42 protein-coding genes, 1 other RNA gene and 1 pseudogene (1 of these 44 cut by a window edge) are annotated in these 48,802 nt (G+C 38.0%); 5 read left to right on the top strand and 39 right to left on the bottom strand.

Translation table 11 applies throughout. The features are described from left to right. Positions 1-94: 94 nt before the first annotated feature. The 5 genes and pseudogenes from ACIQ7T_RS04905 to ACIQ7T_RS04885 all read right to left on the bottom strand — a co-directional run bounded on the left by ACIQ7T_RS04905 (position 95) and on the right by ACIQ7T_RS04885 (position 3,846). Positions 95-178 carry a helix-turn-helix domain-containing protein gene (locus tag ACIQ7T_RS04905; RefSeq protein ID WP_402868935.1) on the bottom strand — a complete coding sequence of 28 codons (84 nt, stop codon included), beginning with the start codon at positions 176-178 and terminating at the stop codon, positions 95-97. Positions 179-228: 50 nt separating this feature from the next. Then, positions 229-432 (bottom strand): annotated as a pseudogene (locus tag ACIQ7T_RS04900) (MerR family transcriptional regulator); the annotation flags it as partial. Positions 433-1,310: 878 nt separating this feature from the next. Then, complete coding sequence (locus ACIQ7T_RS04895; protein WP_370082155.1) at positions 1,311-1,751, bottom strand: CcdC protein domain-containing protein; 441 nt, start codon at positions 1,749-1,751, stop codon at positions 1,311-1,313. Between the two features lie 241 nt (positions 1,752-1,992). Further along, positions 1,993-2,997, bottom strand: a complete 1,005-nt coding sequence (locus tag ACIQ7T_RS04890) for a serine hydrolase domain-containing protein (RefSeq protein WP_370082157.1) — start codon at positions 2,995-2,997, stop codon at positions 1,993-1,995. 24 nt (positions 2,998-3,021) lie between these two features. Next, a complete protein-coding gene (locus ACIQ7T_RS04885) occupies positions 3,022-3,846 on the bottom strand; it encodes a MerR family transcriptional regulator (protein WP_370082159.1) in 825 nt (274 codons plus the stop codon). A gap of 184 nt (positions 3,847-4,030) precedes the next feature. Here ACIQ7T_RS04885 and ACIQ7T_RS04880 point away from each other — a divergent pair, with 184 nt between their 5' ends. Beyond that, positions 4,031-4,627 carry a TetR/AcrR family transcriptional regulator gene (locus tag ACIQ7T_RS04880; protein ID WP_402868916.1) on the top strand — a complete coding sequence of 199 codons (597 nt, stop codon included), beginning with the start codon at positions 4,031-4,033 and terminating at the stop codon, positions 4,625-4,627. Between the two features lie 62 nt (positions 4,628-4,689). Next, positions 4,690-5,832: an MFS transporter gene (locus ACIQ7T_RS04875; protein ID WP_370082163.1), complete on the top strand. Its 1,143-nt coding sequence runs from the start codon at positions 4,690-4,692 to the stop codon at positions 5,830-5,832. A 275-nt stretch (positions 5,833-6,107) separates the two neighbouring features. Here the strand turns inward: ACIQ7T_RS04875 and mdh are convergent, their stop codons facing one another. The 25 genes from mdh to ACIQ7T_RS04750 form a co-directional block, all read right to left on the bottom strand. Next, positions 6,108-7,052 carry a malate dehydrogenase gene (gene mdh / locus ACIQ7T_RS04870; protein WP_370082165.1) on the bottom strand — a complete coding sequence of 315 codons (945 nt, stop codon included), beginning with the start codon at positions 7,050-7,052 and terminating at the stop codon, positions 6,108-6,110. Continuing rightward, positions 7,049-7,411 carry a BMC domain-containing protein gene (locus tag ACIQ7T_RS04865; protein WP_370082167.1) on the bottom strand — a complete coding sequence of 121 codons (363 nt, stop codon included), beginning with the start codon at positions 7,409-7,411 and terminating at the stop codon, positions 7,049-7,051. The genes mdh and ACIQ7T_RS04865 overlap by 4 nt, the downstream gene beginning before the upstream one ends. Next, positions 7,404-7,688 (bottom strand): EutN/CcmL family microcompartment protein, encoded by a 285-nt coding sequence (locus ACIQ7T_RS04860; protein ID WP_132359031.1) that lies wholly within the window; start codon positions 7,686-7,688, stop codon positions 7,404-7,406. The genes ACIQ7T_RS04865 and ACIQ7T_RS04860 overlap by 8 nt, the downstream gene beginning before the upstream one ends. A gap of 33 nt (positions 7,689-7,721) precedes the next feature. Next, a complete protein-coding gene (locus ACIQ7T_RS04855; protein ID WP_370082169.1) occupies positions 7,722-8,588 on the bottom strand; it encodes a phosphate propanoyltransferase in 867 nt (288 codons plus the stop codon). Between the two features lie 12 nt (positions 8,589-8,600). Next, the gene (gene pduL, locus ACIQ7T_RS04850) at positions 8,601-9,191 is read right to left on the bottom strand and encodes a phosphate propanoyltransferase (RefSeq protein ID WP_370082170.1); all 591 of its coding nucleotides are present in this window, start codon (positions 9,189-9,191) and stop codon (positions 8,601-8,603) included. A gap of 397 nt (positions 9,192-9,588) precedes the next feature. Next, positions 9,589-9,867: a BMC domain-containing protein gene (locus tag ACIQ7T_RS04845; RefSeq protein WP_053482447.1), complete on the bottom strand. Its 279-nt coding sequence runs from the start codon at positions 9,865-9,867 to the stop codon at positions 9,589-9,591. Positions 9,868-9,883: 16 nt separating this feature from the next. Next, entirely contained in the window at positions 9,884-11,374 is a 1,491-nt protein-coding gene (locus ACIQ7T_RS04840) for an aldehyde dehydrogenase family protein (protein WP_370082181.1), read from the bottom strand. Positions 11,375-11,389: 15 nt separating this feature from the next. Continuing rightward, complete coding sequence (eutL, locus tag ACIQ7T_RS04835; RefSeq protein ID WP_370082183.1) at positions 11,390-12,040, bottom strand: ethanolamine utilization microcompartment protein EutL; 651 nt, start codon at positions 12,038-12,040, stop codon at positions 11,390-11,392. A gap of 11 nt (positions 12,041-12,051) precedes the next feature. After that, positions 12,052-13,083, bottom strand: coding sequence for an ethanolamine ammonia-lyase subunit EutC (gene eutC, locus ACIQ7T_RS04830; RefSeq protein WP_370082184.1), 1,032 nt, complete (start codon positions 13,081-13,083; stop codon positions 12,052-12,054). A gap of 9 nt (positions 13,084-13,092) precedes the next feature. Further along, on the bottom strand, positions 13,093-14,463 hold the full coding sequence (locus ACIQ7T_RS04825) for an ethanolamine ammonia-lyase subunit EutB (RefSeq protein ID WP_402868913.1): 1,371 nt from the start codon (positions 14,461-14,463) through the stop codon (positions 13,093-13,095). A gap of 5 nt (positions 14,464-14,468) precedes the next feature. Continuing rightward, positions 14,469-15,893 carry an ethanolamine ammonia-lyase reactivating factor EutA gene (locus tag ACIQ7T_RS04820; RefSeq protein WP_370082188.1) on the bottom strand — a complete coding sequence of 475 codons (1,425 nt, stop codon included), beginning with the start codon at positions 15,891-15,893 and terminating at the stop codon, positions 14,469-14,471. Between the two features lie 20 nt (positions 15,894-15,913). Further along, positions 15,914-16,411, bottom strand: a complete 498-nt coding sequence (locus ACIQ7T_RS04815) for a EutP/PduV family microcompartment system protein (protein WP_370082190.1) — start codon at positions 16,409-16,411, stop codon at positions 15,914-15,916. 10 nt (positions 16,412-16,421) lie between these two features. Continuing rightward, entirely contained in the window at positions 16,422-16,763 is a 342-nt protein-coding gene (eutS, locus tag ACIQ7T_RS04810; RefSeq protein WP_053482454.1) for an ethanolamine utilization microcompartment protein EutS, read from the bottom strand. After that, positions 16,760-18,022 carry an ethanolamine utilization protein EutH gene (gene eutH / locus ACIQ7T_RS04805; RefSeq protein WP_370082192.1) on the bottom strand — a complete coding sequence of 421 codons (1,263 nt, stop codon included), beginning with the start codon at positions 18,020-18,022 and terminating at the stop codon, positions 16,760-16,762. The genes eutS and eutH overlap by 4 nt, the downstream gene beginning before the upstream one ends. 183 nt (positions 18,023-18,205) lie before the next feature. After that, complete coding sequence (locus ACIQ7T_RS04800; RefSeq protein WP_370082194.1) at positions 18,206-18,784, bottom strand: ANTAR domain-containing response regulator; 579 nt, start codon at positions 18,782-18,784, stop codon at positions 18,206-18,208. Then, positions 18,777-20,207 (bottom strand): sensor histidine kinase, encoded by a 1,431-nt coding sequence (locus ACIQ7T_RS04795; RefSeq protein WP_370082196.1) that lies wholly within the window; start codon positions 20,205-20,207, stop codon positions 18,777-18,779. The genes ACIQ7T_RS04800 and ACIQ7T_RS04795 overlap by 8 nt, the downstream gene beginning before the upstream one ends. A gap of 257 nt (positions 20,208-20,464) precedes the next feature. Further along, a complete protein-coding gene (locus ACIQ7T_RS04790; RefSeq protein WP_370082198.1) occupies positions 20,465-22,372 on the bottom strand; it encodes an ATP-dependent DNA helicase in 1,908 nt (635 codons plus the stop codon). An 85-nt stretch (positions 22,373-22,457) separates the two neighbouring features. Next, positions 22,458-23,594, bottom strand: coding sequence for a THUMP domain-containing class I SAM-dependent RNA methyltransferase (locus tag ACIQ7T_RS04785; RefSeq protein WP_402868909.1), 1,137 nt, complete (start codon positions 23,592-23,594; stop codon positions 22,458-22,460). Between the two features lie 3 nt (positions 23,595-23,597). Beyond that, the gene (locus tag ACIQ7T_RS04780) at positions 23,598-25,337 is read right to left on the bottom strand and encodes an EAL domain-containing protein (RefSeq protein WP_370082202.1); all 1,740 of its coding nucleotides are present in this window, start codon (positions 25,335-25,337) and stop codon (positions 23,598-23,600) included. A gap of 293 nt (positions 25,338-25,630) precedes the next feature. After that, positions 25,631-26,011, bottom strand: an RNA gene (gene rnpB / locus ACIQ7T_RS04775) — RNase P RNA component class B. Positions 26,012-26,071: 60 nt separating this feature from the next. Next, positions 26,072-26,365: a cell division regulator GpsB gene (gene gpsB / locus ACIQ7T_RS04770; RefSeq protein ID WP_370082204.1), complete on the bottom strand. Its 294-nt coding sequence runs from the start codon at positions 26,363-26,365 to the stop codon at positions 26,072-26,074. A gap of 118 nt (positions 26,366-26,483) precedes the next feature. Next, the gene (locus ACIQ7T_RS04765; RefSeq protein WP_402868906.1) at positions 26,484-27,737 is read right to left on the bottom strand and encodes a ribonuclease H-like domain-containing protein; all 1,254 of its coding nucleotides are present in this window, start codon (positions 27,735-27,737) and stop codon (positions 26,484-26,486) included. A gap of 378 nt (positions 27,738-28,115) precedes the next feature. Beyond that, on the bottom strand, positions 28,116-30,380 hold the full coding sequence (locus tag ACIQ7T_RS04760) for a DEAD/DEAH box helicase (protein ID WP_402868904.1): 2,265 nt from the start codon (positions 30,378-30,380) through the stop codon (positions 28,116-28,118). After that, a complete protein-coding gene (locus ACIQ7T_RS04755) occupies positions 30,355-30,729 on the bottom strand; it encodes a YppE family protein (RefSeq protein ID WP_402868933.1) in 375 nt (124 codons plus the stop codon). The genes ACIQ7T_RS04760 and ACIQ7T_RS04755 overlap by 26 nt, the downstream gene beginning before the upstream one ends. Positions 30,730-31,526: 797 nt before the next feature. Then, complete coding sequence (locus tag ACIQ7T_RS04750) at positions 31,527-31,721, bottom strand: hypothetical protein (protein ID WP_053482465.1); 195 nt, start codon at positions 31,719-31,721, stop codon at positions 31,527-31,529. Between the two features lie 413 nt (positions 31,722-32,134). Here ACIQ7T_RS04750 and recU point away from each other — a divergent pair, with 413 nt between their 5' ends. Continuing rightward, positions 32,135-32,785 (top strand): Holliday junction resolvase RecU, encoded by a 651-nt coding sequence (gene recU, locus ACIQ7T_RS04745; RefSeq protein ID WP_370082210.1) that lies wholly within the window; start codon positions 32,135-32,137, stop codon positions 32,783-32,785. Further along, positions 32,782-35,535: a PBP1A family penicillin-binding protein gene (locus ACIQ7T_RS04740; RefSeq protein ID WP_402868902.1), complete on the top strand. Its 2,754-nt coding sequence runs from the start codon at positions 32,782-32,784 to the stop codon at positions 35,533-35,535. Before recU ends, ACIQ7T_RS04740 begins: the two co-directional genes overlap by 4 nt. A 578-nt stretch (positions 35,536-36,113) precedes the next feature. Here the strand turns inward: ACIQ7T_RS04740 and ACIQ7T_RS04735 are convergent. The 6 genes from ACIQ7T_RS04735 to ACIQ7T_RS04710 all read right to left on the bottom strand — a co-directional run bounded on the left by ACIQ7T_RS04735 (position 36,114) and on the right by ACIQ7T_RS04710 (position 40,941). Then, a complete protein-coding gene (locus ACIQ7T_RS04735; protein WP_370082214.1) occupies positions 36,114-36,428 on the bottom strand; it encodes a YpoC family protein in 315 nt (104 codons plus the stop codon). After that, entirely contained in the window at positions 36,425-37,087 is a 663-nt protein-coding gene (gene nth, locus ACIQ7T_RS04730) for an endonuclease III (protein WP_370082216.1), read from the bottom strand. Before nth ends, ACIQ7T_RS04735 begins: the two co-directional genes overlap by 4 nt. A gap of 12 nt (positions 37,088-37,099) precedes the next feature. Continuing rightward, the gene (locus tag ACIQ7T_RS04725) at positions 37,100-37,828 is read right to left on the bottom strand and encodes a DnaD domain-containing protein (RefSeq protein ID WP_402868900.1); all 729 of its coding nucleotides are present in this window, start codon (positions 37,826-37,828) and stop codon (positions 37,100-37,102) included. 96 nt (positions 37,829-37,924) lie between these two features. Further along, on the bottom strand, positions 37,925-39,220 hold the full coding sequence (gene asnS / locus ACIQ7T_RS04720; protein WP_402868898.1) for an asparagine--tRNA ligase: 1,296 nt from the start codon (positions 39,218-39,220) through the stop codon (positions 37,925-37,927). 28 nt (positions 39,221-39,248) lie between these two features. Then, the gene (locus ACIQ7T_RS04715; RefSeq protein WP_370082222.1) at positions 39,249-40,442 is read right to left on the bottom strand and encodes a pyridoxal phosphate-dependent aminotransferase; all 1,194 of its coding nucleotides are present in this window, start codon (positions 40,440-40,442) and stop codon (positions 39,249-39,251) included. 16 nt (positions 40,443-40,458) lie between these two features. Beyond that, a complete protein-coding gene (locus ACIQ7T_RS04710) occupies positions 40,459-40,941 on the bottom strand; it encodes a cell wall elongation regulator TseB-like domain-containing protein (RefSeq protein WP_370082224.1) in 483 nt (160 codons plus the stop codon). A gap of 468 nt (positions 40,942-41,409) precedes the next feature. On the opposite strand from ACIQ7T_RS04710, the gene ACIQ7T_RS04705 reads away from it, so the two are divergent. Then, a complete protein-coding gene (locus ACIQ7T_RS04705) occupies positions 41,410-43,422 on the top strand; it encodes a multicopper oxidase family protein (RefSeq protein WP_402868897.1) in 2,013 nt (670 codons plus the stop codon). Between the two features lie 141 nt (positions 43,423-43,563). On the opposite strand, the gene ACIQ7T_RS04700 is transcribed toward ACIQ7T_RS04705, so the two are convergent. From ACIQ7T_RS04700 to ACIQ7T_RS04690, 3 genes are all read right to left on the bottom strand, one after another. Continuing rightward, entirely contained in the window at positions 43,564-46,557 is a 2,994-nt protein-coding gene (locus ACIQ7T_RS04700) for an efflux RND transporter permease subunit (RefSeq protein WP_370082228.1), read from the bottom strand. 38 nt (positions 46,558-46,595) lie between these two features. Next, positions 46,596-47,348 (bottom strand): MerR family transcriptional regulator, encoded by a 753-nt coding sequence (locus ACIQ7T_RS04695; RefSeq protein ID WP_402868895.1) that lies wholly within the window; start codon positions 47,346-47,348, stop codon positions 46,596-46,598. Between the two features lie 386 nt (positions 47,349-47,734). Continuing rightward, a protein-coding gene (locus ACIQ7T_RS04690; protein ID WP_402868893.1) for an MFS transporter crosses the window boundary here: on the bottom strand, positions 47,735-48,802 show its 3' portion. Its footprint extends 195 nt past the window's final position; the window shows 1,068 of its 1,263 coding nt (coding positions 196-1,263); its start codon lies beyond the right edge, outside the window; it ends in the stop codon at positions 47,735-47,737.

Below are 48,802 nucleotides of genomic sequence, written 5' to 3'. Positions count from 1 at the left end.
CATTATTGATTTTCTTACGAACTTCGCCCTCTTTGACTGTGCGCTTCTCGTCGTTATAAATACGTTCGCTTTCAGCCAAGAAATAATTGTAAGCCTATCTCGCAGTCCCCGCAGACTTCCAAAACAAAACCTCTTGTTCTTTAGTTGGTTTTAGTCTTATTTTTGTCGCCAATATCATTGTTTTTCCACCTCGTCAATCAACCATTTAGTTCTCTTCGACCGTATAATTTTTTGACTTGGTGTACTGACTCGACAATAGCCAATTACCAACTTTTGTGTGTCTGGTGCGTTGTCGAACTGTTTTAATTGTTCAACAGAGTAATATCTCGTACCGCCAGAAGATACATTCTCGCCCTTTGTTTCCATTCTTCTTAGCGTTACAACATTTACACCAACACGTTTAGCAAATTTCTCTATGGACATTAATTCCATGCGTACCACCTCTCTTTCACTATGATAAAATCACATTACCCTATTTAGAGAGGTTGTTAACATTTTTTTATAGTTGTATATATTTTTCTTGTTCACACTAAGACGCAACCCTCAATGCAGTCTTTCTCTCACGAGTAGACCTCTTATGCTTTCACATAAGCGCAGACTATATCTTCATCTTATCTTCTGATAAGAGCCACATTTTTCTTCCGCCATTCGCTTGCGGTTTTACTCTCCCTCAAGGAGATAGTCGTTGAACGTCCTCCTTGTCTCATTAGAGATTTAGGAGTTTCGCTGCTAAACATCCATTGTCAAAGCACTTAGCGCCACCGTTTTCCGTTGTCACGATGATCCTTTACAGACACTGAGTGATTTTTTTCAGCTTATGCTATCCTTGTTGTTTTTTCTGCTTTCGCACCGTTACGTCTGCCGTTTCCAGCTCCGCTTTGGTCACAAGGCTTTAGGAGTTAAAAGCAATTAACGTGGAGTTCGCACCAATCGCTTGATACGAAGGGTATTCTGTTATAAATCTATATTTCTATACATATTTGTATAGTTTTATCTAAATTTGTCACGACAGTTTAGTTACCCAATAAATCACACTTAATGCTTCTCCGTAGTGCTGCATTTTTTTTACATAATCAGTAAATTGTTGAACAGTCATACTTCATCCTCCTTTTCACGCTACTATTTTATCATATTTTCGAAAATTTTGTATATTATGGACTTTATAGTATTTTTATAGCAATAATAACTGTTCACAATTTTATATCTACAAAACTATTCTATTGCGAATGGCATATACAACCGCTTGTGTTCGATTCTCTGTACCAATTTTTTGTAAAAAGCGAAAGAACCATTTTAAATCCATATTTATTTCATCCCGTAAGTTGTTTGTATCTCATATAAATAATATACCGGCGAGCACATACACTACCAAGCGGTATAAACATAAGAGCATTCGTTAATGATATGACAGCATGCTCTTTTCCCCATTTTGCTGCAAGTAGACGCAAAAGAAGAATGCCAAGAAATAATATAACTCCAGCTACAGAGCTTTGTGTAGTTACGATTCCACTTTCATGATTAACACGAATTTTTTCTAATTTTCCTCTCCATATCCCGATACCTATGCCAATTATTAAACAAATGAAGTACAAGACAAAGCTTATCGGCGTTAATTTATCTGAATTTAAAACGGAAGTACACGTTATCCCAATTAACAAAATCGGTATTATCCACATTCGAGTTGGTCTAACTTTTTTCTCCCTTAACATAAGAAGAATAATGACTAAAAGGATAACCAAATAACTACTCATTTCTTTCCCTCTCTTTATTTAATAAATTCTTAATAAAAGTATAATTTAAAAGAAAAAAAACAGTCCATTTTTTAGATATTTTTTTGAACTACTGCCCTCTCAAAAAAACCTCCCCAGTTAGGAATGTAAATGACTTTAGCCGCATTTTTCATTTCTACTCGGAGAGGATTAACTTAATTGTAATAAGAAGTTGTTATTTGGATAACTCATATATCTTTCTCTTTTATGTACAGCATAAAATTTAAATTACCGCTGGGATTATATACTCTTTCATTAATGGCCATCTATCTCGTGGATTCATGATGAATTCTGAACTAATTGCCACAACCATATTCATCTTCGGTATACAACAAATCATATTGCCTCCATCCCCCATTGCTGAATATGTAGAAAGTCCATCTTCTTGTCGTAGCCACCATAAATAACCGTAATTATTATGGTTCATTTCCGTGGATTCACGAATCCATGTCTCTGAGAGAACTCTATTATCATCCCAAATGCCATTGTTTAAATAAAGGTAGCCAAATCGTGCCATATCACGAGTAGTTAATGTTAGCCCCCATCCACCTGTCGAATGACCGTATGGATCATGTACCCACCCCTTAACGTTTTTCCCGAATAAATCATCAAACCCATATGCGTTCATTTGATAGTCAGGAATTTCCTTCATGCCAAGCGGTGTAAACAAATGTTCATTAGCGAACGCTCGTGCACTCTTACCTGTACTTTCAGTAAGAATAGCTGACAATAAATGTGCGCCAGCTGTAGAATATTTAAATGCGCCTAAATCACCGTTTTTACCCATTATATCAAGTGTATATTTTATCCAATCCTGCTGTTGACATAGAACATCTAGTGGCTCATGCCAATCCTCAAATGGATATGGTACTGTCATCGTGAGAAGATGTCGTATAGTAATCTGTTGTTTCTGCTTATCAGCATCAGAAATATATTTAGGGAAAAAATCTAACACCTTTTCTTCAACGCTTTTAATATACCCTTTATCAATAGCGATGCCTATAAGCGCAGATAGTACACTTTTGGTAACAGAAGCTACATGGTGACATTCATCAGGACCTTTGCCGTTAAAATATTTTTCATAGGCTAAATGACCATTTCTAATAATTACAATGCCATTTATATTGTGATAATCACTTTTTACCATGTGCTCAAGCTTAGAAAGCTTTTCATTATTCATATATATGCTTTCAGGCTCTACCTTGTGCCAATTTATTGTTGTTTGCATAGGAACCTCCTAATGGTCGTTTTGTCATTTTTTCTTTACAGGAAAATATACCTCAGTAATATAATCTCCAGGGGAGTTTGCTTGATGTGGATCTGTTACATATATTTCATATGGCGGCAATATCAATTCATAACCCTCGTTTTCAATCCACTTCATCAAATTAGCATAGACAGATGTTAATTCGGGATATGCTCCCTTTAAAACGGATTTAGCACAGAGGCTACCAGGCAAATCTCTCGTTCCTTTGATAGACTCAGCTATTGGAATAGCGAACTCAGTATCATTACCAGTAGGATTAAATTCAGGGCTATGGTAAATTGTCATCGGCTTACCGAGTAAAGTGAGCTGCTCCTTCGCAATTTTTTCATATAACTTGCTAAAATAGGTACCGTATCCCGATGAATAGTCATCACTGCTCATTATTAGACGCTTAAAAAGGATATTTATTGGCTTTGTTTCAACCAGCTGTACTTCGATATCGTCAAGGTACGACATAATTGGTATACCCTTTTCTAAGTTTGCAATATCATGACTTAGTTGTTTAACAAGATATTCAAAAGCCTTTAGTTTTTCTTGAATTTCATTTTTCTTTTTGTTAAGGGCTGAACAAAGCATTTCTTCGGATTGATCCTCTTCTAATTCCATCATAGTTCTAATTTCTTCAAGGGAAAAACGATAGGATTTTAAACGGTTGATATAGAGCATCCTTTTTAGTTGTTCAATGGAATAATACCTATAACCGCTTTCAGCATTAATCACATCTGGATTAATTAATCCAATTTCATCGTAATATCGAAGTGTTTTTGTGGAGACACCACATATCTTCGAGAATTCTCCAATTGATAGCACAAAACCACCTCACTCTTTGATTTGTTACTTGCTACAATTCATTTATACACCTTTCCCTTAGGGCAAAGTCAATCAAGACTTATGCTTTACTACCTTTATCTTTAACTTTACTTGACTGAAAAATTTTATTGACCGTTTAGTACAAAAAAGATATTCTATTAATGTAAACGAGAGGTGGATAAATTTGACTAAACGAGGCAGACCCCGAGAGTTTGATTATTCCTCAATTGTAGATGTCGCTATGAAAACTTTTTGGATAAGAGGGTATGAGGGGTGTTCTACACAGGATTTATGCAATGATACTGGACTCGGGAAAGGTAGCTTATACAATACTTTTGGTAGTAAACATGAACTTTATAAACAAGTATTAGAACGTTACCATGAGTTTGGAATTAAGGAACAGCAGGAATTATTAAATGCTCCAATTCCATTGAAAGAGCGGTTTTGTAATTTTTTCGAATGGGCATTAAAGGAAGATTTTGAGAATATCGATCAAAAGGGTTGTTTATTAATTAATGCGAGTGTGGAAAAAGCTAAAAATGACGTAATGGTTCAAGAAATTTTCTCACGGCATGTCGAGCTTCTTAAACTAGCTATTGAAAAAGTAATGGAGGAAGGATTACGAACTGGCGAAATTTCAAAAAAGCAAACAGCTGAGGAATTAGCTAGTCTATTTTTAAGCAGTTATTACGGGTTTCGTGTTCTTAATGTTTCGATGCAAAATCGGATGTTGTCTGAGCAAATTATGAATGGAACATTGGAATCTATTTTTGGCGCTTAGTGCGCTCTTTTTTAGCATCATTTTTGTACCAATCGTTACAATAATAAATTAGGAGTGTTTTTATGCCATCGATTATTTATTTACTAGCTCTAGCAATTTTTTGTATGACTACATCTGAATTTATGGTTGCAGGTATGATGAACGAGCTTGCTCTTGCATTTCAGGTTCCTATATCTTCAATCGGGTATTTAATTACAGCTTATGCAGGAGCAATGGTGATAGGAGGTCCCATTTTAACGGCAATTCTCTTAAGAATACGCAGTAAACAAGCTTTATTATTTTTAATGTTTGTATTTTTAATTGGCCAATCGCTCGGAGCTATCGCTTGGAACTATGATAGTATGATGGTTTCACGCATTATTACCGGTATTGCTTCATCTTCAGCATTTGGTGTTGCCATATCCTTTTCTGCAACATTGGTTCTTCCTAATTCAAGGGGAAAAGCTGCATCTATTGTTCTTGCAGGTTTAATGATCGCAACAGTCCTAGGCTTACCTATAACAACAGTTATCTCGCAAAATTTTGGCTGGCGTACGAGTTTTTGGTTTGTTTCTATTCTCGTACTAGTTTCCGGGATTATGATTCAATTGTTACTACCATCATCGCCAAACAAAGCACGTTTAAACTGGAAAGATGAGCTCATGCGCTTTAAAAATATTCATCTTTGGGCAGCGTACATAACAAGTATGTTTATTATAGGTGGTACGTTTGCAGCATTTAGTTATTTCACGCCAATCTTTACAAATATCACAGGCTTTTCAAGCGCAAGTATTCCCTATTTACTTGCTCTCTATGGTAGTGCAACAGTCATTGGGAATATAATGATTGGCAAATTTGCTGATAAGTATACAATGGAAACACTTTTGTGTGGATTGATTATTTTAATCGTAGCATTGTCTTTATTTGCTTTAGGAGCTGAGAATAAATATGTTGCAGTTATTACTACTGTTTTTATTGGCTTCACTGGAGTGGCAATGAATCCTGCTATGGTGGCGAGGGTGATGAAAACTGCTAATAATGGCACGATGATAAATACCATTCATAGTTCTTTTATTACGCTTGGTATTGTTATTGGTTCATCACTTGGCGGCCTAGGTATTAGTAAAGGATATGGCTATATATCACCACTGTGGATTGGCGTTGGTTTAGCTATCCTAGGATTACTATCATTATTCCCATATTTACATAAAAGGAAGGAAAATTAATGGGTACTGCATTACGTGCGTTCCGGTGGCTACCAAGCCGTTTTTCAGCAGGTGTGTCTAAACATTCACCCTATCTTAAATTGCTCAATTTGAGTTGTATATACCAAAGAAGCTCTCCTCATCGTTTTCACGATCAAGGAGAGCTTCTACTTTTATATAAATACGGGGAGTTTTACTAGCTTTCAAGTCCAATGTTAGGTTTCCAATCAAACATTTTTAAGGGCAAAAATTTATAACAACAGATATATAGTTGGGGATCCTACATATCAAAGAAGTTAAATGTTTTGACAAATTGTTAATACTTGTTTAACGGCTTCTGCCGATTGATGGAGCGCCGCTTTTTCTTCATTTGTCAGGTGCAATTCAATGACTGATTCAATACCATTGCCACCTAATATTGTCGGCACCCCTAAAAATAATTCGTGGTAACCATACTCTCCTTCTAGTAGGGCGATAGAAGGAATTATTTTACGTTGATCTTTCATGATGATTTCAACCATCTGTGCGCAGGCAGCAGCTGGTGCATAATAAGCACTGCCATTGCCTAATAAACCAACAATTTCTCCGCCACCTTTACGTGTACGTTCTACGATTTGCTGTAGTCTATCTTGAGGAATTAGTTTTTCTAATGGGATCCCTCCAGCATAGGAATATCGAATTAAAGGGACCATTTCGTCGCCATGTCCACCTAAGACGAATCCTGATACATCCTCTGGTGCAATTTGCAGTTCTTGTGCTACAAATGTATTAAAACGCGCTGTATCTAATACACCTGATTGACCGATGATACGATTTTTCGGAAAGCCTGTTTCCTTATAGCAGACATAGGTCATGGCATCGACTGGATTGCTTAATATAAGGACTATGCTGTTTGGAGCATAATGTTTTATTTGTCTAGATACTTGTTGAATAATTTTTGCATTCGTCGTCACTAAGTCATCTCGGCTCATTCCTGGTTTACGAGGAATACCGGCTGTAATAATGACAATATTTGCTCCAGCAATATCCTCATAATTGCTCGTTCCTTTAATAGAAACATTAAACTTTTCGATTGGTCCTGTTTGTAATAAATCCAGCGCCTTTCCTTTTGTCGGATTTTCCGCTTCTGGAATATCTAACAGGACAATATCTCCTAGCTCTTTTTGTGCCAAAAATAAGCTTAAAGTTGCACCAGTATGACCAGCACCGATGACAGCAATTTTACTTTTTCGAAATGTCATTTTGCCTCACCTCGATTGTCAGTGGCTGCTGTTTCCGTCGTTTTTTTAGCACGTGTTGCTGCTGGTGCCGGCTTTTTCTTCAGTGCTTCCGGTCCTTTAATCATCTGAAAAACATCTTCATCAGGTCTCGGAATTACGTGAGCGCCTAATAGTTCTCCAACGCGTTTAGCCGCCTCTTTTCCAGCATCAACAGCTGCTTGAACTGAACCAACATCACCTTTAACTACTACAGTAACGATGCCACCATCAACAAATTCTTGTTTGACGATGGTCACATCTGCCGCCTTTATCATCGCGTCTGCTGCCTCAAAAGAACCAACTAATCCTTTCGTCTCAATCATTCCAATTGCGCTACCCATTTTCCTCACCTCGCATCACTTCCGTAGAATCAATAATACCTATAACGACCGCATCGATAGGCAATGGATTTTCTTTCATAATATATCGGGATGATCCACCACTTGTAATGAGCACATCATCTCCAATTCCTGCCCCGATACGGTCAGCTGCTACAATTTCTGTACGAATCGGCTGTTGATTGGAATCGATTGGTTGAATAATTAATAATTTTAAGCCATTCAACCCTTCTTCTTTACGTGTTGCCCATACACTACCGATCACTCTGCCCATCTGCATGAACTTCACCTCTTTATCCCGTATGGACTATATTTACTCAGAGCGAATTGTTAACGTCTTATTCAGCTCTCGTATTTTGTCATACGCCAATGCTGTCACAATTGTTTTTTTAGGAACCACAATTTCCTGCGCCTCTATTTCAAGCACTTCTACTTGCGAAAGTAGTTTCTTATCAAATTGATAGCTTAATGGTTTTTCAGCCTGACTTACGACTGGCGAAAGTTCTTGAACATTCATTTGTCCCTTAGCTTGAGCATTGACAATTTCCGCAAATGCACCTTGCTGGATTAAACCGGCATTTGCCTCATCTGTATCGATATGCATCTCCAATCGATAACGCTCTGAAACGCGAATCATTACATTTGATAAAATAATCGGTCTTATACCTTCTACTTTAATTTGTACCGATTGTCCGTCCACTACTTGGAACTGAGCACTGTCAGTTGGTGACATATGAATATGTGCTTGTGCAATAATGAGTCCCTCATTTAGCACGACACTGCCCTTTGGACCAATAAGTGTAACGGGGCTAGAGCCTTTAATATCTCCTGATACCCTTAAAGGTGGCTTAACCCCTAATTTCATCGCGTCTGTCCAGCTAATTTCTACTTGAGATAATGAACGAGCAGGGCCTAAAATGCGTACTCGTTCAATAGATCCCTTCGGACCAGCAATAACAACTGTTTCCTCAGCAGCAAATTGTCCTGGCTGCGAAAGCTCAAACTTAGGTGTTAATTGATAGTTTTCACCAAAAAGCTGCTCCACTTCCGCTTGAGCAAGATGAACATGTCGTGCTGATACACCGACAGGGATCTTTCCGTCATGCTGAGAGGAAGGCTGATTTTTTAAAACTTGTTGTAATACTTCTTCAACAATTTCTTGGATTAAATTTTCCTGCATCTAACCTCCTCCTTATGTCAATGATCTAATAATTCTTCCTTGGGCTTGTTGTTCAATAAAGCCAGCATTTGCTTCATCTGTATCGATATGCATCTCTAAACTAAAATCGTTTGATACACGAACTACAACCCCTCGAAATGTCACAGGTCGCTCACTATCAACTTCAACAAATACTAATTCATTATTTTGAACGTCCAATGCTAACGCATCTTCTTCCGTCATATGAATATGTGCCTGTGCAATAATGACTCCCTGCTTAATGATAATTTCTTGTTCTTGATTGATTAATTTGATGCCAGCTGAACTTTCAATATCACCCGATTGTCTCAAAGGAGGGGTTAATCCTAATTTCATTGCATCTGTTCGACTAATTTCCACCTGTGTTGCCGCTCTTACAGGACCTAATACACGTACATTGTGAAGAATACCTTTTGGTCCCTCAATAGAGACACGCTCTTTAGCTGCAAACTGTCCTGGCTGCGAAAGATCAAAATCCTTCGTTAGCGCTGCATTCGGACCAAAAAGTGCCTGTAAATCTTCTTCACTGACATGTATATGACGAGCTGAAATGGCCACAGGAAATGTTTTTGTCGCTGTATTCAAGTTAGCCACCTCTATATCTATTTCGCTATATTGTTATAGGAAATGAAGCAGGATGAGACGCAATGTGTAACATCCTGCCCTTCCGTTTATGATGTTCTATCTGTCGGTTCGAGGATTCTTTCCGTCACCTCGGACCTTCTATCCGTCACTTTGATTTTTATCCGTCGCTCCTGGGATTCTTTCCGTCGCTGCGGACCCTCTTTCCGTCACTTTGGCACTTCTTTCCGCCGCTTCGGCTTTTCTATCCGTCACTTCGATGATTCTTTCCGTCGCTTCGGACCCTCTTTCCGTCGCTTTGACTACCTTCCGTCGCCTCGGATCTTCATTCCGTCGCTTTGACTTCTATCCGTCACTCCGACTTTTTCTTTCCGTCGCCCTTGTCTGGACAGAAATAAAATTAAGCTTCTGCTTTTGGTAAAATTAATTCTAATTCATGGTGTGGGCGTGGGATTACATGAACTGATAGAAGTTCTCCAACACGTTGGGCCGCTGCTGCACCTGCGTCTGTAGCTGCTTTTACTGCGCCGACATCACCACGAACTAATACAGTGACAATACCGCCACCAACATGTACTTTTCCTACTAAATTAACGCTAGCAGCCTTCACCATTGCATCTGCTGCTTCAATTGCTCCTACTAATCCTTTTGTTTCTACCATTCCTAATGCTGTACTCATTTGTCATTCCTCCAAATTATTTATTTTGTAATGTTATTTGTTTTAATACTTGATCAACAATTTGTTGAACTACTGCTGTATCCAAAGATGGATCTTGTGCCTTGATATTCTCTACTACTGGTTTTGCTAAAAATTCTGGTTTTGGCACTTCTACATCTTTAATGCCGTAAGCCATACGTTTAATATTCAATAAATGTCTCGCTGTAATGTTATCGGACGTAATATTGCCACCAAACGTACCACACCCTAATGTAAAGGATGGGGCCAATCCAGTAGTTCCACCAACAGCGCCGATGGATGATAATGTATTAACAACAATTCTAGACACCGGTAATTCAACTGAAAACTGCTCAGCTAAAGCTGTATTTTCTGTATGAATCGAGCATGTATGCCCGCGTCCACCTATGTTTAATAAATCAATCATCACCTGTTTTGCCTCTGTACTGTCCTCGACAGTGTATAACGCAAATATCGGTGATAGTTTTTCCAGTGAAAATGGAATGTTTTTGCCAATCATCGTTTCCATACCAACAAGTACTTTTGTATCTTCCGGCACGGTAATACCGATAGAATCAGCTAAGCAAGCTGCTGACTTACCTACAATTTGAGGATTTACCTTCCCAGGGATAGGAGAAATCAACTTCTCCATCTTCACCTTCTCTTCATCACTCAAAATATAAGCGTTGTTTTTCTTTAGCTCTGTTAAAACTTGTTCGGCAATGACTTTATCTACAATAATCGATTGTTCTGTAGCACAAATTGTACCGTTATCAAAAGACTTACTTTGGACAAGCTGGCGAACAGATTTGGATATATTCGCCGATTTTTCAATGTAAGCTGGCACATTTCCTGGTCCTACACCATAAGCAGGTTTGCCTGAACTATAGGCTGCTTTTACTAGTGCACCACCACCAGTCGCTAAAATTAAGTGAATATCTGGGTGCTTCATTAATTGCTGCGTAGCTTCCATAGAAGACATTGTTAAACAGTGTAGCAATCCTTCTGGTGCTCCTGCTTGTTCTGCAGCTACTCTACAAATCTCTAAAGCTTCCTTTGTACAATTAACCGCATATGGGTGTGGGCTTAGTACGAGACCATTTCTAGTTTTCAATGAGATAAGTGTTTTAAAGATTGCTGTTGATGTTGGATTTGTCGTTGGTACAATGCCCGCGATGACTCCAAACGGACTAGCAATCTCTGTCACTTTTTTCATTCGATCGACACCAACGACACCAACAGTCTTCAAATCTTTAATATCTTCATAGACATCTCTAGAGGCTACCTCATTTTTCATTTTTTTATGATTAGGTATGCCCATTCCTGTTTCTTGAACGGCCATATTTGCCAAACGTTCTGCCTCTTTAAATGCGGCATCTGCAACAGCCTTGATGATATGATCAACTTGCTGCTGTGAATACTGCATGTAAGCAGCCTGTGCCATATTGGCATGTCTCACGGCGTCTCTCATTTCTTGAATTGCTAATAAATCTTTATCTAGTGTGGCCACTAAAGCCCCTCCTTTCTAAACAACTGGGTTTCTCGCTAAAATTTCAATAGCTTCTCTAAAAGCATTAGCAGCAGCTTGGCAGGAAGATTGGCTACCACTTACTAAACCGCCACCGAAATTGGTTTCAGATGGTGGACCAAAGAAAACCTTTAACTCTACATCTGCCGCTTTTAATGCAGCATCTAAACCAACTACAGCCTCAAGTGGCGGTGCAATTAAATATGCAAGGGCTGTTCCAACCTTTACGTTTGCTAGCTCTGCCAAATACGTACCACAGCTCGCTACAGTATGTGCAAAAAGAGCGTGGCTTTCATTTTGAAGAATGGCTTCAAAATACGTATCAAACTGGATTTTCTGCTGAATCGCATCGAAACCACTGCGTATTTCATCAGGCGAGCTACCAGCAATGATGCCAATGACCTCACCAGATAATGGCCCAGATGCGTGTGCCGCTCCAGCATAGAAGCTTTTTGCATAAACAACATCAACATCTGCTTTTTTCGTAGCCTCGTCCAGCGCTACATATCCAACATCATCTATTGTTAGAGTTACGAGTCCAATGCTATTGTGATATGGCTTTAAATCTAATTGCTCTGCTAATTCATTATTCACTCTTGGAATGATTTGCATTGCCAAAATTTCTGCCATAATTTTTTGAGGATTCATTGTTTGGCCCCCTAACTTTCTTTTGCCACAAGACCTACTCCACTTGCCTTGTAATGCAATATTTTTTGAACGACTGTTCCTAAATATGCACCTGCCTCTAATGGCGGGATACCACCTTTATGAATATTCGAAACGACCATTCGATCTGCTTCTACAGTGCCCATTCTAGGTTGATAGCATATATAGGCACTCATTGACTCAGCAGATACAAGTCCTGGACGCTCACCTATTAAATAAACGATTACTTCTGCTTGTAAAAGCTCGCCAATTTCATCCATAAGAGCAACACGCCCTTTATCAATATAGAAAGTAGTTCCTATTTCAATATTTAAATTACTAAGACTTTGCTGTAACGCTAAGTAAACATCTTGCACATTTTCTTCAATCGCACTTGCACTTAATCCGTTAGAAATAATGATTTGTACCTTTGGGTTTTTTCTACACTTCGATTGAATAAGTGTCTTTGCTTCATCTGATAAACGACGACCTAAATCCGGTCTAGTAATGTATTCTTCCTTATCTGTCACTCTTGATGTTACTTGAAAGACATCGAGCTTTTGTAGTAGCCCTTCTGTCACTTCTCCATATACTGCATCTACTGCTGCCGCATGATCGAGTCGGAACTTTAGCCAAGTTTTTGTTTTAGGTCTTGTTCCAGCTCTGCCAACACCTATTCTTGCTGGTGTATGCTTTTTTGCAGCTTGAACACTTTCAGACACTTCATCCTCTTCAAATTTAAAAGCTGTGATAGGTACTGAAGTGTAAGTCGATTCATCATTACTTGCACTGTAATATGATTGTTCATGATTACTTGATTCAGTATGATAAAGTCTAATTAGTGGTTCATTAGATTGTTCTGTTACGCTCGGACTTGCTACTTCATCAGCATACTTAGCATTAGCTACTGTATCGTGAAACTTAATAAGTGGTTCCTTTTGGTCTTCTGTTAGCACTTCTATGTCATGAGAAGATTTGTCTAACGCATTATTGCCCATCTTTTCCATTACGAGCTGAGTAATCATCGATACTAGTTGGTCATTCAATTGACTCACCTACCTTTCAAATATAGATAAATCGCCAGCTCTTGCAGATAGACGACCATTTTCATAAATGCCCATTTTTTCTAACCACGCTAGATATTCAGGTGCTGGTTTTTTACCAAATGTTTGAAGTAATGTAGCGACATCATGGAAGCTCATGGACTGATAATTCAGCATGATATCGTCGCCCATAGGTGCAGCGATAATAAAATTGACACCAGCTGCTGTTAGTAAAACACTTAAATCTTCAACATCATTTTGGTCTGCCTTAATATGGTTCGTGTAACAAATATCAACGCCCATTGGGATGCCGTGCATTTTGCCCATAAAGTGATCTTCTAGTCCTGCACGTATAACCTGTTTGTTATTGTATAAATACTCGGGTCCAATAAAGCCAACAACCGTGTTCACAATATACGGATTAAAATGTCTAGCAAAGCCGTAATTGCGCGATTCAAGTGTTACTTGGTCAATACCCCTATGTGCCTCAGCAGATAGCTCCGAACCTTGTCCAGTTTCAAAATAGAATAAGTTCGGACCTGTTCCTGTTCCTTGCTTTTTCACAAGCTCTTCTGCTTCTCTTATTAAGTCAGCAGAAATGCCGAACGAGCGATTGGCAATTTCCGTTCCAGCAATACTTTGGAAAATCATATCGGCTGGTGCCCCTTGTTTAATAGCTTTCATTTGTGTTGTAATATGTGCTAACACACAGTTTTGTGTAGGAATCGACCAATCATTGATAAATTCCTTTGTGGCTTGCAATACTTTTTTCACACTTTCAACTGAGTCATCTACTGGGTTAATTCCAATGACTGCATCGCCAATACCATAGGACAATCCTTCTTTTAATGAGGCAATAATCCCGTCAATATTGTCTGTTGGATGATTCGGCTGTAATCTTGAGGAAAGTGTGCCCTTTTGTCCGATCGTAATATTACAAGTTGACAGTATTTCTACTTTATTGGCAGCATGGACGAGATCTAAGTTAGACATTAGCTTAGTAACGGCCGCAATAATTTCTGAATTCATGCCCTTGCTTAAGCGTTTTAATTCCCGGTCGCCTGTTTCGTTGGATAAAATATATTCTCTTAGTTGCTCGATACTCCAGTTTTTAATTTCTCCATAAATTTGCTCATTGATATCACCTTCAATAATGCGTGATACTTCATCATTTTCAGAAGGAACTAATGGATTTTCTCTTATATCCTTCACTAACAGCTCACTGAGAACGGCCTTTGCCGCAATTCGTTGCTGTACAGATTCAGCCGCGATTCCAGCTAGCTGATCTCCTGATTTTTCTTCATTGGCCTTAGCCATTACATCTTTTAATGAATTAAAATTATATTTTTCTCCACCAAATATCACCGATAGATTCACATTCATCCTCCTTACTTTGAATGGAAAGCAAGTGTTTTTACAACGACTGGGACAACACCAGATGGTAGTACTTCCCCAATGTCAATATAATCACCTGTTTCTACTTTGATTTGATCGATGCAAATGATGGGAACTGTTTGATTGATTGCTCGTATCGTTTGCCCAATAACCTTTGCATAATCTGATTGAATGACTATGATAATTGGTATTTCCTTGGAGCTTCTCATAGCTAAGTGCTTCAAAATGGCCTCACATAATATATGGACATCCTGGAAGCTTAAATAGGGTAAATGACTAAAATAAAGTGCAAACGGAGAACGATTCTCCTGTATAGAAAAGAGAGCCTCAGCTCGTGCAACAGCTGTTTTCACCGCATAGTCGAATTCTTTGCTGTGCGTATCCATATGGCAATTGAAAACAGGCACATTTTTCAAAGGCAATACTTCCGCATCTACCTGAATCGTTGCACCACTAATCTCAGTTGTTTGCGTACCCGCACCAGTCACTGTTGCCCTCGCTGTTTCCTCTGGTTTTAACCATAAAAAGGATTGTAGCTGTTCATGCTGTAAAAGCTTTTTTGCCAATTTTTCACCGATATCATCATACTGTCGATTTATACATTCATTTTCATAAATACAGGCAGCTACCCCACCGGAAAAAACGATTGCATCAATTGGTTTATCCCAAGTTGGCAAATGTCCTAGCAATAAAGGATGCTGTTCTTCTGTTAATTGTCCGCTTAGCGTCATCGCTACTATATCCGCCATTTCTTGTATTAGTTGTATGACACGTACATCTTCTGCTGAATCACCAACCGTTAATGGCTTTGACCATTTCTCCATTAGTTTCATAATGGGTGGTGAAATCGATTGAACAATGCCATTCTGAAATTCTATAAGTCTTCCACCGACATGCAATGTACACGTACCCATTACTTCTCCGAATTGCATTACCGCAATATTTGCTGTACCACCACCGATATCGATGTTAGCGATAACTTTGGCAGTATTTTTAGATTGCTGTAATGTACCTGCGCCTTTTGCCGCAATTATCCCTTCCAAATCAGGTCCAGCAGTAGCAACTAAAAAGTGCCCGGCTGTATCTGCAATCGCATGAACAACCTCGCTGGCATTTTCCTTTGTGGCAGATTCGCCTGTTATGATAATGGCACCTGTTGAAATATCTGCCGGTGAAATGTGAGCCAATTGATATTGCTGAAAAATAAATTGCTCGATTTTTTCCATGTCGATAATTTCTTTATTGATAAACGGTGTTCTAATAATTGGACTTTGATGCAAAATCGTTTTTTCAATAATTTCTATGCGTGGCACATGCGTTACACCTGCAACGTTTTTCAACAGAAAACTACTGACAACCATCTTTGTTGTACTTGTACCAATATCAATGCCTGCACTATAAATTTTTTCTGTCTTCAATTTACTCTCCCCTCTCGCCACTACGGGCAATACATGAGATAAGGACTATCACGATCCTTCACAAATTGACGAATTTCTTCCTCAGTACTGAGCTGTATAAGTGGTGCAATAAATTTAATACCTAGCTTTTGCCACGAAGAGGTTTTCACAATAGGACCATGCGTCATGACATTTTGTAATAGCGATACTGCTCTTTCTACATCTGCAAGGGGTGCATCAATTTTTGTAATGACACCAATTTGTATTTTGGGAATTCCTAAGCTAAATTGCGGAGGAAAAACACTCTTTGATGAGGTGGCATCCTGCAAATAAATCACATGTGTCACTTCAAGCGATGTCGCCATAATGTTTCTGTAATACATCGGATTTTCTATATATTCTCCGGGTGTATCAACTATCCAGTCATCATAAACGAGCGCCTGTGTTTTATTGGCTTGTCTATCTTTCCCCAATAACGCATTCATCAGTGTCGACTTACCTGCTTGCACACCACCTATGATCATTACTCGATTTTTCATACAGCACATCCTATGACTTGGTTATTTTTGATGGCGTATAGCCTAGCATCTCTGATAGAAAACGATTAATCTCTAACATCGCCATTTCAACCTCGGAAACACTACCAACAATAACGAGACTGCCAGTAAAGCGATCTAAAAATCCTAGTCTTACATTGGCTGCCTTTGTTGCTAAATCTCCTGCGATAATAACTGTTTCACTCGGTGTACAAGTCATGATGCCTAGTGCACCGGCTTCTTGAATGCCGAGCTTTTGAAACATCTCAGGATCAGGATTTGCTATTAGATGACTCAATGTTAGTTGCTTTCCTGGCACAAACTCCTGAATAAAGCGTTTCTTTTCTTCACTCACACATCATCACTCCTTTCAAGATTTTTATCTGTTAAATATTCACCTTCTTTAATAATGCCTGCCTTGCGATCCTCTTGTTCTAGCCTTAGAGCTGTTGGAACAGATAATTTATAGGCTAAAATAATAGCGATCACACCCGCTAAAAACTTACCAGTAATAACAGGTAAAATAATTGTCGGCTGGAAATTAGCCGTAAACGATAAATGATCTCCTAGTAGGAATGCTGAACAAACACCAAAGGCAATGTTAATAACCTTATCTTTCGGCGGCATATGTCGAACGAGTGTAAACATGGCTAAAATATTGGCAATCGTCGCTAAAAGACCTGCGCTTCCTACTGATGATAAGCCTAATTTTCCACCTACTGCTTCTAGAGGTTTCGATGCATATTTTCTTATTAAGTACACCATTGGGAATGCACCCGATAACATAATACCGATATACCCTGCTGTTTCTAATGCCCGGAATTGATCGATTTCATCTGCCATGATCGGATCAAAGCCCCACGCACCAAAAATTTTGGTGAAAACACCTGTGAATATTTCTACAATCGAGAACACTAGCACAAGCTTGATAGCAGCATCCATCACGCGTCCAAAAATCATGAAACCTTTGATCATGCCATTCGGAATTAGTTTAAGACCTAGCGCAATTAACACTACGAAAATAAATAAAGGCAATAAATTAATTAATATTTGTAAAACAGAAATGGCAAACACGTATGTTGGTGCAGCTGTTGTACTAATCACTTCACGAACATCTGTATTAAACGTCACAATCATGATGGAAGAAATAAATGCTCCAATCGGAATTGTTAAAACACCTGCCATAATACCTAAAGCCATATATTTATGATCACGCTTATCTAACATGGCAAGTCCCATCGGAATAGAGAACACGATTGTTGCGCCTGACATAAATCCGACAACTAGAGCCATAACCCATCCTTCATAAGACTCTTTTAACGCATTCGCTAATTGGTATCCTCCCATGTCCGAGGCTAAAATTGTCGTTGCTGCAATTGCTGGATCTGCACCAATCAATTCAAAAATCGGACTAATAAAATGACTTATAAACCACGTTAAGTAAGGTATAGCAGCCATGATCCCTGCAGCAGGTACAAAAATATGTCCAACCGTATGAATACCATTCATAAACTCTTTCCCGATTCCATATTCAGCATCTCGAATTGCTCCGATTGCCCCTAAAACTGCACAGGTCATAATAATATAAACGATCACCGTTCCTACCATTGCCATCCTACTCATCCCCCCTTTAATTTTTCTATTTATCAATTTCGCCTTGGCGTAATTGTTGCTGTCGCTGCGCTTTCGCACAGAAAACACTTGTGGCTGGCGCTTTGTTTTCGCCACAGAAAACATCTCTGAATGAAGATAAAAAAAGACGCATTAAAGAGGAATTCTCTTTAAAGCGTCTTTGCTTTAACTATTTACTTGTAATGTATTGATAATGCGCCTTGCAATAAGCGCCATTTCCTGTTGAGTCTGCATACTCTCATTGCGAATTTTTTTATAAGCTTCGTCCTCGCTAAGGTTCTCTGACTGCATTAGCAAACCTTTTGCTCGTTCGATTATTTTTCGCTTTTCTAATTCTGTTTGTTTATGCAGCAATTCCCCGTTTAGACGGTTGAACTTATCAATCTGGTGAAATGCCACTTCCAACGCCGGAAGGACATTCCTCTCAGAAAACGGTTTCATAACATAGCCTAAAATATTGTCCTGCTTCATATACAGTAACAATTCTTTTTCACTATAAGCTGATATAAATAGCACCGGTATACCGAGCTGCTGTTCAATAATTTTGCTTGCCTTCAAACCATCTAGCTTTGGCATTTTAATGTCCATTAAGATTAACTGTGGCTTATGTGTAAAAGCCAACTCAATTGCCGATTCTCCATTATTCGCTTGTGCTACCACTTCGTAGCCGTTATCTTCTAGCATAAACTTCAAATCAATGGCAATAAGTGACTCATCTTCGACAATCATAACTTTCCTAGTCATTTAGGATAAATACCTCCTCACTTACAGGGAACTGAATTTGAGTATGTGTACCTTGTTCACTAGGGATAATTGAAAATGTGCCAGCTAAATCATATTCAACAAGCCTTGTAATAATCTCCATTCCAAATGATGCCTTCACCTCTTGCATTCCAACGCCATTGTCAGAAATATAAAGTGAAATAGTGGAAGCATCCTGTTGAAATTGAATATTGATTGTACCCTCCTCACGACCAGTAAAAGCATATTTCAGTGCATTTTGCAGTAGCTCACAAATGATTAACGCGAGCGAAACAGCTTTTTTAGAATGACAAAATAACTGTACATTATCATCATGAAAAGTCAACTGAATAGATGGTGTGTTGGATGTCCCAACCATTTTATGTCCAATTTTTTTAGCCAACGCGATAACGTCTACTTTCTCTTCAGCGTTATCCTCATTTTCTAAAATAAGTTCATAAACTGATGAAATACTATATATTCGATTTAACGCCTCTTGAAAAGCACTTGCACTTGAAGCTGACAAGTCATTTCGCATTTGCAAGCGCAATAGACTTGTAACTGTCTGTAAATTATTTTTCACTCGGTGGTGAATTTCTCGTATAGCAAATGTTTTCATCATTAGTTCATTTTCTTTTAGCTTAAGCTCTGTAAGATCATGAATAATGAGGAGTGTCACTCTATCGTTTTGATCACGAATAGGAATTTTCTTTACAATAAAGGATTTACGATCAATCGTAATTTCTAAGAAAAAGACATCATCGCCTTTATCATAGACCTCCTGTAAAAAAGGTAAAATCTTATTCAATGCAACGTTGTCAAAACGTTCTAGCCCTGTTAGTTCCGATATAAATCGGTAACCTGCAGGATTGCTATAGATCACTTTATTTTCATGATTTGTGAGAATAATTGATTCAACTAGCAAATCAGAAACTACTGGAATCGGTTGAGAATTTGGCTCTACAATATGCTCAATTAATGCAAAAGGCATATGACGAAAATCATCTTTAGGTGTTGTTTGCATTTCCACCTTTTTTTCCTGGATTAACACTGCAATAACCTGTTGGTGGTTATTAAAGAGAGGGACAACGTTTTGTTCAACCGTTATACCTTCCTGTGTGATTGCTCTAGTAATTGATGATTTTTCTTTATTTTTAAAAGCAGCAAATACTGCTGGCTCGAAGCTTTCAAAGACAAATTTGCCAATTACAGATTTTTCGTATAAGCCTCTTTCTGTTTTTGGGAAAGCTTCTGCCACAACAATTGCATGTGGTAAGTTTTCCAGCATGCAATCTATGAACATATAACAATCTGTCAACTCAGCATAATACGATAATGTAGCTTCTATTTCTATTAACTTTTCTACATCTGTTGCAGATAAGCTCGTAAATTTTTGGCACAGCGATTGAATGTTCGACAGGCTCAAACCCCCTATCATAGAATAATCAAAAATTAACGTTGATTATTCTTGAAATTTCTTGTCATCATTATAAACCTTTTGCAAAATTATTTTCAATATAAAAAATAATTTATTTTAATAATTTTCGTTACATTACAAAGAACTATATAGCTTAAAAGAGAAATATTCAACACTTTTTTTCAATCTCATCATTATCTCACGATAAAAATATTATATTAATATATAAAAAAGCGAGATTGCAACAGATGCAAACTCGCTTTTTTCTACTTTATTTCTGGTGTAACGGCTAATATATTTTCAAATGTTTCACGTTGCTTTGCTTCTTCTTCATTTAACAAGATATGAATATCTCCATGGTCGTTTGAAGTACGAATTAAACGCCCCATTCCTTGCTGTAAACGAAGTTGCATAAACGGTAATTCCACTTCTTCATATGGATTTTCTGCAAATGTACGTTTCGCATCAAATAATGGATCATGTGGTGGGAAAGGCAAATCATAAATAATAACTCGTGTTAATGCCTCCTCCGGCAAATCTAGACCTTCCCATAAATGATAGGAGCATAATGTTTTGATGGTGCCTTCTTGGAAATCACGAACAATTCCTGATAGTTCACGGTCCCCCTCAAACGCTACATACATCCGTTCCATAAGAGGTAACTCTGCTTTGAAATCTAACATTGCTTGTTTTGATTTAAACAAAATTAATGTTTTTTCACCGTCACGTAATAGCTGTTGAACACGCGCCGTTTTCCCCTTTTGAGATAGCTCATGTAAATAAATTCGCATAACTTCTTCATAATCGAATGGAGATGGAACAGAAAACGATTGATAATCGCGAATTCCTAAGCTATAAGCAATATAGGAGAAATCTTTGTTGACTGATAAAGTTGCTGAAGAGAATATTATTGGAAGTTTTTTAGAGAATAATTTTTCTTCTAAAACTTCTGTGATGAGACGCGGCATAATTACGAGCGTTTCCTCTCCATCAGTTTCCTCTAACCAATCGACTGCATCTCCCTGCGCTATGAAAATACGTAAGGATGCCTCGTATTGTTCTAAATACTCCTCTGCCATATTTAATTCATACTCTGGAATCATATACATTTCAGATTCAAAGACAAGTTCCTCGAGTAATGTTTCAACATCAGCAATAAGTTGTTTACCGTATTTCAATAAATTTGGCGATTTATTAATACGTTTACGCTCTTCTTCAGAAGCTACTAGATCATCTCGTAGCTGGTCAAAAAATAACTCATGGTCATCTTGTAATTTTTCCATCGCATATAATGTACGTTCTCGCACACCATCTACCATTAAACGCTCTAACAATGTAACAATTGTTGTCGCCTGTACTTTATACGTCATTGCTTTTTGTGCGGCATATTCTAATAAATGGCCTTCATCTAGCACCATCATTGACACTTCAGGTAATAAAGCTAATTGCCCTTCACGTTCACGAGAATCCTTTGTAGCTAAATGCTCCATTAAAAAATCTTGTGAACAAATAATGAGATCCGCCGATTTACGATAATGTGCACGATGTAATGTTTGACCACATCGATTACGTAGGTCACATACTGAACACTGCATAATCGAGTTGTAGTTTACTTTTTGCCAATCTTCATCACTGACAGTTGGATAATCACTACGTTCACCATAAGGTTGTATAGCAATCATCGAGCCTTGTGCATATACTCCATCAGGTATAGAAAACGCAATATCGTCGATCCATTCATCGGACACTACTTTTTCAGCTTCCTCAAAACGCTTTAAACATAAATATTGGTCTCGTGACTTTGCTAAGCGAACATCAATTTCAAGACCTAACGTTTTTTGTAGCTTATAAATATCGCCGCCCTCTTTTACTAGCTGATCGATTAAGGTTTCATCAGCACATGCGATCAGAGCTGGTTTTCCAGTATAGCGTGCATAAGATACTGCAGGTAGTAAATAGGCAATTGTTTTCCCAGTCCCTACACCTGCCTCTGCAAAAAGCACGTTTTTCTCTTTTAAGGCCTGCTCAATTTGATATGCCATAAAAATTTGTTCATCACGGCATTCAAAGCCCTTTTCAGGTAATTCATCGTAAAGGACGTCCCCCATCCAGTCACCTAATGACTCAAAAAATGAGCGGTCCTTCGTTAATACAAATGGTAAAGATTTACGCAATTGACGTTCCCCCTCTAACTATCTGTTCCTATTATACGCGACGAAACGGAAGATAAGAAAAATTCTTATCTTCCGTTACCGTTTGTTAATCTCTTTTAGACTTTTGTCCCCAGAACTGGTAATAATTCGTTTCAATAAAGCCATTGAATAATTTACGCTTCTTCGTCGATTGACGACCGTACAATTCCTCAAAGTTTTTCATTGAAGACAACATGTATACAGACCAAGTCGGATAGTTTTTCATAACTTTTCCTAAATCACGAATTACCTGTTCCACGACTTCGATGTCGCCAATACGCTCTCCATATGGTGGATTACCAATCATAACACCATCTGTTAGCAGTGTTGTAAAATCACGTGCTTGCATTTGCTTGAACGTCATCATATCACCAAAACCTGCTTCTAGTGCATTTTCTTGTGCAATACTCACCATACGATGATCTATATCAGACCCGATAATTTCTAATGGCTGATCATAGTTCGCTAAGCTATCCGCTTCATCTCGCACTGCATCCCAAATTTTTGCCTTCATCCATGGCCAATTCTCTGATATAAATTCACGATTATAGCCCGGTGCAATATTTTGTCCAAACATTGCTGCTTCTAATGCAATTGTACCTGAACCGCAGAATGGATCAACAAATGGTCGATTCGGATTCCACTTTGAAATTTGTACAAGTGCCGCTGCTAATGTTTCTTTTAATGGTGCTTCGCCCTGTGCTTGACGATAACCACGCTTATGCAAGCCCGCACCCGAAGTATCAATAGTAAGTGTAGCCACATCTTTTAAAATTGAAACTTCAATTTTATAAGTTGCACCAGATTCATCTAAAAATCCTAAACGCTTATAATGTTGTTTCATGCGCTCTACAATTGCTTTTTTAGTAATTGCCTGACAATCGGGTACACTAAATAATTTGGATTTAACAGATTTCCCCGATACTGGGAAAGCCGCATCAACTGGTAAGTATTTTTCCCAAGGTAGAGCTTTTACACTTTCAAATAACTGTTCAAAAGATTTAGCAGGAAACTGTCCTACAACGATTTTTACTCGGTCAGCTACACGTAGCCATAAGTTTGTTCGTGCAATGGCCGTCTCGTCACCTTCAAAATACACTTTACCGTTATCGACTGTTGTTTCATAACCTAATGCCTGTACCTCTTGTGCTACAATCGACTCTAATCCCATTGCAGCAGTTGCTACTAATTTATAGTTTGCCATACACTAATTCCTTCCTTGATGTTCAATTTCCCAATACTCCATAAACTCAATAAGTTCGTGAAGTGGCAACGGTTTGCTGTAATAATAACCTTGAATTATATCACAGTTCATTTTACGTAGTATATCCACTTGTTGTGCTTGTTCTACACCTTCAGCAACAACTTTCATTTTTAGGCGATGCGACATTTGAATTATCGCATCCACTACTGCCTGTTTTTCATCGAGTGAGCCAATATGCTGAATGAAGCTGCGATCGATTTTTAAATAATCAAGGGGGAAGCGAACTAAATAACTAAGAGACGAATAACCTGTCCCAAAATCATCAATAGAAATTTTAAAGCCCATTTTCTTCAGTTGCACAAGCTTGCTAACCGTTTCATTGGCACTGTTCATCACAGTACGTTCTGTAACTTCGATTTCAAAATTGTTAGCAGGTGTGTTATAACGCTCTAATATTGACTGAACAGAGTCTAAAAAGTTTTGTTGCTTAAAGTGAATGCTTGAAATATTAATAGCAACTGGCGTTTTGTAGCCACCTTGACGCATCTCTATAACTGCCTCACAAGCTTTTTCTATGATCACTTCACTTAAAGGAATGATTAATCCTGTTTCCTCTGCATAAGGAATAAATTCTGCTGGAGAGACAAATCCTAATCTTTCACTATTCCAACGAACAAGTGCCTCTAATCCTTGAATCTCTTCATTTTCCATAGATATTTTAGGTTGGAAATGCAGCTCAAATTCTCGGTTTTCGATGGCTCTTCGTAGTTCTGAATCTAATAATAAAACACGCTGAGAGTCAGTCTTCAATTCATCAAAATAAAACGCATAGTCGTTAAGCCCATTCTTTTTTGAATAAGTCATTGCCTTGTCAGCGCAATGAATCAATTGCTCCGTTGCTTCACCATCTAATGGATACATACTGATACCAATACTCGTAGAAATAAAAATATCTTGACCATTAATATCCAAAGGCTGTTCAATAATCCCAATAATTTGTTCAGCAAAATTTGCGGCTTCTTTAGCATTCTTCACGTTTGTTAACGTAATAATAAATTCGTCACCGCCATATCTAGCAATGATATCTTTATTTTTTAACAATGTTTTTAAGCGTTTCGCCACTTCGACTAGAATGGTATCTCCGACTGCATGACCTAACGTATCATTAATTTGCTTAAATCGATCTAAATCTAAAAAATAGACTGCATGCTGTACTGAATGAGAAATAGTAGAAGTTGATTCTAATAGATTATCCATTCTTTCAATATATGCAAATCGATTTGATACTTCCGTTAATGAGTCAGTTAATAAACGCTTTTCTAGTTCATTTTCTACTATTTTTCTTTCAGACAAATCTGAGAAAATACCACAGTAATTTGTAATTTCTCCCTCATCATTGGCTACACCAACAATTGTTAACCATTCTGGATATACGTCTCCGGTTTTACGGCGATTCCATATTTCCCCCTGCCAATTGCCTTCTTGTCGTATCTTTTGCCACATATCTAAATAGAATTGCAATTCATGAACACCTGACTGTAGAACGGCTGGCGTTTTTCCAATCACTTCATTACGCTTATAGCCGGTAACAAATTCAAATGCAGGATTGACCAATTCTATTCTTTTCTCTTTATCCGTAATCATGATGCCTTCCGATACATTTTCGAAGATTTTTGTCATTAATGCAGTAGGATATTTGGAAATCGAATTTAGCTTCTCCAGACTATCGTTCACACCGTTCATGTTTCTGCTCCATCCTATCTCTCTTTACTACCCTCATTTTTTAGAAAAGCGCTTTTGCGCCAGTCTACTCGTATGTAGACAATATGTACATCGTTGCGATAACAGTTTATTAGATGTTTATGTTTCGAATCGTAGCGACAGAGGCATGACCAACAGTGTACAGCCTTATTCTCAAACGTATATCGCGCATGCCTAGACATGATTAACAAGTAACTTTTTCTTACTTTATTCAAAAGAAAAGCTCTCCACCAAATTGGAGAGCGCTTGTCATTTCATAAATAAGCATCAAAAAATTCCATAAGCCATGTTTTGTTCCCGAGTACTCAAACAGCTATCGCCTCGTACGGCCGGGTAGTAATCATCTATCTACAGAGCGAACTCTGTCCCTCTATCCGTTCAATTCCTTCAAGAGAGTGCCCCTACCATAATTTGGGTTTCTCACTCGTGGGGTTTACCTCGTTCCACCTTGCATGTTTCCAAGCAAGCTACGTCACTGTGGCACTTTCAGGAAGTTTCAACCATATCATTAAGACTTAGGTTTTCCTTCCGCCGTCAGCCTTTACAGCTGCCTTACCTTATTTTTTCAGTAAGCACGAACACTACGGTCATCTCAGAACCGTGCGAGCATGGACTTTCCTCTACGACGTCTAGCGCCGCAGCGATTACCAGAATTTCATGATGATAAAAAGATTATACTAGAGTTTTATGATAAATACAATATATTTGACAAAAAATTATTCGTACAACTTACTTCCGAATACGTGTTTCTCTAAATTCGAAAGACGTTTTAAAATATCAAAGTTTGTCGTACCAGTAGCCGATGCGACAGGTTGTCTCTTAGGAGTATTATCAATTTCTTCTTTTAACTGTTTATTTTCTTCACGAAGTTGGGCCACCACTTTTTCAAACGCTTCATAGTCTTGTATTATCTCATCAAGAAATGAATCGACTTCTTCTACATTGTAGCCTTTAAAATTTTTCTTAAATTCCTTTTCAAGGATCATTTTTGACGTTAATTTAATATCCATTCACATCGCCCTTCCTCACACTACATGCGTTACATTATAGCATACTTCATCACATTATATCGTCTGAAAACATCAAATGTAAGGCTAAACTTGTCGTTTCTTGCGTTTACCTGGGAAATTATTTCTTATTTCCTAACCTGAGTAACCTCTTTTCCCACGAAATTTCCCATTTCTGCTTTTGTTCTACTCTCCATTGCTCATTCTTAATTAATTTTATGCCCTCTTGCGTATAATAAATGGCCTGATCATAATCTTTCATTTGATGCTCATATATCATAGCGAGCTGTTCTAATACATGCAACTTTTTTCGTAGATCAACGAAATGGAGAGCAGCCACAAATGCATCGATTGCTTCACTAAACTTTTTATTTCTTTTATGCTGGATTGCTAAATAATATTGTGCATTGCCTGCTTCAAGTGCATCAAATTGGGTCGTTACCTTTTCCAAAACTTTTACGCTTTGTGAACCCTCTTTTAAATCAGCATACCATTTCCCGATATTTGTAAACGTTTTTGCCGATTCTTCGCTTGTCTCTTCAAATAGCAAATTTGTAGAATGGACATAAAGCGTAATCAGTGAAAGTAAATCCCATTCATTATGAAGAAGGACTTTCATAAGCGCATCTGGAACACCGCTTTTGATTGCATCTAAATAAATAATTGGTGCAAGATATCCAGGTATATCTCCAATGCGTGAAAAACCAAGCTTCTCTTCTTCCACAGATTTTAATTTCATTCGTTCCATATCATTTTTCCATAAACGCTTTGAACTATGCAACAAATCAATTTGCCGCTGTGTACGCAATTTAGGTAATTCTTTTTGGTGGAGTGTCCAACGTGTTTCAAGTTGCGGCCAGTCAAAGCTTTTTCCATTGTAGGTAATAACCGTTGCTGTTTTTTGCCAAAGCTTTGATTCAAAAAGTAACGCGGTCTCATGTGCGGGATCGGCTAGAATATATTGAGTTAAAATAAAGCTTCCATCTTCTTTTGACACTTCTAAAAAGCCCAGAAGAAAAATTTGTGTACCTACACCCTTTAAGCCAGTAGTTTCTGTATCAAAAAACAATACCTTTTCATTCATTTCTAACGCATATGGATGTTCGAACTTTGCCTCTTGCCATTTTACTAATGCATCAAAATATGACTGCAACTTATAATGACCATGTTGAAAACTAAAAGGATAACGCACTTGTCGTTTAAAAACAATACCGAAATCATTTTCTACAACTGTCAGGCCCGCCTTTTTCCACTGCACAGTATAGCTTGGAGCAATAGGTTTTTGATAAGCAGGTTTTTCCTCTTTTTTTATAGTTGTTGTCGTTTTTTTACCGAGCATTTTTTTCATTTGTAAAATTTTATTTTCGTAAGACATTTACTTCACTCATTTTCTGCATGTAAAATTGCTAAAACTTGTAGTACGTTTTTCTTCGCTTGCTGTAAACTATTTTGAGTTTTTACCACAAGTATAACCTATAGTAATCATAGTGCAACTTTTAGCCATTGCACAAAAAGGAGGCGATTTTCAGAAGGGCTGGACAAGTGCTCTTGTCGCTTTACTTTCGTCGTAGAGTACGGGTGGATTTAGTGGATAAAGTTAATCAACACACCTTATATAATAATTGAAATCTTTTTCTGATAATCGAGAGTATATTTTTCGCTACAAATAGAGCAACCGTAAACTTATACGCATGAAAGAAGAGGGCTTAAAGGAATAGTATTAGACTTTTCCCTATCAAACCCTCTTTGTACTCTAATTTAAAATTTGAAGCAGCTCTATTACTTTTTTCTTCCCCTGCTGCAAGCTATCTTGAGCCCCAATACAAGATGGACAGCCAGACTCACAAGCACAGCTCACTACATGGTGCTGTGTTCTCGATAATAGCTCTTCCCACAGTTCATAAACTTTTTCACTTAGACCAATACCACCAGGATACTTATCATAAACAAAAAACGTCGGTTGCTCATTATGAGTTGCCTTTACCTGTGGAACAACTGCTACATCACTACTATCACATTGAATAAACAAAGGTATGAACGCATTCATCGCATATGCAACTCCTGTCATAGCATCTGTTAGCTCCGCCTCCGACCATTTTTCTAGCGCAGAGAATGATAGCCACGAAGAGCTTGTGTGCATTTCATCTGGTGGTAAATGAATAGGGCCAGAACCAATATTATCGTGTGTACCAAAGCGAATTTTTTTAAATATCGTTGCCTGCGCGACTAAGCCAACATCTCCGAAGCCAATAACTCCACCCTGATAATCTCGGCTCCGATCTTCCTCTAGCACCTTCATCTCGACCGCTAAATTAGCGTCAGTATAGTAATCGACATCTACTTCTCGTACAAAGGCTTTCTTTTCTTCCCAATCTAGCTTTTCGACTTGAAATTGAATGCCCTGATGCAAATAAATAGCCTCTTCATGTAGCAATGTCATCGCACTATGGCGATCCATTTCACCGATAACTTTTGTTTGTGCAGCAACAGTCATATCAATGATCACAACATTTTCTTGTGAAGCAGAACGAAGACTAATGTCATGTGCCGGGAAACGGTCACTCATCCAATGCCACTTCTCACTCGTTTTAAAAACAACGCCTTCTTCCGATAAATATTCCAGTAACTCCTGAATCTCATATTCACCATACGTATCATGTACGGAAAATGGTAGCTCAAACGCTGCACATTTCAAATGATCCATTAAAATCAACATATTTTCAGGATAAATACGCGCTTCCTCTGGTGCACTGCCAAGTAAAAAAAGTGGATGGTTCACTACGTACTGGTCAAGTGCTGCCGATTGTGCTACATAAATGATTAGCGCCTCGTCCTGACGACGGCCAGCACGACCAGCTTGCTGCCAAGCACTAGCGATATTTCCCGGGTATCCTGTCATGATACAAGCTTGTAATTGGCCAATATCAACGCCTAATTCCAGCGCATTTGTACTAACCACAGTTTGAATAGTACCATCACGAAGCCCTCGTTCAATAACACGTCGCTCAGATGGTAAATAACCACCCCGATAACCTCGCACCGATTCATCTAAAAGCTTATTGCGTGTAAGCTCCTTTAAATACGTTACAATCATTTCTACTCGCACACGACTTTTAGCAAAAATAATGGTTTGAATACCTGCTGTATATAATCTTTTCGCGAGATCGCTCACCTCTAAAACAGCACTTCGACGCACGCCAAATGTTTTATGGACGATAGGTGGATTATAAAAAAGAAATGTCTTTTTCCCAACTGGCGCTCCAGAATCGCTGATTAAGGCATGGCTTTCATTCGTTAAAGCTTCTGCTAACTCTTTTGGATTTTTAATGGTTGCTGATGTACAAATGAAAATCGGCTTACTGCCATAAAACTCACAAATACGCTTTAATCTTCGAATAACGTGCGCAACATGCGAGCCAAACACACCTTTATATGTATGCAACTCATCAATGACGATATACTGTAAATTTTCAAATAGCGAAACCCATTTCGTATGATGTGGCAAAATCCCCGAATGAAGCATATCAGGATTTGTCATCACAATATGCCCTGCCTTACGAACCTTTTGGCGAATGCCAGGCGCGGTATCCCCATCGTACGTATAGCTTAAAATTTCCTCACCGCTTTGTTCGATTAGTTCATTTAGGTCATTTTTCTGATCCTGCGCTAAAGCTTTCGTTGGAAATAAATAAATCGCGCGTGAATTTTTATCTTCTAATATTTTTTGTAGTACCGGTAAATGGTAGCAATATGATTTTCCAGACGCTGTTGGTGTAACGGCAGTAAAGGAAACACCCTCCATCGCGTAATCAAACGCCTGGCGTTGATGGGTATACAGTTGTTCTATCCCTCTTGTACGGAGAGCCTTTACAAGTGAAGGATGTAAATTCTCTGGAAAAGGTGCATATTTAGCTTCACGCCCTTCAAGCGTTTGCCAGTGTAAAATACGTTCCTTTAACTCCTCATCATATCTCCACTCGTTTAATAGTTCACTAATGGTCCTTTTTTTCGATAACATCTGTTTCTCTCTCCTTCACTAGCCTTTCAAAAATTTTTAACGTATAAGAGGTTGAATGAATCGCATCTAAAAAACGCTTTTTACTTGTTTCTTTAAAAAAGGATTGCACAACAAATTGCTCCATCGATTCCACTGCTGAAGCAATTTGCTGTGTATGCATATATTTTGGCTTATTTTTTTGAATCCACTCATTCGCCTCCTGCTGCCATTCCTTTAAAAGCTGGTGAATGACATCAGCGTGTGGCTTAACCTCCACAAAAAAGTCAGGAGTACGATTCTCCTCACGCATTTTCCAAAAGCGTGAAACACATTTTTCACATTCATCTATCAATTGGGAAGTTTGCTGCATTAACAACAATTTCGCACCTCATCTCATTAATGAAGGTTCATCACCATAAAGTAGGGTTGACTCCGTTCCGACTGCGCACTTTCCTGAAGGCGTCCAATAAGTCGCTTAGGAACAAAAGGGGTTCTTCTGTGCGAAAGCGGAGCGACAGCAACAAAGGGGGTTCTTCTGTGCGAAAGCGGAGCGACAGCAACAAAGGGGGTTCTTCTGTGCGAAAGCGGAGCGACAGCAACAACTGAGGTCCTTCAAGCCTTAACCTATTACATGTCACACGTTTCAACACAACTTTTGGTGATGAACCTTAAAATTTTATCTTATTTAGGTAACCATCCTTAAAATGAAGATTCATCTGCATTTACATGAAAGCAGCGAACCTACTATTTTAAAATTCGTTCTATCTTAGTCTACAAAATAATTTATATTATATGAGTAATTTTACTACCAATGATGTTTTAAAGCTTGGCTCATCACCTTAACTTGAGATGCATTTCCGTTTCGACTGTGCGAAAGTGCAACGACAGCGTACAATGTTGACCACAAAAGAGTTAGCACAGGACGTAATGCTTTTAGCCTTTGTCCCCACCACTGACTCGTTCTCTGGCCTCACCAGTGACTAGAGCGTTACCCAGTCTTCACACCAATCAGCCCATATAAATGGCATATCTTTCAAGAAAATGACATCCCTAGCTTTTGGTGATGAGTCCTATTCAAGGTACACCACTCATCGTGGTAGATAATGTATGAAAAATACTCATATTGGGTTATTTATATTGCATATGAGTTAAGTGTACCAAAGTCTATCATTTTTCACTACTAATAGGCGAACAAGCATTCTTTACTTGCCAGTTCTTTTCTGCTAAGCTTACTTTCTGGCTAACAGATTTGAGCTGCATAAAAAAATTCATGCTCTGTGCGTTGTTTTCCAAAGACACTCTCGTTAACAGTAATTGATTGACCAGATCCAACTGCGCAACTAATTGTTTTAACTTGTTCAAAATAACGCCTCCTTTGCTTTAATTTATGTATTCCTCGCATGTATAAAATTACCTTCATGCGTGACAAAATAAGCGTAAGTTAGCTGAAAGAAGAAGTATTTCGATAAAATTTAATTGAACTAGTCTATTTTCGTAGTCTTCAAAATCGTCTATCAAGTATAGAAACTAACGTAGAGACCAGTTTTTTCTATAAATTCGTTTGGAAATTTCATCAGTTAATTTGACGATTCGCGGGTTATATCACATGATATTTTTCGACTTTAAGAGGCGAAAATTGCCCAAAGATCAGTTATTTAATGGTAATTTAAACCATAGTTAATCTAGCATCAATCATACTATTAATAGAAGTGGAGAACTGCTACTTAATCATGGTAAACTATTGTATAATAGCAGTATTATAGAGGGTGAACTACGTGACAATTCGTTATCCGAATGGGAAATTATATTCCCCTAATCCAACTGTTCAAAAAACAGCCAAAAAGGGAAAGGACAAGGATTTTTCTTTTAGTAATCGAGGGAAAACACTAGAAGATGAAATTAATGAAGCAAACGATTATTATGTAAAAAGGCGACTTGCTATCATTCATAAGAAACCTGTTCCCGTGCAAATCGTCAAAGTAGAGTACCCATCACGAAGTGCTGCAGTTATTCGTGAGGCTTATTTCCGGACACCGTCGACAACAGATTACAATGGTGTTTGGAATGGGCATTATATTGATTTTGATGCAAAGGAAACTGCTTCAAAGACCAGTTTTCCACTAAAGAATATTCACGTACATCAAATGACACATATGCAGCAAGTGACGGAACAAAATGGTGTGGCTTTTATTATCGTTCGTTTCTCAGCTTTTGAACGATATTTTATCGTGCCATACGATGTTTTACAAAAGGCCTGGCTAGCGATGGAAAACGGTGAACGTAAATCGATTCCCTTTTCAACTATAGAAAAGGAAGCTTTTGAAATTCCTACAAGCTATTATCCACGGATCGATTATTTACCGATTGTCCAAAAGCTAATTGAAGCAAAAAGCCATGGTTCTGAAAGTGAGGAGATAGTAGAATGACTGAACGTCGTCCGACACGCGGTGAGCATCAAAAGGCTCTCGCTCAAAAAAATAAAAAAAGCGCTCCGAAACCATCGAAGAAAAAATGGTTTAAGCGCATTACATTAACAATAGTAGCTGTTATAGCTGCATGTTTTATTGGAGGTGCGGGGTTATTCGCCTATTATGCAAGTAGCGCACCTGAACTAGATGAGAACTTACTGAAGGACCCAGTTTCCTCAGAATTCTATGATAAAAACGGTGATTTATTTGCAACGATTGGTGCAGAAAACCGTAAATATGTAAAATATGAAGATATACCACAGGATATGATTAACGCGATCCTTGCAACGGAAGATGTACGCTTTTTCGAACACGGTGGTATGGATTTTTATCGCCTTGGTGGTGCAATACTCGCTAACTTCCGTGATGGCTTCGGGGCACAAGGGGCTTCGACATTAACACAACAAGTTGTTAAAAACTCATTTTTACAAAATGAAAAAAAATTAAAACGTAAGGCACAGGAAGCTTGGCTTTCCTTCCAATTAGAACGTAAATATACAAAAGAAGAAATTTTTGAAATGTACTTTAACAAAATGCTGATGTCAGGTCGTGTTTATGGCTTCGGTACAGCAGCCCAATATTTCTATGGTAAAGAACTAAAAGATTTAACTTTAGATGAAGAAGCATTACTTGCAGGTTTAGTACAACGTCCAAATGCTTACAATCCATTGAAAAATCCTGAACTTGCAGAAAAACGTCGTAATACAGTTCTAGGATTAATGTATCAACATGGTAAAATTACAAAAGCTCAGATGGAAGAAGCTAAGAAAGTAGACGTTCAAGCTGGCCTAGCTGACGATGCAACACGTCAAAAATTTTCTGGCTCTAAATACGATGCCTTCCTTGATGTCGTTATAAATGAGCTAGAGCAAAACGGTGATGGTAGTGCAATGGCTGAAGGAATTAAAGTATATACAACACTTGATCCAAAAGCACAACAAATTGTTGAAAACATTATGAACGATGACAGTAACTTCCCAACAAAAGAGATTCAATCGGGTGTGTCAGTCATTGATACGAAAACTGGTCAAATTCAAGCAATCGGTGGCGGACGCAATTATGGGACTGAACGCGGTTGGAACTATGCATATGACTTAAAACATCAACCAGGTTCAACTATGAAGCCATTACTAGATTATGGACCAGCAGTTGAAAATTTAAAATGGTCAACTGGTCAAACAATTGTAGATGAACCTATGACCTACTCAGGAGGAAAACAAACGATCAGGAACTGGGATAATAAATATATGGGTGCAATAACAGCACGTAAAGCTTTGTATGCTTCACGCAACGTTCCGGCTGTTAAAGCATTTAAAGAAGTCGGTCCTGATAAAGCTAAAGATTTTGCTAGTCGTTTAGGTATTAATACTGAAAGCGTTATGGAATCAGATGCAATTGGTGGTGGGGATATTACAATGTCTCCTACTCAAATGGCAGCTTCCTTTGCAGCATTTGGGAATAACGGTGTTTACACTGATCCTTATGCAATTACAAAAATCGTTTACCGTGACGGTAAAACAACAAAAGACTACACACCAGAGCCAAATGTAGCAATGAGTGATTATACAGCTTATATGGTGACTGATATGTTACGTGACGTTGTCGGCAATAAGCCTGATGCATCAGGTACTGCAGCAAATGTACCTGGATTAGATATCGCAGGTAAAACAGGTACAACAAACTACGCAGCTGCTGATTTTAGCAAGCATAATTTACCGGATACAAGTGTACCGGATTCATGGTTTGCTGGGTACACTACAAACTATTCAATCGCTATTTGGAGTGGTTATGAAGGACACTTTGATCCTATTACAACTTGGGATGAACGTCGTTTACCACAACATTTATTTAAACAAATTATGAAAGAGATTTCGGCGAACGTTGAAACACCACGTTTCAAAAAACCAAACTCAGTTGTGGAAGCTACAATTGAAGTAGGCACAAAGCCACTTAAATTAGCAAGTAATTTCACTCCAAGTGAGAAACGTCAAACAGAGCTATTTGTACGTGGTACAGAGCCTAAGGAAGTTTCAAATGAATACGCAGTGCCAGAACTATCTACACCTTACAATGTAAGTGCAAGCCTTGATATAGAAGGTCAATCTATCAATATTTCTTGGGAGCATGATGCCATGCTTAATCCGGAAACAGATGAACCACTACCAACTACCTTCGAGGTATCTGCTAAACGAGAAGGTGGAGAGACTATTTCTCTTGGTAAAACGGATAAAAAAGGCTTAACAGTTAGTAGCAAACAACTGGAAGATGGCAATTACACGATTTCTGTCGTAGCAGTTGTTGATGGTACACGCAGTAAACCAGGTACAGCTACCTTCCAAGTAACCGGTACGACTGATGAAGAAGATAAAGATAAAGATAAAGAGCCAGATACTCCGGATCAACCTGATGTTGAGGAGCCAACAGCACCTGATCAAAATGGCAACAACGGGGACAACGGTAACCACAATGGTAACGGAAATGGTAACAATGGCAATAACAGCAACAATGGTAATGATAATGGCAATGCTAACACTGGTGGGAATGGTAACACTGGTGGGAATGGTAACGCTGGTGGGAATGGTAACAACGGTAATACAGGAAATAACGGTACCCCCCCAGGTAACAATGGCAACAATAATGGTAGTAAGCCACCAACAACGCCAACTGAACCAACCGCACCGGATGATGGTACCGGTAGTACTGAATAAAAAAAAGCAGAGTAGCATAACGCTACTCTGCTTTTTTGTTGTTGGAAAACTATATGTCTATAAGTCAAAGTGTCATAATAAAGTATGACTCTTCGGCAAAACGAGAGGTTGATTTCCGTTCCGGCCTGGGCGCTTTGTCGCTGACGCTTCGCTTTCGCACAGAGCAAAGCTTCCTGGGGGCGTCCGATGAGCCGCTTCGCTCCAGGGTCTCGGGCCAACAGATGTTTTTTGCGCGAAAGCGAAGCGGCAGCAGCACCGATGTTGGTCACGAAGGCGTTATCACAGTACGTGATGGTTTTAGCCTTCGTTCCCCTATTGCTAATCCCCAAGGAGTCGCCCAGCCTCCACTCCAATCAACCACATCACATAGAATGTTTCTTTGGCATGGCTAGTGATAATTTGAAACTTCAAAAGTTACTTTTTTTGCGCGAAAACGTAGCGATAGACTGTGGAAATGGCTCAACACTTTGACCACAGAAAAGCGCGAGAAATTCAACATTAATTGATTTCTCGCGCTTTTAAGGTTTTGACCAGTTATGTACCAGCCTCTTTTTATATTTCTGTGTTTATTTGTTGTATTACTTTTTTGCAGCCTGCAAGCGTAGCCGTGCTGCTCGTTTTTTTGTTTCCTTAAATAATTCATCGAGCTGACGATAACAGGCATATTGGCCAGGCTTTGCTTTTATAAAGGTTAATCGTTCGACACCGTTAATAGGCAACACTTCATCCCCTACTTCTTGCACTAAGCGTTCAAACAATAGAATGGCCATGTCCATCAATCCTTTTGCTTCACCATTTCTTGCATCATGAGCTGCATGAATTTTGCCTTCGAGTTCCACCCACTCTGCAAACCAGGCATCTACTTTTTCCTTTTCAAGTGCCTCTACATTCACGCTTCCTTCACCAACCCTTTCTTTAAACGCTTTTGCCCTTCTCTACAGTCATTAAGTAAAGGGCAAGTGTGACAGTTAGGGTTTTGAGCTTTACAATGATAACGACCGAAGAAAATTAGTTGATGATGTGTTTTCGACCACTTGTCCATCGGTGTTTTTTTCATAATTGTTTCTTCGACTTCAAGCACTGAATCCTTCCAGCGACATAGCCCTAATCGTTTAGAGACGCGCTCTACATGTGTATCCACTGCAAGGGCAGGAATTTCAAAAGCAACAGACAACACGACATTAGCCGTCTTACGACCAACTCCAGGCAATGTGACTAGCGCTTCTCGACTTGCAGGTATTTCTCCCTCGTATTCCTCTAATAGCCTTTGACATAATGCTTGAATATTCTTTGCCTTATTTCGATACAAACCAATGGAGCGAATGTCCTGTTGCAGCTCTTCTAAAGATACAGCTAAGTAATCTTCCGGCTTTTTATATTTTTGAAACAATGTTTTCGTTACTTTGTTTACAAGTACATCTGTACACTGTGCCGATAATAACGTGGCAATAGTTAGTTCAAACGGATTGTCATGTACTAACTCACAATGTGCATCAGGAAACATACGATCCATTTCCGCTAGACAATGCTCCCATTGTTTTTTTGTTAACATGTTGGAAGCCCCCTATTCTCTTTCTTCTAACCAATTATAAAATGGTACTTTATTTGTCGACTGCGTTTCTTGCTGCACTGTTCGGACTGGCGGTCGGTTAAATGTTTGTTTTTCACGGAACTGCTCGCTTTGCTTCTGTGCAGCCTGTGGTGTCGAAATATTTTTCTTTTTCCACTCCAGTAATATTCGATCTATATAACGAATACTTAGCTTGCCAGCAAACACAGCCTCCTTAAGCGCCTCCTTAATAAGCGCCGGACTGTGCTTATCCTCATCTAACCAAAATCCGATTTTTTCTAGCTCTAAAGGAGATAAAAGACGCCCCATTTCCTCTTCAAATAATCGGAAAACCTCCCCCTCTTCTTGTCGAAGTGATGTTGCGGATTTTTGATGTTCCTTCATTTCAATTATCTGCATAATACGCTCCCACAGTGGGTATACCGAGTATTTTTCATATAGTTTGCCACTTGCATCGACGTCGCTTGTTATTTCTAGGAAACCTTTTTGCATTAATCGCTGTAGACGTGAAGTAATGTCATTGCTAGGCATTGTTAGACGATTCATTAGATCATTAGGCGTTGGAAAATCATTCCCCTCTATATTGAATGCAAGTAAATGCATAACAATAAGTGCCTCATCATCCTCAATATTTAACTCCTTATAAAACTGAAAAAAAAGCTGAGGAATTTGAATCATTCTCTGCTCAGTCCATGTACGGAGTCGATTATTATTTGCGCTCATATTATACTTGACTCCTTTTCCATCGTAAGTAGAAAAGCCGCGTAGACATATCACTACGCGACTTTTTTAATTTTGCACTTTCAAAACCTAAATTGCTTAAGGGTATAAGCGGTTTAATAAACGTGGGAATGGGATTGTTTCACGAATATGCTCCGTGCCAGAAATCCATGCTACTGTACGTTCTAATCCAAGACCGAAGCCTGAATGTGGCACAGAGCCTTGTTTACGTAACTCTAAATACCATGCATAAGCATCTAAAGATAAATGATGTTCTTCAAGACGAGATTTTAATAAATCAAAGTCATGGATACGCTCAGAACCACCAATTATTTCACCATAACCTTCTGGTGCAATTAAATCTGCACATAATACTACATCATCGCGGTCAGGATGTGGTTGCATGTAGAACGGCTTAATGCCTACTGGGTAGCATGTGATGAATACAGGTTTGTCATATGAATTAGCAATTGCTGTTTCATGTGGTGCACCGAAATCATCGCCCCATTCAATATCGTCAAATCCTTGTTCATGTAATAAGTTAATGGCATCGTCATAAGAAATACGAGGGAATGGTGCTTTAATATTTTCAAGTTTAGATGTATCACGGCCAAGACGCTCTAAATCTAATTTGCAATTTGCCAGAACTGATTGCACGATATGCTCCACGTATTGTTCTTGCATTTCTAAGTTTTCTTCAAATTCAACAAACGCCATTTCCAGCTCAATCATCCAAAACTCGATTAAGTGACGACGTGTTTTAGATTTTTCAGCACGGAATGTTGGGCCGAATGAGAACACTTTACCTAAAGCCATCGCAGCCGCTTCCAAGTAAAGCTGACCAGATTGTGAAAGGAATGCATCTTCATCAAAATATTTTGTATGGAATAACTCAGAAGTACCTTCAGGAGATGATCCAGTTAAAATTGGCGGGTCCATTTTTGTAAAGCTAGTGTTGTTAAGAAACTCATAAGTTGCACGAATAATTTCGTTACGGATTTTCATGATCGCATGTTGCTTACGAGAACGTAGCCATAAGTGACGGTTATCCATTAAAAACTCAGGACCGTGTTCTTTTGGCGTAATCGGAAAATCTGTTGCAGCGTGAAGCACTTCAATACCAGTTACAACAAGCTCACAACCAAAGCTTGAACGCTCATCTGCTTTAACCTCTCCTGTAATGTACATAGAAGTTTCTTGGGACATACCTTTTGCAATGGCAAAAATTTCTTCGCCTACTTCTTCTTTTACAACAACGCCCTGTACAAAGCCAGAACCATCACGTAGTTGTAAAAAGGCAATTTTACCACTTGATCGTTTGTTCGCTAACCAAGCACCTAGCTTGATTGTTTCGCCGATATGCTTTGGCATATCTTGAATCATAATTTTTTTCATAGAAATCCTCCAAAGTTGGTTAAAAGGATTAGTCTTGCCATTTTGATTTTACAAATGTATCAATTCGACGGACTGCCTCTTCTAATAAGTCTAAAGATGTAGCATAAGATAATCGCATTGTAGTTGGTGCACCAAATCCAGAACCTGGAATCACTGCTACGTTTGCTTCCGTTAAAATATCCGAAGCGAATGCATCTACTGAATCATAGCCAGTATGAGCCATAGCTTCCGCTACATCTGGTAATAAATAGAATGCACCCTGAGGTTTTAAAACGTTGAAGCCAGGAATTGCACTTACCTGTGGATAAATTTTTTCAAGACGAGATTCGAATGCTTGACGCATTTCTTCTACAGCGTCTTGTGGTCCATTATACGCTTCCACTGTTGCATATTGTGCAGTTGTTGTTGCGTTTGATGTAGAGTGTGATGCAAGATCGGTCATTGATTTAATAATGTCCGCATCCCCTGCAGCATACCCGATACGCCAACCTGTCATAGAGTGAGATTTTGCAACACCATTTACAACGATTGTACGTGCTTTCACTGCATCAGATAGCTGTGCAATTGAAAAATGCTCAATACCATTGTATACAAGCTTCTCATAAATTTCATCTGACACGATTAAAATATCTTTTTCTTCTGCAACAGCAGCAATTTCAGCAATCTCTTCACGAGAATAAATCATACCTGATGGGTTGCTAGGAGAGTTAATAATAACTGCTTTTGTTTTATCTGTCACAGCAGCTCTTAATTGATCCGCAGTAATTTTATAGCCTTGCTCACGTGTGCCTTCCACATAAACAGGTACACCGCCCGCTAATTTTACTTGCTCAGGATAAGATACCCAATAAGGAATTGGAATAATAACTTCATCGCCCTCGTTTAAAATAACTTGGAATAAAGTATAAAGAATATGTTTTGCTCCAACACCTACAATTACTTCATTCGGCTTGTATGTAAGATTGTTGTCGCGTTGAAGTTTATCGATAATCGCTTTCTTAAGTACTGGAAGACCGCCAGCAGGTGTATATTTTGTTAAACCTTTTTCCATCGAGTCAATAGCAGCATTTAAAATATTTTGTGGCGTGTTGAAGTCAGGCTCACCAGCACCTAGACCAATAACATCAATACCTTGCTCTTTTAATTCCTTTGCTTTCGCAGTAATTGCTAAAGTTGAAGAAGGTGTTAAAGTTTTTACACGGTTTGCTAATAAATTTTTCATACGGGATCTACTCCTCTTATAAATTCGTAATGCGCTTCCACCAGTCGCCGTCCTTAAACATAATATAGACATAGTTGAGCTTATCGTGATCGTTTAGGTATGTAATTTCCCAAACAGCACCTGGCTCCTCATAGCCTAATTTGATATTAAGGACTTTTTGTACATTGCCTTCTTTTTTCAAAACCGATAATGCCTGCTTTTCCGTAATACCATCTTTTAAAAGTACTTCCTTAATTGAATCAGCTTTTAGATTCGTCGGAACAAAGACAGCTTTTTTATCACCATATTCATCTACCCCGAACACAGTGACATACGAATGTTTGCCATTATATGTGTAAGACTCCGAGACAATTGCGAGGGCTTTGGCATCGAGTGCCAACTGTTCAGCCTGATCTTCAATTGAATGGAATGGAGCCTCGGCTTTCCAGAGTACTAAAATACTAATGACAAGTGACAACGAAACCATAAAGACAGAAATGAAAATCAACCAGTTTTTCATATATTCACCTTATGTTTCACATCTAGCATATTCTTTAACCCCAATGCCTGATGCTTTTGTATGTTTATAACTGCGTATACATTCATTTTGCTTTCCATTTTTGTCAACCTGCTTTCTTTCCTCATACCACAACATTATACAACAATTTTGTGCTGTCGTGTTTCTTAATTTCATATATTGTACGTTGATAGAATAACGTTTTCAAATGATTCGGGTAGTAATTTTTTTCTTTTTAGTGCAACCCATAAAAATAATAACCCTTTCAATTTAAAAATTCCTATTCACAATTGCAAAGAGGAAGTAAAATTTGCCACTAAAAAACCTATAATAATTCACAAATAGCACAGTTAAATGTAGATATTTTTTTATTAAGTACAATTATCTCCATTATTGTCCTAGTTGCCTATTGTTTTTACCCATATGATAAGGTAATGAGCAATTTTAAGAATTGAAAAGGGACGTGATGTTTTGACTAAAGAAGTTAATCCTACAGATCCAGCAACAATACCTAAATTTGTGGATGAGCTGCCAAAACCGGTTACCGCTAAACCTAAATATTATAAAGGTCAACAGAGAAAAAACTATTATGAACTTAAAATGATGCAAGCAGAGCATTCTTTCCATAAAGATTTCCCAAAATCAATCATATGGGGCTATAACGGGCTTTATCCCGGACCGACAATTGAGGCTACAAAAGACAAAAGCATTTATGTTAGATATAAAAATCAATTGCCCTTAAACCACTTTTTACCCGTTGATTTTTCACTTCATGTGGCAAACGATTCAAAGGAAGTAAGAACTGTTACACATTTACATGGCGCAAATGTAGATTGGGAGAGTGACGGCCATCCCGATGCATGGTATACAAGAGATTATGCGCAAACAGGTCCAAAGTTCAATAAAGAAATACATGAATATACTAATCATCAACCAGGCACAACACTGTGGTATCATGATCATGCAATGGCGCTAACTCGTTTAAATGTGTATGCTGGATTAGCCGGTTTTTATTTACTTCGAGATTCGCTTGAGGAGCGTTCTAACCTACCTTGTGGTGACTATGAGTATCCTATCTTAATACAAGATAAATCGTTTAATGAAGACGGCTCACTTTTCTATCCTGATGAACCACCATTTCCAGTTCCCGTTCATCCATCTATTACACCTGGTTTTGTTGGTAATACCATCGTTGTAAACGGCAAGGTCTGGCCTTATTTAAATGTCGAGCCTCGTAAGTATAGATTTCGTTTTCTCAATGGTTCCAATAGAAGAGGTTATGTCATTAGCCTTTCAAACGATGAGCCTATGATACAAATCGGAACAGACGGAGGCTTTTTAACAGCCCCTCAAGAAATTCAATCTGTAGAATTATTGCCGGCAGAACGAACAGATGTTATTGTCGATTTTTCATCATGTGAAGGTCAGGAAATAACGTTAGTCAATTCTGATGAAGATTTCATTGATGAACATACACGAGTAATCATGCAGTTTAACGTGTGTCTTCCTCTAAAATGTGAGGATGCTAGTGAAATACCAGAAAGACTCGCAGTATCAATGGATTTACATTCACACGATGCACATATCGAGAGACACTTACCATTAACTGCTACGACAGACGATTTTGGTCGACCAACGTTATTATTAAATAATCGTATGTATCATGATCCTACTACCGAAAAGCCTGCACTTGATAGTATAGAGATTTGGAATTTTATCAATGCCACGCAGTTTGTTCACCCTATTCATCTACATTTAATTCAATTTAAAATACTAGAACGACGCCCTTTCGATATGGAGCTATATCAAAATGAAGGTAGACTGGAATTTACAGGTCCCCCTGAAAAACCGCATAACTATGAGCAAGGTTGGAAGGATACTGTAAAAGCGGAAGCAGGGAAAGTTACGAAAATTATTATGCATTGGAAAGATCATGCCGGTCATTATATGTGGCATTGCCATTTCCTAGAGCATGAAGATCATGACATGATGCGACCAATACTTGTCATGGAGGATGTTCACCCTGTGCAAGAGCCACATGCTGAAATCCAACATGAAATAGAGCATTCGCAAGAACAGCATCATGACGACTCTACTATTGTTATGGGCAATAATGAGCACACTGTACCACTCTTGAACACTACTGCACACATCACGCCAACTGAATACTCTCAAGCTTCAATGCAAACAACGTATTTAGAAGACGAAATAGAATATACTCCGCAAACTATCCCTCTCTTAACTAGTACTCAAAACACTACTCACTCTACTGAAACAACTCATTTAGAAGACAATGTGGAATATAATCAGCTATCTTCTCCACTCTTGAACAATACTCAAAATATCACTTTTTCAAAAGTAGAACCCCCGGAACACCAAATTGTTCGTTCTGATATTGAAAGCATCCCCCAACCAATCTTCCCGTCTGCTGAGTCTCTGCCTCGGCAAAGGATACCTGTTAGGCGTCGGAGAAGATGGTACTAATGTTAAAAAGGCTGGGACAAAACTGGGTAACTCTTAAAAAGCGCGAGAAATCAATTTTAGAAACATTGATTTCTCGCGCTTTTCTGATGTAAAGAAATTCTTTTCTTGAAAATATACTTATGTCCCTACCTCTCTATGATTTTAATTCTTTTTAAATAGACTATAAAGAATAGGTACAATAAACAATGTTAAAAAAGTAGAAGTAGATAGCCCTCCTATAACTACAACAGAAAGAGACTTCGATATCATCCCAGTTTCATTCGAAATAGCCATCGGGATTAATGCACCCATTGTTGCAATTGCAGTCATCAAAATTGGGCGAATACGTACGACCCCTGCTTCAATTAAAGCTTTTTGCTTGGTCATTCCACATCTTTCAAATTGCTTCACCTTATCAACTAGAACGATAGCATTCGTTACGACAATTCCATTTAGCATTAGTAAACCGATCATTGCTGGCATACCGATTGGTTCCTTCATAATATAAAGTCCAATTAATGCACCTATAATAGAAAATGGAATAGCGAACAAGATAACAAACGGTGCTTTTCCTTCTTTGAAGGTAAAAACCATAACCAAATAAACTAAGATAACACTAATTGCTATGGCAATCGACAAATCTTTGAAACCATCATCCATCGATGCAGATACACCTTCCTTATAATAGCTAATATTTTCAGGAAGCCGTAAGTTATTAAGTACCTTATCTGCTTTTGCAGTTACATCTCCTACTTTTTCATCAGTAATAGTTCCATACACCATGATATATTCATTGCCATTTAGATGAGTAATTGAAGTTACATTATTAACCCTCTTCAGTTCTCCTATTTCATGAAGAAAGACAGGCATTCCCATTGCATTACTGATTTGGAGCTGTCCTAAATCTTTAAGAGATGTAACCTCATCCATTTTCAAACCTAGGTTCACTTCTCTCGTTTCCTCTTCAAGTCTCATGGTCGTTACTACATCACCATTAATGAGTGTTCGAAGGCTTTGTGCAACTATAGCTGGAGTTAATCCTTTTGCAGCAAGTTTTTTATCATCCAAATCGAAAACGATTTCAGGTACTTCTCCTTCTAAAGATGTTGTCACATCCTTCATCCCTTGTACTTCTTTTAAAGCCGTTGTAATCTGCTCACTTGCTTTTTTAATATCCTCAAAATCCGCCCCGTTTACAACTAGGGTGTATCTGCTTTCTTCCCCTCCTATAATTCCACCGATACCTGATACTGTCATTTCCTCTGGTTCAGAGATCGTTGTTAATTGTAGGCGAACGTCATTTACATAGTCGGTCAAATTTCCAACAGAATCATTGACAACGAATGAAATCGTCGCACTTCCAGAGTGTCCGTCAATATTAGTATTTATAAGGTTGATGTCCTTTCGATCTAATAATATATTTTCTACTCTACTTACGACATCAGCTGTTTTCATTGGAGCAGTTCCTTTTGCCATTGTGATGTCGACCTTGAAATCATTCACTTTCTCTTGTGGCAAGAAGGTTGTCCCTAGCCTCGGTGCAATAATGAAAATAGAACCTATCAAAATTAATATTGCGACGGTTAAAGTAACTAAACGATGATGTAAAACCCAAGTCAAACTGTTGCGATACCAAGTTTGAAGTCTATTTTCACTTGATTCTTTAGGCGTAATTTTTAATAAAAAGATCTTGGACAATATTGGAACAACGGTTACAGCAACAATTAATGAAATCAACAATGAAATAACAATAGTCCATGCAAGTGGCTTAAAAAAACCTCCTACAATTCCTGGCACAAAGGCAAGTGGTAAGAAAACAGCAACTGTTGTGATCGTTGAGGAAGTAATCGCAGATGCTACTTCACTTGTAGCCTGCTCTATTAATTCTACATTTCTTTCTTTTGAAGCTCTTACTCTTCTAAATATATTTTCAATGACGACAATTGAATCATCTACAACTCGCCCAACTGCTACAGCAATACCAGCAAGTGTCATAATATTTAATGTATATCCCATTGCTTTCAACAAAAGAAAAGATGCAAAAATTGAGACCGGAATGGAGATGACAGCAATAATGGTCGAACGGATATTTTTTAAAAATAATAAGGTGATGATGATTGTCATTAATGCCCCTAAAAATACTTCACGTAGCATTGAATGGACCGATTGATTAATTTCGATGGATTGATCACGTAAGATTTCGACTTTATAATCTTCCGGAATCGCTAAATTATTTATTTCTTTTTTCACTTGATCAACGATTGCTACTGTATTAGCACCACCTTCAGGGATAATGCTGAAACTTACGCCAGGTTTTCCGTTAATGCGTGTCATATTGTTTGTGTAATCACTTTCATATGAAATTTCAGCTATTTCGCCTAAATTCGTGGTTGTAATATTTTGCGAATTTACTTCTTTAGTAAAAAGCTTTATGTCTTTAATGTCCTCAATAGATTTTAGCTCGCTATTTATTCGTACTGGCAATACTTCATTTGAAATGGAGATGTCTCCAGTCGGCATTGAAAGATTATTTGCCAAAATAGCTTCTCGAACATCGTTTAAAGAAATTCCTCTTGTCATCAATTGATGTGGCAGGAGTTGAATAATGACAAACCTTTCCGTTGTTCCACTGATTTCTATATCACTTATACCCTCTATTACAGAAAGTTGTGGAATTATAGTATTCTTTACAAAGGTTTCAACTTCATCATTTTTTTCTGTAGCATATATGCCCATTGAGAAAATTATTGGGTTTCCACCAGGTTTAGTTAATTCATACCTCGGCTCCCCTGCAAATTTAGGCAACTGTAATTTATCTACACTTCTCCTTACGAGCTGCTCCGCTTCCTTCATATTCATTGTCATTTCAAATTCAATAGTTGAATATACGGCATTGGCTACACCGTTTGTATAATCATTTTTTCTCCCTTCTAGCTTCTTAAATTCCCTTTCCATTTGCTCCCCTATATCATTCATCGCTTGTTCAGGTGAAGCTCCTTGATAAGGAATAACTACTGTTAAATATGGAATATCAATATTCGGGTACTTCTCACTATGTAATGTTTGTAATGAATAAATTCCTCCTACAATAATAAGAGGTATTACTAATATCATTGTTAAAGCATTTTTCATACAAAAGCGGATGAATCGTTTCATATTGCTCCTCCCTCAAACTATCCCCAGTCCTTTTATCCCTACTCAATTTGTATAACAGGTAACAATAAATCTAGTTGAGTAAAATCATCACCTCGATACCACTCAAGAATGGAGCGTGTCGGTACCCATTTATGTTGAAGCGCGTATTGAAGTAATTTAACGTATCCATCCTTGATCGTTGACATTTGTTCTTTAAATGGCAATGCCAGACATATACAAGAAGGCATATGTTCAATAAAATCACTTTCAGCTATATCATTTATGTTTGTATTTGCTGGAACACCAAAGCCAATTTGAGCTTTGATTACATCTTGGCCTGATAAATAATTTAAATAATAACTTTTAATGCTAATATTTAATTGTTTTAATTCATTTGCTCTGTTTTCAAAATGAGCTCCAAATTTACCAGTTGTGGATTGAGCTGTATACCAAATAATTTTTTCATCATTTTTATCAATCAAATAGATATCATCTCGAATGGGGTCACTTTCTAAATAGCGTAAGCTAATATCCAACAGTTCTCGTTTTTGTTTCATATTTTGAATCCACGTTTTCATCATTTCCTGGCGAGTCGTTTCATCCTGCTCGTGTAAATAATTTTGAATTTCATGTATAGGTACATCTGCTAATCGCAACGTGGATATTAACTTTACAGTTGCAATTTGACTATCCGTATAAACTCGATAGCCATTTGAACTTCTTTCCTCCGGTAACAGTAAATTTTTAGTTTCATAAAATCGTAATGTACTTTTGGCTATACCTGTTCTTTCAGAGAAATCTTGAATTGTCATAAATTTCCTCAAAGCATTACACCTCTCTTAACTCCAATGTAAACCTTCAACTAACTTGAAGGTCAAGTATTATTTACCATATTAATATATTATTAGGGGTTTAAATTAACCATTTGTATCCACTTTAGAATGATTTCCTCTACAATCAGCTAAAAATAGGTACACATAAGTAAAATATCAACAAAAAGATCCTTTAATCGGTCAATAATAAGCCTATATTTCCTCAAAGCAATACACCTAATTTTTTTATCTACAAAAAAGAGCCCCTTTTGCTGTGCTTTAAGGGACTCCAAGGTTAATCATTTGAAAATGATCGTCAGTATTTAATTTTGTTTAGCATGCTCAATATTGAAGTGTAAAACATTGTACAATAGATTTCTTATGATTCATTCTGCTACCTCGCTCTTTTCAAATCGTAAAATCCTCTTTGTTACAATTGCCATCACTACCATAGCAATACTAATCATTAAAATAGGAACGTAGACTTTAACACTAAACGCTTCAAATAATAAACCATACAATATTTGCCCAATTGGTGCCATACATTGTGAAACGGCAATGATAATAGCCATGACCTTCCCTAAGTTTTCATTAGGCGTTTCTTTTTGTACAAGTGTAATAACATATATTGAAATAACGGTCAGAATCATAGCGATGATAAGCGCACTACAAACAAATAAAGTATAAGACGGATAGAAACCTAGATGAAGCATGAGTGGCGTAACTACTAGAGCCATTGGAACAATCAATAAAGCGGTGATAAACACCCAAAAGTATAAATTATTGATACCCATTTTTTTCGCAAAGTATCCCATAGATAAAGCTCCTAAAATTGTAGCAAAATCGATTAGCCCCATCCCTACACCATACAGAGTATCACTACTTTGCATTGTAACACGGAGAATAATCGGTACCCCCACGACAAACAACGGTGTTAATAATAAATTTAATAATGCCGCTAAAATCATACATTTGAATATAAAAGATTTCTTCACTACATAGCTAAAGCCCTCTTTCAAATCATTTACAAGCGTCGGAATAATATGTCCGCTCTTCTCTCGTCGGATAAATGGTATATGAATAAACATTTCTAATATGGCAGAAAGGAAAAAGAACACACCACTTGCCAAGACAAGTACTTTTAAGCCAATCATACCGTACAGTATTCCACCTAATACAGGAGCAGCTACATTAGACAATGATTGAATACCATTGACAATTCCATTTGCTTGCTCAAGCTTTTCCTCTTCTACAAGTACTGGAATACTTGCCATCACTGCAGGTGCATACATAGCACTAACAAAGGAAAGCAGTACCATCACAACACCAATAAGCCAAACGGAACTATTACCAATCGCTAGCATTGCGAAGAAACTAAACACAATTATGCTACTCGTAAAATCGAAAATCACCATCAAATTGCGTCGATTAAACCTATCAGCTATTGCTCCTCC

Origin of the sequence: Lysinibacillus sp. NPDC096212 (assembly GCF_044763105.1) — a bacterium.
In the GTDB taxonomy this organism is placed as follows: domain Bacteria; phylum Bacillota; class Bacilli; order Bacillales_A; family Planococcaceae; genus Lysinibacillus.
The sequence above is the reverse complement of the archived record's forward strand: the minus strand, read 5'-3'. Positions and strand labels throughout refer to the sequence as shown.

Excerpts from the sequence above, each read along its gene's own strand:
- ACIQ7T_RS04905 (WP_402868935.1), bottom strand. The coding sequence starts at position 178 with ATGATATTGGCGACAAAAATAAGACTAAAACCAACTAAAGAACAAGAG.
- ACIQ7T_RS04760 (WP_402868904.1), bottom strand. The coding sequence starts at position 30,380 with ATGTTATCGAAAAAAAGGACCATTAGTGAACTATTAAACGAGTGGAGA.
- ACIQ7T_RS04815 (WP_370082190.1), bottom strand. The coding sequence starts at position 16,411 with ATGAAAAATCGAGTAATGATCATAGGTGGTGTGCAAGCAGGTAAGTCG.
- ACIQ7T_RS04715 (WP_370082222.1), bottom strand. The coding sequence starts at position 40,442 with ATGAAAAATTTATTAGCAAACCGTGTAAAAACTTTAACACCTTCTTCA.
- gpsB (WP_370082204.1), bottom strand. The coding sequence starts at position 26,365 with ATGGATATTAAATTAACGTCAAAAATGATCCTTGAAAAGGAATTTAAG.
- ACIQ7T_RS04725 (WP_402868900.1), bottom strand. The coding sequence starts at position 37,828 with ATGAGCGCAAATAATAATCGACTCCGTACATGGACTGAGCAGAGAATG.
- ACIQ7T_RS04855 (WP_370082169.1), bottom strand. The coding sequence starts at position 8,588 with ATGCAGGAAAATTTAATCCAAGAAATTGTTGAAGAAGTATTACAACAA.
- ACIQ7T_RS04875 (WP_370082163.1), top strand. The coding sequence starts at position 4,690 with ATGCCATCGATTATTTATTTACTAGCTCTAGCAATTTTTTGTATGACT.
- ACIQ7T_RS04860 (WP_132359031.1), bottom strand. The coding sequence starts at position 7,688 with ATGCAGATGGGCAGAGTGATCGGTAGTGTATGGGCAACACGTAAAGAA.
- nth (WP_370082216.1), bottom strand. The coding sequence starts at position 37,087 with ATGTTAACAAAAAAACAATGGGAGCATTGTCTAGCGGAAATGGATCGT.
- ACIQ7T_RS04765 (WP_402868906.1), bottom strand. The coding sequence starts at position 27,737 with ATGTCTTACGAAAATAAAATTTTACAAATGAAAAAAATGCTCGGTAAA.
- ACIQ7T_RS04700 (WP_370082228.1), bottom strand. The coding sequence starts at position 46,557 with ATGAAACGATTCATCCGCTTTTGTATGAAAAATGCTTTAACAATGATA.
- eutH (WP_370082192.1), bottom strand. The coding sequence starts at position 18,022 with ATGGCAATGGTAGGAACGGTGATCGTTTATATTATTATGACCTGTGCA.
- ACIQ7T_RS04865 (WP_370082167.1), bottom strand. The coding sequence starts at position 7,411 with ATGGGTAGCGCAATTGGAATGATTGAGACGAAAGGATTAGTTGGTTCT.
- ACIQ7T_RS04895 (WP_370082155.1), bottom strand. The coding sequence starts at position 1,751 with ATGAGTAGTTATTTGGTTATCCTTTTAGTCATTATTCTTCTTATGTTA.
- ACIQ7T_RS04755 (WP_402868933.1), bottom strand. The coding sequence starts at position 30,729 with ATGCAGCAAACTTCCCAATTGATAGATGAATGTGAAAAATGTGTTTCA.
- mdh (WP_370082165.1), bottom strand. The coding sequence starts at position 7,052 with ATGACATTTCGAAAAAGTAAAATTGCTGTCATCGGTGCTGGTCATACT.
- ACIQ7T_RS04740 (WP_402868902.1), top strand. The coding sequence starts at position 32,782 with ATGACTGAACGTCGTCCGACACGCGGTGAGCATCAAAAGGCTCTCGCT.
- ACIQ7T_RS04695 (WP_402868895.1), bottom strand. The coding sequence starts at position 47,348 with ATGACAATTCAAGATTTCTCTGAAAGAACAGGTATAGCCAAAAGTACA.
- ACIQ7T_RS04825 (WP_402868913.1), bottom strand. The coding sequence starts at position 14,463 with ATGAATGTGAATCTATCGGTGATATTTGGTGGAGAAAAATATAATTTT.
- ACIQ7T_RS04710 (WP_370082224.1), bottom strand. The coding sequence starts at position 40,941 with ATGAAAAACTGGTTGATTTTCATTTCTGTCTTTATGGTTTCGTTGTCA.
- asnS (WP_402868898.1), bottom strand. The coding sequence starts at position 39,220 with ATGAAAAAAATTATGATTCAAGATATGCCAAAGCATATCGGCGAAACA.
- eutL (WP_370082183.1), bottom strand. The coding sequence starts at position 12,040 with ATGAATCCTCAAAAAATTATGGCAGAAATTTTGGCAATGCAAATCATT.
- ACIQ7T_RS04780 (WP_370082202.1), bottom strand. The coding sequence starts at position 25,337 with ATGAACGGTGTGAACGATAGTCTGGAGAAGCTAAATTCGATTTCCAAA.
- ACIQ7T_RS04890 (WP_370082157.1), bottom strand. The coding sequence starts at position 2,997 with ATGCAAACAACAATAAATTGGCACAAGGTAGAGCCTGAAAGCATATAT.
- ACIQ7T_RS04845 (WP_053482447.1), bottom strand. The coding sequence starts at position 9,867 with ATGAGTACAGCATTAGGAATGGTAGAAACAAAAGGATTAGTAGGAGCA.
- ACIQ7T_RS04800 (WP_370082194.1), bottom strand. The coding sequence starts at position 18,784 with ATGACTAGGAAAGTTATGATTGTCGAAGATGAGTCACTTATTGCCATT.
- ACIQ7T_RS04785 (WP_402868909.1), bottom strand. The coding sequence starts at position 23,594 with ATGGCAAACTATAAATTAGTAGCAACTGCTGCAATGGGATTAGAGTCG.